This is a genomic window from Auraticoccus cholistanensis, assembly GCF_009742705.1.
Taxonomy (GTDB): domain Bacteria; phylum Actinomycetota; class Actinomycetes; order Propionibacteriales; family Propionibacteriaceae; genus Auraticoccus; species Auraticoccus cholistanensis.
On the sequence record NZ_WPCU01000005.1, the window covers coordinates 221,810 to 277,360 of the forward strand.

At 73.9% G+C, this 55,551-nt stretch carries 55 protein-coding genes and 4 tRNA genes; 44 read left to right on the forward strand and 15 right to left on the reverse strand.

The window, feature by feature from the left end:
- The 5 genes from GC722_RS06920 to GC722_RS06940 form a co-directional block, all read left to right on the forward strand.
- Positions 1 to 630, forward strand: a 630-nt coding sequence (locus GC722_RS06920) for an ABC transporter ATP-binding protein (RefSeq protein ID WP_156609750.1), incomplete at its 5' end; no start/stop codon positions are given.
- Positions 631 to 634: 4 nt separating this feature from the next.
- Positions 635 to 1,453, forward strand: a complete 819-nt coding sequence (locus tag GC722_RS06925) for a CDP-alcohol phosphatidyltransferase family protein (protein ID WP_197429879.1) — start codon at positions 635 to 637, stop codon at positions 1,451 to 1,453.
- Between the two features lie 29 nt (positions 1,454 to 1,482).
- Positions 1,483 to 2,343: a glycosyltransferase family 2 protein gene (locus GC722_RS06930; RefSeq protein ID WP_331714479.1), complete on the forward strand. Its 861-nt coding sequence runs from the start codon at positions 1,483 to 1,485 to the stop codon at positions 2,341 to 2,343.
- 109 nt (positions 2,344 to 2,452) lie between these two features.
- Positions 2,453 to 3,544 carry an endonuclease/exonuclease/phosphatase family protein gene (locus tag GC722_RS06935; protein WP_156609296.1) on the forward strand — a complete coding sequence of 364 codons (1,092 nt, stop codon included), beginning with the start codon at positions 2,453 to 2,455 and terminating at the stop codon, positions 3,542 to 3,544.
- Between the two features lie 85 nt (positions 3,545 to 3,629).
- A complete protein-coding gene (locus GC722_RS06940; RefSeq protein WP_331714480.1) occupies positions 3,630 to 4,088 on the forward strand; it encodes an adenylyltransferase/cytidyltransferase family protein in 459 nt (152 codons plus the stop codon).
- On the opposite strand, the gene GC722_RS06945 is transcribed toward GC722_RS06940, so the two are convergent.
- From GC722_RS06945 to GC722_RS06955, 3 genes are all read right to left on the reverse strand, one after another.
- Entirely contained in the window at positions 4,081 to 5,274 is a 1,194-nt protein-coding gene (locus GC722_RS06945) for a CDP-glycerol glycerophosphotransferase family protein (protein ID WP_156609297.1), read from the reverse strand. The two genes, GC722_RS06940 and GC722_RS06945, sit on opposite strands and share 8 nt — an antisense overlap.
- Positions 5,275 to 5,365: 91 nt before the next feature.
- The gene (locus tag GC722_RS06950) at positions 5,366 to 6,163 is read right to left on the reverse strand and encodes a sirohydrochlorin chelatase (RefSeq protein ID WP_156609298.1); all 798 of its coding nucleotides are present in this window, start codon (positions 6,161 to 6,163) and stop codon (positions 5,366 to 5,368) included.
- 149 nt (positions 6,164 to 6,312) lie between these two features.
- A complete protein-coding gene (locus GC722_RS06955) occupies positions 6,313 to 7,296 on the reverse strand; it encodes a zinc-dependent alcohol dehydrogenase (protein ID WP_156609299.1) in 984 nt (327 codons plus the stop codon).
- Between the two features lie 93 nt (positions 7,297 to 7,389).
- On the opposite strand from GC722_RS06955, the gene GC722_RS06960 reads away from it, so the two are divergent.
- Complete coding sequence (locus GC722_RS06960) at positions 7,390 to 8,601, forward strand: thiolase family protein (protein WP_156609300.1); 1,212 nt, start codon at positions 7,390 to 7,392, stop codon at positions 8,599 to 8,601.
- Positions 8,602 to 8,729: 128 nt separating this feature from the next.
- On the opposite strand, the gene GC722_RS06965 is transcribed toward GC722_RS06960, so the two are convergent.
- Complete coding sequence (locus GC722_RS06965; protein ID WP_156609301.1) at positions 8,730 to 10,055, reverse strand: RNA polymerase sigma factor; 1,326 nt, start codon at positions 10,053 to 10,055, stop codon at positions 8,730 to 8,732.
- A 125-nt stretch (positions 10,056 to 10,180) separates the two neighbouring features.
- Between GC722_RS06965 and GC722_RS19195 the strand changes: the two genes are divergently transcribed.
- Both GC722_RS19195 and GC722_RS06975 read left to right on the forward strand, forming a co-directional pair.
- Entirely contained in the window at positions 10,181 to 10,981 is an 801-nt protein-coding gene (locus GC722_RS19195) for a GAF domain-containing protein (RefSeq protein ID WP_156609302.1), read from the forward strand.
- Between the two features lie 72 nt (positions 10,982 to 11,053).
- Positions 11,054 to 11,206: a hypothetical protein gene (locus GC722_RS06975; protein ID WP_156609303.1), complete on the forward strand. Its 153-nt coding sequence runs from the start codon at positions 11,054 to 11,056 to the stop codon at positions 11,204 to 11,206.
- Positions 11,207 to 11,227: 21 nt separating this feature from the next.
- Here the strand turns inward: GC722_RS06975 and GC722_RS06980 are convergent, their stop codons facing one another.
- Positions 11,228 to 11,812 (reverse strand): helix-turn-helix domain-containing protein, encoded by a 585-nt coding sequence (locus GC722_RS06980; protein WP_156609304.1) that lies wholly within the window; start codon positions 11,810 to 11,812, stop codon positions 11,228 to 11,230.
- A gap of 225 nt (positions 11,813 to 12,037) precedes the next feature.
- On the opposite strand from GC722_RS06980, the gene GC722_RS06985 reads away from it, so the two are divergent.
- Positions 12,038 to 12,997 carry an NAD(P)/FAD-dependent oxidoreductase gene (locus tag GC722_RS06985; protein ID WP_156609305.1) on the forward strand — a complete coding sequence of 320 codons (960 nt, stop codon included), beginning with the start codon at positions 12,038 to 12,040 and terminating at the stop codon, positions 12,995 to 12,997.
- A gap of 101 nt (positions 12,998 to 13,098) precedes the next feature.
- A complete protein-coding gene (locus GC722_RS06990; protein ID WP_197429881.1) occupies positions 13,099 to 14,013 on the forward strand; it encodes a bifunctional methylenetetrahydrofolate dehydrogenase/methenyltetrahydrofolate cyclohydrolase in 915 nt (304 codons plus the stop codon).
- A gap of 98 nt (positions 14,014 to 14,111) precedes the next feature.
- Here the strand turns inward: GC722_RS06990 and GC722_RS06995 are convergent, their stop codons facing one another.
- From GC722_RS06995 to GC722_RS07010, 4 genes are all read right to left on the reverse strand, one after another.
- A complete protein-coding gene (locus GC722_RS06995) occupies positions 14,112 to 14,834 on the reverse strand; it encodes a cation transporter (protein ID WP_331714481.1) in 723 nt (240 codons plus the stop codon).
- Positions 14,831 to 15,238: an ArsR/SmtB family transcription factor gene (locus GC722_RS07000; protein WP_156609306.1), complete on the reverse strand. Its 408-nt coding sequence runs from the start codon at positions 15,236 to 15,238 to the stop codon at positions 14,831 to 14,833. The genes GC722_RS06995 and GC722_RS07000 overlap by 4 nt, the downstream gene beginning before the upstream one ends.
- 86 nt (positions 15,239 to 15,324) lie before the next feature.
- Positions 15,325 to 15,603 (reverse strand): hypothetical protein, encoded by a 279-nt coding sequence (locus tag GC722_RS07005; RefSeq protein WP_156609307.1) that lies wholly within the window; start codon positions 15,601 to 15,603, stop codon positions 15,325 to 15,327.
- A 38-nt stretch (positions 15,604 to 15,641) separates the two neighbouring features.
- Positions 15,642 to 17,390 carry a glycoside hydrolase family 3 protein gene (locus GC722_RS07010; protein ID WP_156609308.1) on the reverse strand — a complete coding sequence of 583 codons (1,749 nt, stop codon included), beginning with the start codon at positions 17,388 to 17,390 and terminating at the stop codon, positions 15,642 to 15,644.
- A 264-nt stretch (positions 17,391 to 17,654) separates the two neighbouring features.
- On the opposite strand from GC722_RS07010, the gene GC722_RS07015 reads away from it, so the two are divergent.
- The 5 genes from GC722_RS07015 (at position 17,655) to GC722_RS07035 (ending at position 22,589) form a co-directional block, all read left to right on the forward strand.
- Positions 17,655 to 18,068 (forward strand): YciI family protein, encoded by a 414-nt coding sequence (locus GC722_RS07015; RefSeq protein ID WP_156609309.1) that lies wholly within the window; start codon positions 17,655 to 17,657, stop codon positions 18,066 to 18,068.
- A gap of 317 nt (positions 18,069 to 18,385) precedes the next feature.
- Positions 18,386 to 19,099: a hypothetical protein gene (locus GC722_RS07020; RefSeq protein WP_331714482.1), complete on the forward strand. Its 714-nt coding sequence runs from the start codon at positions 18,386 to 18,388 to the stop codon at positions 19,097 to 19,099.
- Between the two features lie 51 nt (positions 19,100 to 19,150).
- Positions 19,151 to 21,151 carry a sensor histidine kinase gene (locus GC722_RS07025; protein WP_156609310.1) on the forward strand — a complete coding sequence of 667 codons (2,001 nt, stop codon included), beginning with the start codon at positions 19,151 to 19,153 and terminating at the stop codon, positions 21,149 to 21,151.
- On the forward strand, positions 21,148 to 21,804 hold the full coding sequence (locus tag GC722_RS19200) for a response regulator transcription factor (protein ID WP_331714483.1): 657 nt from the start codon (positions 21,148 to 21,150) through the stop codon (positions 21,802 to 21,804). Before GC722_RS07025 ends, GC722_RS19200 begins: the two co-directional genes overlap by 4 nt.
- A 182-nt stretch (positions 21,805 to 21,986) precedes the next feature.
- Entirely contained in the window at positions 21,987 to 22,589 is a 603-nt protein-coding gene (locus tag GC722_RS07035) for a hypothetical protein (protein ID WP_231747547.1), read from the forward strand.
- A gap of 11 nt (positions 22,590 to 22,600) precedes the next feature.
- On the opposite strand, the gene GC722_RS07040 is transcribed toward GC722_RS07035, so the two are convergent.
- The 3 genes from GC722_RS07040 to GC722_RS07050 all read right to left on the reverse strand — a co-directional run bounded on the left by GC722_RS07040 (position 22,601) and on the right by GC722_RS07050 (position 22,883).
- Positions 22,601 to 22,675 (reverse strand) — tRNA-Val (locus GC722_RS07040).
- A 29-nt stretch (positions 22,676 to 22,704) separates the two neighbouring features.
- Positions 22,705 to 22,775: transfer RNA gene (locus GC722_RS07045), tRNA-Cys, on the reverse strand.
- A gap of 35 nt (positions 22,776 to 22,810) precedes the next feature.
- Positions 22,811 to 22,883: transfer RNA gene (locus tag GC722_RS07050), tRNA-Gly, on the reverse strand.
- A 117-nt stretch (positions 22,884 to 23,000) separates the two neighbouring features.
- On the opposite strand from GC722_RS07050, the gene GC722_RS07055 reads away from it, so the two are divergent.
- From GC722_RS07055 to GC722_RS07160, 22 genes are all read left to right on the forward strand, one after another.
- Positions 23,001 to 23,870 carry an aminotransferase class IV gene (locus GC722_RS07055; protein WP_156609311.1) on the forward strand — a complete coding sequence of 290 codons (870 nt, stop codon included), beginning with the start codon at positions 23,001 to 23,003 and terminating at the stop codon, positions 23,868 to 23,870.
- Positions 23,871 to 23,920: 50 nt separating this feature from the next.
- Entirely contained in the window at positions 23,921 to 25,222 is a 1,302-nt protein-coding gene (locus GC722_RS07060; RefSeq protein WP_156609312.1) for a glycoside hydrolase family 125 protein, read from the forward strand.
- Between the two features lie 85 nt (positions 25,223 to 25,307).
- Positions 25,308 to 25,382 (forward strand) — tRNA-Val (locus GC722_RS07065).
- 95 nt (positions 25,383 to 25,477) lie between these two features.
- Positions 25,478 to 26,653 carry a winged helix DNA-binding domain-containing protein gene (locus tag GC722_RS07070; protein ID WP_331714484.1) on the forward strand — a complete coding sequence of 392 codons (1,176 nt, stop codon included), beginning with the start codon at positions 25,478 to 25,480 and terminating at the stop codon, positions 26,651 to 26,653.
- A 150-nt stretch (positions 26,654 to 26,803) separates the two neighbouring features.
- On the forward strand, positions 26,804 to 28,810 hold the full coding sequence (gene thrS / locus GC722_RS07075) for a threonine--tRNA ligase (protein WP_331714485.1): 2,007 nt from the start codon (positions 26,804 to 26,806) through the stop codon (positions 28,808 to 28,810).
- Between the two features lie 27 nt (positions 28,811 to 28,837).
- A complete protein-coding gene (locus tag GC722_RS07080; protein WP_156609314.1) occupies positions 28,838 to 29,413 on the forward strand; it encodes an HIT family protein in 576 nt (191 codons plus the stop codon).
- Positions 29,413 to 30,030: a phosphatidylinositol phosphate synthase gene (gene pgsA, locus GC722_RS07085; protein WP_156609315.1), complete on the forward strand. Its 618-nt coding sequence runs from the start codon at positions 29,413 to 29,415 to the stop codon at positions 30,028 to 30,030. The genes GC722_RS07080 and pgsA overlap by 1 nt, the downstream gene beginning before the upstream one ends.
- A complete protein-coding gene (locus GC722_RS07090) occupies positions 30,027 to 30,935 on the forward strand; it encodes a phosphatidylinositol mannoside acyltransferase (protein ID WP_197429883.1) in 909 nt (302 codons plus the stop codon). Before pgsA ends, GC722_RS07090 begins: the two co-directional genes overlap by 4 nt.
- Positions 30,932 to 32,167: a glycosyltransferase family 4 protein gene (locus tag GC722_RS07095; RefSeq protein WP_197429884.1), complete on the forward strand. Its 1,236-nt coding sequence runs from the start codon at positions 30,932 to 30,934 to the stop codon at positions 32,165 to 32,167. The genes GC722_RS07090 and GC722_RS07095 overlap by 4 nt, the downstream gene beginning before the upstream one ends.
- A gap of 72 nt (positions 32,168 to 32,239) precedes the next feature.
- Complete coding sequence (locus GC722_RS07100) at positions 32,240 to 33,061, forward strand: DUF881 domain-containing protein (RefSeq protein WP_331714486.1); 822 nt, start codon at positions 32,240 to 32,242, stop codon at positions 33,059 to 33,061.
- Positions 33,058 to 33,390: a small basic family protein gene (locus GC722_RS07105; RefSeq protein WP_156609318.1), complete on the forward strand. Its 333-nt coding sequence runs from the start codon at positions 33,058 to 33,060 to the stop codon at positions 33,388 to 33,390. The genes GC722_RS07100 and GC722_RS07105 overlap by 4 nt, the downstream gene beginning before the upstream one ends.
- The gene (locus GC722_RS07110; RefSeq protein WP_231747548.1) at positions 33,383 to 34,375 is read left to right on the forward strand and encodes a DUF881 domain-containing protein; all 993 of its coding nucleotides are present in this window, start codon (positions 33,383 to 33,385) and stop codon (positions 34,373 to 34,375) included. The genes GC722_RS07105 and GC722_RS07110 overlap by 8 nt, the downstream gene beginning before the upstream one ends.
- Positions 34,376 to 34,529: 154 nt before the next feature.
- Positions 34,530 to 34,916, forward strand: a complete 387-nt coding sequence (gene gcvH / locus GC722_RS07115; protein WP_156609319.1) for a glycine cleavage system protein GcvH — start codon at positions 34,530 to 34,532, stop codon at positions 34,914 to 34,916.
- Complete coding sequence (locus GC722_RS07120) at positions 34,916 to 35,452, forward strand: FHA domain-containing protein (RefSeq protein ID WP_156609320.1); 537 nt, start codon at positions 34,916 to 34,918, stop codon at positions 35,450 to 35,452. Before gcvH ends, GC722_RS07120 begins: the two co-directional genes overlap by 1 nt.
- Positions 35,453 to 35,492: 40 nt before the next feature.
- Positions 35,493 to 36,239, forward strand: coding sequence for a transcriptional regulator FtsR (gene ftsR / locus GC722_RS07125; RefSeq protein ID WP_156609321.1), 747 nt, complete (start codon positions 35,493 to 35,495; stop codon positions 36,237 to 36,239).
- 56 nt (positions 36,240 to 36,295) lie between these two features.
- On the forward strand, positions 36,296 to 36,799 hold the full coding sequence (locus GC722_RS07130) for a bifunctional nuclease family protein (protein WP_156609322.1): 504 nt from the start codon (positions 36,296 to 36,298) through the stop codon (positions 36,797 to 36,799).
- 136 nt (positions 36,800 to 36,935) lie between these two features.
- Positions 36,936 to 37,547, forward strand: a complete 612-nt coding sequence (locus GC722_RS07135; protein ID WP_156609323.1) for a MerR family transcriptional regulator — start codon at positions 36,936 to 36,938, stop codon at positions 37,545 to 37,547.
- A gap of 185 nt (positions 37,548 to 37,732) precedes the next feature.
- Complete coding sequence (gene gcvP, locus GC722_RS07140) at positions 37,733 to 40,651, forward strand: aminomethyl-transferring glycine dehydrogenase (RefSeq protein ID WP_156609324.1); 2,919 nt, start codon at positions 37,733 to 37,735, stop codon at positions 40,649 to 40,651.
- Positions 40,652 to 40,706: 55 nt separating this feature from the next.
- The gene (locus GC722_RS07145; protein ID WP_156609325.1) at positions 40,707 to 41,888 is read left to right on the forward strand and encodes a YhjD/YihY/BrkB family envelope integrity protein; all 1,182 of its coding nucleotides are present in this window, start codon (positions 40,707 to 40,709) and stop codon (positions 41,886 to 41,888) included.
- Positions 41,889 to 41,935: 47 nt separating this feature from the next.
- On the forward strand, positions 41,936 to 42,460 hold the full coding sequence (locus GC722_RS07150) for a PadR family transcriptional regulator (RefSeq protein WP_331714488.1): 525 nt from the start codon (positions 41,936 to 41,938) through the stop codon (positions 42,458 to 42,460).
- Positions 42,453 to 43,490 (forward strand): BtrH N-terminal domain-containing protein, encoded by a 1,038-nt coding sequence (locus GC722_RS07155; RefSeq protein ID WP_156609326.1) that lies wholly within the window; start codon positions 42,453 to 42,455, stop codon positions 43,488 to 43,490. Before GC722_RS07150 ends, GC722_RS07155 begins: the two co-directional genes overlap by 8 nt.
- A 42-nt stretch (positions 43,491 to 43,532) precedes the next feature.
- Complete coding sequence (locus GC722_RS07160) at positions 43,533 to 43,844, forward strand: hypothetical protein (RefSeq protein ID WP_156609327.1); 312 nt, start codon at positions 43,533 to 43,535, stop codon at positions 43,842 to 43,844.
- A 61-nt stretch (positions 43,845 to 43,905) separates the two neighbouring features.
- Here GC722_RS07160 and GC722_RS07165 read toward each other — a convergent pair whose 3' ends face one another.
- Positions 43,906 to 45,132, reverse strand: coding sequence for a pyrophosphate--fructose-6-phosphate 1-phosphotransferase (locus tag GC722_RS07165; RefSeq protein WP_156609328.1), 1,227 nt, complete (start codon positions 45,130 to 45,132; stop codon positions 43,906 to 43,908).
- A 38-nt stretch (positions 45,133 to 45,170) separates the two neighbouring features.
- Positions 45,171 to 45,680, reverse strand: a complete 510-nt coding sequence (gene soxR / locus GC722_RS07170) for a redox-sensitive transcriptional activator SoxR (RefSeq protein ID WP_156609329.1) — start codon at positions 45,678 to 45,680, stop codon at positions 45,171 to 45,173.
- A gap of 82 nt (positions 45,681 to 45,762) precedes the next feature.
- Here soxR and GC722_RS07175 point away from each other — a divergent pair, with 82 nt between their 5' ends.
- On the forward strand, positions 45,763 to 46,164 hold the full coding sequence (locus GC722_RS07175) for a pilus assembly protein TadG-related protein (RefSeq protein WP_197429885.1): 402 nt from the start codon (positions 45,763 to 45,765) through the stop codon (positions 46,162 to 46,164).
- 6 nt (positions 46,165 to 46,170) lie between these two features.
- On the opposite strand, the gene GC722_RS07180 is transcribed toward GC722_RS07175, so the two are convergent.
- Complete coding sequence (locus GC722_RS07180; protein ID WP_331714489.1) at positions 46,171 to 47,340, reverse strand: MalY/PatB family protein; 1,170 nt, start codon at positions 47,338 to 47,340, stop codon at positions 46,171 to 46,173.
- A 37-nt stretch (positions 47,341 to 47,377) separates the two neighbouring features.
- Between GC722_RS07180 and GC722_RS07185 the strand changes: the two genes are divergently transcribed.
- From GC722_RS07185 to GC722_RS07210, 6 genes are all read left to right on the forward strand, one after another.
- The gene (locus GC722_RS07185) at positions 47,378 to 47,998 is read left to right on the forward strand and encodes an L-threonylcarbamoyladenylate synthase (RefSeq protein WP_156609331.1); all 621 of its coding nucleotides are present in this window, start codon (positions 47,378 to 47,380) and stop codon (positions 47,996 to 47,998) included.
- 52 nt (positions 47,999 to 48,050) lie between these two features.
- Positions 48,051 to 50,147 (forward strand): M3 family metallopeptidase, encoded by a 2,097-nt coding sequence (locus tag GC722_RS07190; protein ID WP_156609332.1) that lies wholly within the window; start codon positions 48,051 to 48,053, stop codon positions 50,145 to 50,147.
- Between the two features lie 106 nt (positions 50,148 to 50,253).
- A complete protein-coding gene (gene glpK / locus GC722_RS07195) occupies positions 50,254 to 51,768 on the forward strand; it encodes a glycerol kinase GlpK (RefSeq protein ID WP_156609333.1) in 1,515 nt (504 codons plus the stop codon).
- A gap of 86 nt (positions 51,769 to 51,854) precedes the next feature.
- Positions 51,855 to 52,211 carry a PRC-barrel domain-containing protein gene (locus tag GC722_RS07200; protein WP_156609334.1) on the forward strand — a complete coding sequence of 119 codons (357 nt, stop codon included), beginning with the start codon at positions 51,855 to 51,857 and terminating at the stop codon, positions 52,209 to 52,211.
- A gap of 96 nt (positions 52,212 to 52,307) precedes the next feature.
- Positions 52,308 to 53,600, forward strand: a complete 1,293-nt coding sequence (locus tag GC722_RS07205; RefSeq protein WP_156609335.1) for an MFS transporter — start codon at positions 52,308 to 52,310, stop codon at positions 53,598 to 53,600.
- Positions 53,601 to 53,672: 72 nt separating this feature from the next.
- Positions 53,673 to 55,496 (forward strand): gamma-glutamyltransferase family protein, encoded by a 1,824-nt coding sequence (locus GC722_RS07210; protein ID WP_156609336.1) that lies wholly within the window; start codon positions 53,673 to 53,675, stop codon positions 55,494 to 55,496.
- The last annotated feature ends 55 nt before the right edge of the window (positions 55,497 to 55,551 follow it).

Sequence of the window (55,551 nt, forward strand, 5' to 3'; positions counted from 1 at the left end):
AACCGCGGCGTGCGCACCGTGCACGCCCTCAAGGGCATCAGCTTCACCGCCACGCAGGGCGAGTCGATCGGGGTCATCGGCTCCAACGGCTCGGGCAAGTCGACGCTGATGCGCGCCATCACCGGGCTCACCCCGCCCAGCCGCGGAGCCATCTACGCCGCCGCCCGGCCCAACCTGCTGGGGGTGGGGGCGGCCCTGCTGGGCGAGCTCTCGGGGGAGCGGAACATCCTGCTGGGCGGTCTCGCGCTGGGCTACGGCCGCGACGAGATCGACCAGATGCGCGACGACATCGTCTCCTTCGCCGAGCTGGAGGAGTTCATCCACTTCCCGATGCGCACCTACTCCTCGGGGATGCAGCAGCGGCTCAAGTTCGCCATCGCGGCGAGCAAGAAGCACGAGATCCTGATCGTCGACGAGGCGCTGGCCGTGGGCGACCAGGCCTTCCGCGCCCGCAGCGAGGAGCGGATCCGCGAGATCCGCGACGGCGCGGGGACGGTCTTCCTGGTCTCGCACTCGATGCGGTCGGTGCTGGACACCTGCAGCCGGGTCATCTGGCTGGAGAAGGGCGAGCTGATGGACGACGGCGAGCCCGAGCGGGTCGTCCGCGCCTACCAGAAGTCCAAGAAGTGATCAGGTGACCGCCCGACCCGCCCGTCCCACCCTGGCCGAGCTGCGTGCGGTGGCCCAGCCCGAGCACGTCCGCTCCCGGGCGAACGCCGAGCACTGGACCGCCCAGCTCTACCTGCGCCACTTCTCCATCCACCTGACGCGGCTGCTGGTCCGCACCCCGATCACCGCGAACGGGGTCACGTACCTGATGATCCTGTCCGGCTGGTGCATCGCGGCCGCGCTGCTGCTGCCCGGCTGGCCGGGGGCCCTGCTGGCGGTCTTCTTCGCCAACCTGCAGATGTACGTCGACTGCTGCGACGGCGAGGTCGCCCGGTGGCGGGGGACGTCCAGCCCGGCCGGGGTGTTCCTGGACAAGGTCGGCCACTACACCACCGAGGGGCTGGTGGCGCTCGCGCTCGGGCTGCGCGCCGCCGACTTGTGGGCCGAGGGCGCGCTCGCGTCCCGCGAGACCTGGCAGCTGGCGTTCTGCGGCGCGCTGCTGGCCGCCGGCGTGCTGCTCAACAAGGCGCAGAACGACATGGTCCACGTCTCCCGGGCCTTCGCCGGGATGGGACGGCTGCCCGACACCGCCGAGGCCAAGCAGCTGCGGCGCGGCGGTCCGGTGGCCGCGGCCCGCCGGGTCGCCCGCTTCCTGCCGTTCCACCGGCTGTTCCACTCCGTGGAGCTGAGCCTGCTGGCCCTGGCGGCGGTGCTGGTGAGCACGGTGCTGGGCACCCCGCTGCTGGCCGAGCGGGTGCTCGTGGTGGTGCTGGCGGCGGTGATCTGGCTGGTGAACCTGGGTCACTTCGTGGCCATCATGGCCTCGGCGCGGCTGCGGTCGTGACGCCGGCCCGCCGTAGAGCCACCTACGGGGTGGTCATCCTGACCCAGGGTCGTCGGCCCGAGGAGCTGCAGCGGGGCTTCGACTCGCTGCTGGCCCAGCGTGACGTGGTGCTCGACGTCGTCGTGGTGGGCAACGGCTGGCTCCCGGTGGGACTGCCGCCGGGGTTCAAGTCGGTCTACCTGGAGGACAACGCCGGCATCCCCGCCGGGCGCAACGCCGGCGTCCCGCACGTCAGCGGTGAGTTCCTGTTCTTCCTCGACGACGACGCCTGGCTGCTCGACGACACCTTCCTCGCCGACTGCGCCGCCGTGCTGGACCGCAACCCCGACGTCGGGATGCTGCAGCCGCGGATCGTGGACCCGGCCAGCGAGATCCACCCCCGCCGCTGGATCCCGCGGATCCGCAAGGGCGACCCCGCCACCAGCAGCGACGCCTTCTCGGTGGTGGAGATGGCCGTGGTGGTGCGCCGCTCGGTCTTCGACGCCACGGGCGGCTGGCCGCAGACCTTCTTCTACGCCCACGAGGGCATCGAGCTGGCCTGGCGGGTGTGGGAGACCGGCCACCGCACCGTCTACCAGGGACGGCTGCGGGCGGGTCACCCGGTGATCAACCCCCGCCGGCACGCCGAGTACCTGCACCTCAACGCCCGCAACCGGGTCTGGCTGGCCCGGCGCAACCTGCCCTGGCCCTTCTCCTGGGCCTACGTCACCTCGTGGACGATCATCACCGTGCTGCGCTGGTGGCGGACGCCGGAGGACCTGCGGGCCTGGTTCGCCGGCTGGCGGGCGGGCTGGCGCGAGGACCCCTGGGCGCCGGGGGAGCGGCGGCGCCGGCTCCGCTGGCGCACCATCGTGTCGATGGGCGCGCACGGGCGCTGGCCGGTGGTCTGAGGCGCTCGCCGGTTCGGGACCGGCCGGGGTCGGCTGGTACGGTGTCCGGGCGTTCAGGCCACCTGGCCATCGGGGGACGTGAGCACCGCCGTCCCTGGAAGGCCCCACCATGCCCAGCCCTGTCCGCCGCCGTCTGCTGCGCGCCGGCACCGCCGTCCTCGCCAGCCTCGCGCTGACCCTGTCGGTCCCCTTCGCCACCCCGGCCGCCGAGGCCGCCCCGGCCGCGCCCGCGGCCCCGGCCGGCACCGTGGCCTCCGACCCGCTGGTCGTGTCCAGCTACAACATCAAGTGCGCCAACTGCTTCGACGGCAAGCCGAACGAGAAGCCGTGGCTGGAGCGGCGCTTCAAGGTCGTCGACGTCATCCGCTACGAGGACCCCGACATCCTCGGCGTCCAGGAGGCGTCCCAGGGCTGGCTGAAGAGCGCCTCGGGCCAGCAGGTCGACAAGAGCCAGTTCGAGGACCTGGTGCAGCGGCTCGGCCGGCCGTACAAGCTGACCAACAGCAAGCGCAACAACTGCGTGCGCCACACCACGCCCACCAGCTGCACGTACAAGTACCAGGGCGCCTCGCAGGGCACGAAGCTGATCTACAACAGCGACCGGGTCACCTACTACGGCACCGGCGGCTCGCGGAAGCTCACCTCCAAGTCCGGCGCGAACGCCCGCTACGCGGTCTGGGCGGTCTTCACGCAGGAGTCGACCGGCAAGAAGGTGTTCGTGGTCAACACCCACCTCGAGCCGCGCGACGCCAGCTCCTCGCGGACGAACTGGGAGCTGCGCCGCAAGCAGGCACAGGACGTGGTCGCCCTGATCCGCGACAAGCGTCCCGCCGGGATGCCGATGCTGCTGCTGGGCGACTTCAACAGCCACAAGTGGACCCAGTACGGCAACGCCCCCTACGCGGTGTTCAAGGACTACGGCCTGGTCGACCCGCTCGGCAACGCCGACAAGACGACCACCCGGACGGTGGGCGCCACGGTCGAGAAGCGGGTGCAGACCAACGTCAGCAGCTACAACAACTTCGAGCGCAAGGCCCCGGCCTTCGACTACGTCAACGGCACCTACCTGGACTACGTGATGACCTCGAAGATGCGGGTCAGCCGGTGGAAGACCGTGGCCAACCTCGACAGCTCCGGCCGCTTCAAGGGCACCATCCCCTCGGACCACAACATGGTCCGCGCCACGGTCTGGCTGCCCTGACCGCGACCGCGCCGCGGGGCGGGCGGGCCGCCCGCCCCGTGGTAGCGTCGGTCCGCCATTCGACCGACCGCCCGGGAGCCTCCTCGTGACGACCGTCCTCACCTACGGCACCTTCGACCTGTTCCACATCGGCCACCTCAACCTGCTCAAGCGGCTGGCCGCCCTGGGGGACCGGCTGGTGGTCGGGGTGTCCTCGGACGAGTTCAACCGCATCAAGGGCAAGAAGGTCATCGTGCCCTACGCCCAGCGGGCCGAGATCGTGCAGGCGATCCGCTACGTCGACGAGGTGTTCCCCGAGGAGACCTGGGAGCAGAAGCGCGACGACATCGCCCGCTTCGACGTGGACATCTTCGGCATGGGCCACGACTGGAAGGGCAAGTTCGACGACCTGTCCGACGTCGTCGCGGTCCGCTACCTGCCCCGCACCAGCGGCATCTCCACCACCGAGATGAAGCGGGTGCTCAGCGCCTTCGACGAGGCCCACGTGGCCGAGCTGAAGCGGACGCTGGACTCGCTGAGCCAGATCGTCAAGGAGCTCAGCTAGCCGGGACGGTGGCGAGCACCCGCTCGACCGCCTCGAGGAACCGCCGGGTCTGCGCCCCCGCCGAGATGTCGCCGAACAGCCGGGCGACCAGCGCGGCCTCCGCCGGCGGCGGCGGCTCGGCCAGCAGCCGCCGGGCCAGCGTGGACGCCTGACCGGCGTCGGCGGCGTCCAGGGTGGGCAGCACGGAGGTGATCCCCTGCGGGTCGATCCAGGCCCCCGGGTGGACGGGCCGCGTCACGGCCACGCGGCGTCCCAGTCCGAGGCAGTCCATCGCCATCGCCGAGACGTCGCTGATCGCCACCTCGGCCTCGCCCAGCGCCTGCCGGGCCGAGACCGCGGTGTCCACCCGGTGCCCGGCCGCCGGGTCGGCGTGCTCGACCAGCGAGCGCAGGGTGGCCAGGGCACGGGCGTGGTCGGGGGAGCGGCTGCCGGTCAGCGGGTGCGGGCGGACCACCACTCGCAGGCCCGGGTCGGCCAGCAGCGAGCGCACCAGCGCCACCCCGTGGGAGGCCACCGAGCCGTAGGCCATCGCGGCGGAGTCGCCCTCCCAGGTGGGGGCGTAGAGCACCGTGCGGCGTCCGCGCACCGGCGGGGCCACCACGGGCACGTGGTCCAGCTGCGGACGTCCCACCTCCACCAGCCGGTCGGCGTCGACGCCCCAGACGGCGTCCAGCACCCGCTGCCGCGAGGCCGGGCCGGCCACGAAGCAGAAGTCGTAGGCCCGCAGCTGGTGGGACACCATCGAGGACTTGTTGCTCTCCCCGTGGCTGAGGTGGACGTGCCGCTGGCCGTTGGTGCGCAGCATGGTGAAGTTGGCCTGGGCGTTGTTGACGTAGAAGACGAGCCGGACGTCGTGGCGGGCCAGCAGCGCGTCGACCTCGGCGGTGCGCCGGGCCAGGTGCACGGGCAGCCGGGTGAGGGCCGCGAGGGCCCGGGCGCTGCCGGGCCGGTTCACCAGCAGCAGCACGGGGTGCTGCTCGGACAGCCGCTCCAGCGGACCCAGCCACTGCTCCACCTGGTACAGGTGCTCGACCGGCTGGCTGAACCACACCGCGCAGGGGTGCGGGCCCTGCGCACCGGCGTTGTGCCGGGCCAGCTCGGCCCGCACCGGCCGCTCCATCAGCTGCTCGCGGGAGCGGGAGACCGCCAGCCGGCCGAGGCGCAGGGCTGTGCTGGCGGGGTTCACGGTGGCAGACACTACGGCATCGGGGACGGGCCGGGAGGGGGCGCGACGACCGGCCGGGACGGCTGGTCCCGGCCGGTCGCCCGCGGCGGGCTCAGGCGCCGACGACGCTCAGGTGGCGCTCCGGCGACGCCTCGACCGGTGCGGTCTCCTCGTCGTCGAAGGTGATGAGCTCCATGGCGGCGACGACGTAGCGGGACAGGGCCAGGTCGAGCAGCTCGGCGGAGTCGCCGAAGGGCTCGCTGACCGCCTCGACGCCCAGGGCCCGGGCCACCCGGGCCTGGTCGGCGAAGACGTCGTCGGCGGTGAGGTGCCAGGCACCGACCGCGATGTGGCGGCGACCCTGGGCCCGCAGCGTCCGCACGGCCGAGGCCACGCCCGCGGTGCCGTCAGCCACCACGCAGGGCAGCTTGTGGTGCACCGACCACTGCCGGGCCCGGCGGGCCAGGATGGCGCTGCTGCGGACGTCGTCGCAGGAGTCGGTGGCCAGCACCAGGGCGTCGAGCTCGGTCGCGCGGCTCCTGTGCAGGGCCTCGCGGAGCTGGCGGTCGACCAGGTTCAGCAGGTTGGCCTCCGGGCCGATCGGCTTGGAGGCGATCACCTGCAGGCCCGGGTGGGCGCTGCGGATGGTGCTGAGCACGGACTCGACGCGGGCGTCGACGCCGAAGGCCCGGCAGATGTCGAGGGGGACGAGCACGACCTCCTCCACGCCGGCGCGGACCAGCTGGCTGATCACCTGCGGCCCCGAGGGCGGGCAGTGGTCCAGGAACGCCACGTGGATGTCCAGCCCCGGACGCATCGCCTTCAGTCCCTTGCGCATGCAGTGCGTGACCTGGGCGACGCCCGGATCGGTGCTACCGCTGGCAAGCAGGACGAGGGCAGGGGCTGACATGACGGTCCTTCCTGGACGGGTGTTCACAGGCTGAGACGAGCGCTGCAGGTGCCACCTTTGTGCGCGGGCAGGGGCACCTGCAAATCGTCTTCCCACGATGTGAGACGCGTGTCCAGGATATGGGCACCGACGGGCGGTGCGCGGCTCGGTCAGGCCCGGATCGTCACCTTCACCCGGTCCTCCCGCTGGGCGGCCGCGAGGCGGTACGCCTCCGGCACCTCGTCCAGCCCCATCACGTGGGTGATGGCGCGTCGCATCACGTCCTGGTGGGTCCGCACGTGCTCCACGCCCATGGCCAGGAAGCGGGTCCAGTCCTGGGTGACACCCGTGCGGAGGACGGCGTTGCGGCGGAAGAAGGTGTCCATCGGGAACGGGTAGTCGTCGTGGTCGGGCACCCCGAAGGCCACCACCTGGCCGTCCATCCCGACCAGCCGGCAGGCGTCGACGAAGGTCTCGGTGTTGTGGCCGACGGCCTCCACCACCAGGTCGAAGGTGCTGCCGGTGCCGACGAGGTGGCGGGACCGGGCGGTCACCAGCTCGTGCACGCCGAAGTCGGCGGCCACGTCGGAGCGGTCCAGCGGGTCGACGCCGGTCACCCGGGCGCCCCGGCTGGCCAGCAGGTGGGCGGCCAGCAGGCCGGTGCTGCCCAGGCCGATGACCAGCGCGCTGCGGCCGGTGACGTCGCCGACGTCGCGCAGGGCCGAGCACACCGTCCCGGTGGGCTGGGAGACCACGGCCACGTCGTCGGGCAGGTCGTCGGGCAGCGGCACCACGTGGGCGGCCGGCAGCAGCACCTGCTCGCGCAGGCCGTGGTGGGTGGTCGACATCGCCAGCACCCGCTGCCCGACCGGGAGCCGCTCGCTGCCCGAGGCGCGGACGACGCCCACCAGCTCGTGCAGCGGGAACCCGCTGCGGGGGTGGTCCGGGGCCACGTGGACGGCGCCGCTGTACTTGGGCACGTCGGAGCCGCAGATGCCGCCGACCACGAACTCCAGCAGGACCTGCTCCGGGCCGACGGCGTCGTGCTCGACCACGGGCACCCGCCCCGGGACCATGGTGTTCGGCGCGGCGAGGTCCCAGCTCCACCAGGTGGGCCCGGAGGTGCCGGCTGCGGACTGCGTCGTCTCTGGCATGGGGACATGCTGGCAGACCACCGGCGGCCCGCCCCGGCGCGTTCCACCCGCTGGCGGGTGGCCCCGCGCCCGCACGTCTGCCAGTCTCGGAGGATGAGCAGCGCCTACCTCTACGACGCCGTGCGGACGCCCTTCGGCCGGCTCGGGGGCGCGCTCGCGCCGGTGCGACCCGACGACCTGGCCGCGGGCACCCTGTCGGCCCTCGCGGCGCGCTCGCCGGCCCTCGACCCGGCCGAGGTCGGCGACGTGGTGTGGGGCTGCGCCAACGGCGCCGGCGAGGACAACCGCAACGTCGGCCGGATGGCGGTGCTGCTGGCGGGCTGGCCGGTGGGGGTGCCGGCGACCACGGTGAACCGGCTGTGCGGCTCGAGCCTCGACGCGGTGGTGCAGGCCTCGCGGACCGTCGAGACCGGCGACGCCGAGGTGGTGGTGGCCGGCGGGGTCGAGTCGATGTCGCGGGCCCCGTGGGTGCTGCCCAAGCCCGAGCGCGGCTACTCCACGCAGGACGTGGCCGCGGTCTCGACGACGCTGGGCTGGCGGCTGGTGAACCCTCGCATGCCGGCGGAGTGGACGGTCTCCCTCGGCGAGGCCAACGAGCAGGTGGCCGAGGAGCTGGGCATCGCGCGGGAGCGCCAGGACGAGTTCGCGCTCCGCTCCCACCGGCTCGCCGCCCGGGCCTGGGAGGGCGGCTGCTACGACCCCTGGACGGTCGAGCCCTGCACGACCGGAGTGGGGGGCGCCGGGCTGCGCCGCGACGAGGGGGTCCGCCCCGACACCACCGCGGAGGCGCTGGCCGCGCTGCGACCGGTGTTCCGCCCGGGCGGGACGATCACCGCGGGCAACGCCTCGCCGCTGAGCGACGGCGCGGCCGCGGTGCTGCTCGGCTCGGCGGCCGCCTCCCGGCGTCTGGGTCGCGAGCCGCTCGCCCGGGTCGCCGGCCGGGGGGTGCACGCCGTCGAGCCGCAGCGCTTCGGCCTGGCCCCGGTCGAGGCCGCCCGCCGGGCGCTGCGGTCGGCGGGCATCGGCTGGTCCCAGGTGTCGGCCGTCGAGCTCAACGAGGCCTTCGCCGCCCAGTCGCTGGCCTGCGTCGACGCCTGGCTGGCCGACGGCCTCGCCGACCCCGAGCTGGTCAACGCCTGGGGCGGCGCGATCGCGATCGGGCACCCGCTGGGCGCGTCAGGCGCCCGGCTGGTCGGCACCCTCGCCGCCCGGCTGTCGGCCTCGGGCGGGCGCTGGGGCGTCGCCGCCCTCTGCATCGGCGTGGGCCAGGCGCTCGCCGTGGTGCTGGAGAACGTCCGGGCCTGAGCCGCGGCCGTCCCGGCCAGAGCCCCGACCGAGCCAGCTCGACACCGACCAGCTCGGCTGCTGCGCGGTGCCCCGGACGGAGGCCGAGCTGCGTGCCTACGGGCACCGGTCGGGTGGTCCGGCCGGCCTCAGGACCCTGAGGCCCGACGTGTCCACTCCTCGGAGCGGGCACGCAGCAGCGACCGCTCGGCCTCGTTGCCGCAGCGCCCGAGGGCCAGCTCGAGGGCCTGCCGGGCCTCGGCCAACGCTCCGGTGCGGGCCAGCAGCTCGGCGCGGACCGCGGGGAGCCGGTGGCTGTGCCCCAGCTGCCGGTCGAGCCCCTCGAGGGCGGCCAGGCCGGCCGCCGGGCCGTCGCTCTCGGCCACCGCGACAGCCCGGGCCAGCCGGGCCGACGGGTTGTCGTCCAGGTCGAGCAGCTGGTCGTAGCAGGAGACGATGCGGTCCCAGCGGGTGTCCTCGGCGCGGCGGGCCACCGCGTGCTCGGCGGCCACCCGGGCCTGCAGCAGGTAGGAGGCGGTGGGGACACCGACCGGCCCGCTCAGCGGCGCCGAGGTGAGCAGCGCGAGCGCCTCGTCGATCTCGTCCCGGTGCCAGCGGCTGCGGTCCTGCTCGGGCAGCAGCACCGGGCGCCCGTCGGACCCGGTGCGGGCGTCGCGGCGGGAGTGCTGCAGCAGCATCAGCGCGAGCAGCGCCACCAGAACCGGCTCGCCCGGGCGCAGGCCCAGCACCACCCGGACCAGCCTGACGGCCTCGCCGGCCAGCTCGGTGCGGACCACGTCGGCTCCGCTGCCGGGGGCGTAGCCGGCGGTGAAGGCCAGGTAGGCGGTCTGGGCGACGGCCTCCAGCCGAGCCGGCAGGACGTCGGCCGAGGGCACCGCGAAGGGGATCCCGGCGGCCACGACCTTCTTCTTGGCCCGGGTGATCCGGGCGGCCATCGTCGCCTCGGGGACCAGGAACAGCCGGGCGACGTCGCCGGTGGGGACGCCCAGCACCAGCCGCAGCGTCAGCGCGCTGGCCGCCGCCGGGTCCAGCGCGGGGTGGGTGCACATCAGCACCAGCCGCAGCAGGCCGTCCTCGACCAGCCCACCGGGGTCGGCGCGCACCGTCGTGCTCCGGGTCTCGTCCTCCACGGCCAGCAGCGGTGCCTTGCGCTGCGCCACGGCCTCGGCGCGCAGCCGGTCCAGCACCCGGCGGCGGGCGGAGGTGTGCAGCCAGCTGGCCGGGTTGGCCGGGACCCCGTCGGTCGGCCACCGACGTGCCGCGGCCTCGACCGCGTCGGCCAGGGCGTCCTCGACCAGGTCGAGCCGGCGGAAGCGCCCGAGCAGCTGGGAGGTCAGGGACCCCCACTCGGCGCGGACCACGGCGGCCAGCACGTCGGTGGCCGCGAGCCCGGACGGTTCGGCCCGATGCCGTCCTGCTGGGCCGTCGTCGGCCGGGGTGGCCGGGACGCTCATGGCTCTCCTCCTGGTCGACGACCTGGGGCCATCGCACCACACCCGTCCACCCGCAGGCGACGGCCGGCGGGACGCGGCGGCGGTGGCAGCACCGTCGTGTCGGTGCCGCGGTCGATACTGCTGCTGTGGGAGAGGTGATCGCGACCCGACGGCGCGCCGGGTGGGTGGAGGTGCAGGCCGCCCTGGCCGCCGGCGTCCAGGCGCGCAGCACCGCGGTGTCGGTGGCGACGATCCTCGTCGCGTGGCTGGCCGGCGTGGGCGGCGCGCTGTCCTCCCAGCTGCCCCGGCACAGCTGGCTGCTGCTGTGGGTCTCGGTCGGGCTGGGTCTGGTGGCGGCGGTGCTCGAGGGGCTCAACGCCTGGGCGCGGCGCCAGGCCGACGAGGCGCAGCGGGAGGAGGCGGCCCGGCTGGGGATGGCGGTCAAGGACGGGCTGCGTCCGGTCGCGGAGCTGATCGCCCAGATGCCGCAGGCGAACCGGGTGGAGCGGGAGCGGCTGCTCGGCATGGTGGCGCTGCAGTCCACCGCCGGCATCCACCTGCTGTTCTTCCAGATCCCCGGCGTCCGGGCCGTGGTCTACCAGCTGGACGCTGCGGGGGACCGGCTCGAGCACATCGCCTACCACGGCCGCGGTGAGACGCCGGGGACGTTCGAGCGCCGCCCGGGTGGGCGTCCGGACCCGGCCTTTCAGGCGCTGGCCGACAACCGCACCCGGGTGGTGGCCGACGTGGCCGCCGAGCCGAGCGAGCGCGGGGCCGACCGCGGCTACCGGACCTACATCGCGGTGCCGGTGGTCACCGGGCACGTCCCGCACGGGATGCTGACGGTGGACGCGCCGGAGCCCTCGGTCTTCACCGACACCGACGTGGCGGTGGCCGAGTTCACCGCCGAGTTGCTGGCGGTGGCCTTCGCCGAGGCGGCCCGGTGACGACGGAGCTGTCAGAGGTCGCTGCCAGGATGGCGGCGTATCATCCGAGGTGTCAGCGAGGAGGTGGTCCGGGTGTCCCTCACCATCAGGAACCCGAAGGTCGTCGAGCTCCGTGAGCTGAGCCCGAGCGAGATGGAGCGGATCCGTCGAGAGGCCCAGCAGCAGGCCCGCTCCGAGGAGCGCACGCTCATCATGCGGCGCATGCGCGCCCGGCTGGCCAGCTGACGAGCCCGCCGGCTCCGCGCCTCAGGGGCGGAGCACCTCGCTGTCGCCCCGCCGGTGCGCGTGGTCGCCGTCGTGGTCGAAGATGGTCAGGATCTCGACCGGGCCCTCGTGCGCGCCGATGGAGTGCGGCTCCATCGTCGAGAACTCGGCCGCCTGTCCCGGCTTCACCAGGATGACCCGCTCGCCCAGCCGCAGCCGCGCCGTCCCCGACAGCACCGTGAACCACTCCCGACCCGGGTGCACCCGCAGCTGGTCGGTGGCGTGGGCGGGGGTGATCCGCATCTTCGCCACCGTGATGCCGTGCAGCGCCCGCTCGGAGGAGAGCAGCCAGGTGGTCAGCCCCTCGCTGACGTCGGGCTCGGGCCGGATCACCACGTCCTCGTCCTCGGTGGCCTCCACCAGCTGGTCCAGGGTGGTGCCCAGCGCCCGCGCGATGGGGACCAGCTGGTCCAGGGCGATGCGGCGGTGCCCGGTCTCGATCCGGCTGAGGGTCGACGGGCTGAGGTAGCAGCGGGCGGCCAGGGCGTCGAGCGACCATCCCCGGGCCAGCCGCAGCCCCCGGATGCGTTGGCGGATGACGGTGTCGAGAGCCACTTCTTGCGTCATGCGCAAGAGTGTATGTTCCCGGCGCACAGCATGGCTACCGTGGTGACGTGACCGGGGCGAAGTCCCGGGCCGTCGTCGGCGGGCTCGCCCGGACGTCCGGGCGGTTCGGGGTACAGGGCAGCCGAGGACGGGCCGCCCGTCGCGGTCACGCCACCGACCACCACCGGGAGCACGTCCTTCCGACCGGGACCCAGAGCGTCCCGGGCACGACCTGAGGAGTCAGCCATGGACACCACCCACGACGTCGTCATCGTCGGCGGGGGACCGGCGGGGCTCAGCGCCGCCGTCGCCCTGGCGCGGTCGCTGCGTCGCACCGTCGTCGTCGACGCGGGCGAGGCCCGCAACGCCCCCGCCGCCCACGCCCACAACCTGCTCGGCCGCGAGGCGGTGCCGCCGCTGGAGCTGCTGGCCGAGGGCCGCCGGGAGGCGGAGCGCTACGGCGCCGAGGTGGTGCACGACCGCGCGGTCGCCGCCGGCCGGGACGGCGACGTGCTGACGGTGCGGCTGGCCGGCGGCCGGGAGCTGCGGGCGCGCCGGCTCGTGCTCGCCACCGGGCTGGTGGACGGCCTGCCGGAGCTGCCGGGGGTGCGCGAGCACTGGGGCAGCGACGTGCTCCACTGCCCGTACTGCCACGGCTACGAGTTCCGCGACCGGCGGCTGCTCGTGCTCGGCCGCGACGAGCGGAGCGTGCACCAGGCGCTGCTCTTCCGCCAGGTCAGCCCCGACGTGACGCTGCTGCGGCACACCATGCCCGAGATCGACGAGGACGAGCTCGAGATGCTCGCCGCCCGCGACGTCGAGGTGGTCGACGGGGCGGTGGCCCGGCTCCGCACGGAGGACGGGAGGCTGGCCGGCGTCGAGCTCGAGGACGGCCGGGTGCTGCCCGCCGACGGCGTGGTGGTGGCGCCGACCTTCTCCGCCCGCACGGAGCTGTTCGAGCAGCTCGGCGGCGTGGCGACCCCGCATCCCATGGGCGGCACCTTCATCCACTCCGAGGGCGGCCGCACCGACGTCCCCGGGGTCTGGGCGGTCGGCAACGCCAGCAACCTCAGCGCGATGGTGGCCTCCTCCAGCGCCGAGGGGCTGCTCGCCGGGGCCATGATCAACGCCGAGCTGGTCGAGGAGGACGTCCGCGCCGCCCGCGAGCAGCGCGCCGCGGCACCGGTCGCCGCCCACGCCGGCTGATCCCGCTGCCGGCCGGAGAGTCGGCTCCGGACCGCTGCGTGCCGCGGCTCCGGAGCCGACCGTTCGGCCGCGGTCGGGCGCTGCGGCTAGGCTCACCGCCCGTGGAGCCAGCGATCCGGACGACCGTCGTCGACCCCAGCGAGGTGGCCGAGCGCTTCCGCGCCGACATCCGCGAGCAGGTCCGCGAGCGGGGACGACGGCTGCGGATCGTCGGGCTGCTGACCCAGCAGGAGGGCCCGGCGCGCACCTACGCCCAGTACGCCCGCCGCGGTGCGGAGAACGTCGGCATGGAGATGGAGCTGTGGGAGCTCGCGCCCCGCGACGTGCTGGCCGCCATCCGCCGCGCCAACGAGGACGAGACCGTCGACGGCATCTTCCTGTACTACCCGCTGGTGGACCCCGCCGAGGACCGCTGGCTGCGCGAGCTGGTGGATCCGCGCAAGGACGTCGAGGGCATGCACTCCTTCTGGAGCCGGCTGCTCTACGAGAACCGCCGCTACCTGGACGAGGAGCGCACCCGCCGCACGATCGTGCCCTGCACGCCGCTGGCCATCCTCAAGCTGCTGGACGAGACGGGGCTGCGTCGCCAGGGGGTGCAGGCCCCGCTGGAGGGCGTCACCGCCTGCGTCATCAACCGCAGCGAGGTGGTGGGGCGTCCGCTGTCGGCCATGCTCGCCAACGACGGCGCCACCGTGGTCTCCCTCGACCTGACCGGGTCGGTCGTCTTCGACCCGGCGATCGGGCGGCACACCCACTCGGTGCGCGACGCCGAGATCACCCGGGCGCAGGCCCTGGCCGGTGCCGACGTGGTGATCACGGGCGTGCCCTCCCGGGAGTTCCCGCTGGTGACCGCGGCGGAGATCGCCGAGGGGGCGATCTGCGTCAACTTCTCCCAGTTCCGCAACTTCGACGACTCGATCATGGGTCGGGCGTCGGCCTTCGTGCCGCGGGTGGGTCCGATGACCGTGACCATGGCCACCCGCAACCTGCTGCGGCTCGTGGAGCTGCAGGGCTGAGCCGGGAGGAAACCCGCACGACCGGACGGCCACCGCTCCCGCGGTGCGTCAGCGCGGGCGGCCGTGCGGGCCGGCCCACCGGTCGGGCGGCTTTTCTCTCACTCCCCGCCGGCGGTGTGGTCCTGGCAGCAGGAGCAGCCGCTCCCGCAGCCCGCCGGCGGGTCGGCCAGCACGGTCGTCGGTGCGGCGCAGCAGCTGTCGCCCCGCCAGGCCTCGAGCCCCTCCTTGACCGCGACGGCGGCGATCACCAGCGCCACCACCGGGTCGGCCCAGGTCCAGCCCAGGGTGGCGTTGAGCAGCAGCCCGACGAGCAGCACCCCGGACAGGTAGGTGCACAGCAGCGTCTGCTTGGAGTCGGCCACCGCCGTGGCCGATCCCAGCTCCCGCCCGGCGCGACGCTGGGCGTAGGAGAGCAGCGGCATCACCGCGAGCGAGACGGCCGCGAGCACGATGCCCACCACGGACTCCTCGGCGGACCGGCCACCGGCCAGGCTCCGCAGCGAGTCGACGGTCACGTAGCCGGCGAGGGCGAAGAAGGACAGCGCGATGATCCGCAGCGCGCGCCGCTCGCGGTGCTCGCGGACGTCGTGGTCACGGGCGGAGAACTGCCAGGCCACCGCGGCGGCGGAGGCCACCTCGACGACGGAGTCGAGCCCGAAGCCGATCAGCGCCGTGGAGGAGGCCCACGCGCCGGCGGTGACGGCGACGACCGCCTCGACGGCGTTGTAGCCGATGGTCACCGCCACCAGCAGCCGCACCCGACGGACCAGCTGGTCGCGGCGTCCCGGGGTCAGCAGCGACCCGGTGGCGAGGACGCTCACCGGGCCCCGGCAGCCGGGGGCGCCGTGACCGCGGGACTGCCCAGCTGGTCCGCGCCGTACGTCGGGCAGAGCGTCACGGCGTCGCGGGTGACGGCCAGCAGCCGCTCCGCCGCGGCGAGTAGGTCGGTGAGCTCAGCCGGGACCGCGAGGGAGTACAGCGACGCCCGGCCCACGGTGCGGGAGGTGACCAGCCCGCAGTCGCGCAGGCAGGCCAGGTGCGCCGAGGTGGTGCTCTGCGCCAGTCCCACGTGGGCGGTGAGATCGACCACCCGGTGCTCGCCGAGCGCGAGCCGGCGCAGGATCTTCAGGCGAGCCGGGTCCGACAGGCTCGAGAACAGGCACACCGCCGCGGTCGGGCTCACCTCGGCCGAGGACGCCGCCTCCGCCAGGATCTCAGATTCCATCGTCACAGGGCGATGACATCGTCGTCTGTCGCCGAAGTCAAGCCCGCCCGGGACCGACCTCGCCGGCGTCGACGAGCGAGCGGGCCTCAGCCGGCGCTCTCGCTGATCTCCTCCAGCCCCCGGCCGTAGCCGATGCCGAGGGCGAGGACCAGCAGGCCGGCCACGACGACGAGGGCACCCAGGGCGCGCCCGAGGCTCCAGATCACCGTCGGTGCGCTCGCCCACGCGGGCAGCCCGCCGACGTACGAGGAGCCGGCAAGCATCTCCCTCCACTGGGGAGCGAGCGCGAACAGGAGCAGGCCGAGCGCGGTGATGAGGACTCCGAGGATCTTGGTCCGCCGGGCACGGCGTCGCGCGTTCTCCATGTGCGCATCCTGCCCGAGCGGCGGGTCTGCCGAGCCCTCTACCCGGTGGCCCCGGGAGCCGGCTGGCCGGCGCCCGTCCCGTAGGGGTAGAGCTCGCCCACGGTGACGGGCAGCCGTCCGCCGGGCTCGGCGTCCCCGACGAGGACGTCGGCCAGCGCCTCGAGCACCGGCTCGGACGACACGGCGTTGACGTTGAGGGCGTAGGTGGCCAGGGCGGCGTCAGCCTCTGCTGCGCCGGCCAGGTCGTAGGGGATGCCGAGGGACACCACGACCACCGGCTTGCCGGTGGCGAGCAGCGCGTCGAGCAGGGCGCGCTGCTGGGCGGGCATGGTGGAGAAGGTGAAGGTGGTGGCCACGACGACGTCGGCGTCGGCGGTGGCCGCGACGGCGGCGGTGACCGCGGCCGAGTCGGGTCGGCGCGACGTCTCGTGGGCGGAGGCGTCGGTGCCGCGCTCGACCAGCAGCGCCGCGACCTCGTCGGCGCGCTCCGGACCCACCACGGCGACGGTCTGGTCCGCGGGCAGCGGGAGCACCCCGTCGTCGTGGACCTGGGTGATCGAGCGGTGCCCGATCCCGGTGGCGGCCTGCAGGTGGGCGGGGTTCCCGACCACGCGGTCGGCCTCGGCCGCGCTGGCGTAGGGCCGCTCGAACAGCCCGTAGTCGCACTTGACGGTCAGGATCCGGCGCACGGACTCGTCGATGCGGTCCTCGCCCAGCTCCCCGGAGAGCACGGCCTGGTGCAGGGCCTCCGCGGTCAGCTCGGCGGTGCCGCCGGCGAGGATGACGTCGGCGCCCGCCTGGATCGCCATCACCCCGGCCTCACCGGTGCCCCAGTTGTCGGCGATGGCCCTCATGCCCATGCCGTCGGTGATGATCAGGCCCTGGAAGCCCATCTGCCCGCGCAGCAGCCCGGTGAGCACCTTGGGCGAGAGGGTGGCCGGCAGCTCGGGGTCGACCGCCTCCACCACGACGTGCGCGGTCATCAGCGAGTCCACGCCGGCGTCGACGGCCTCCTGGAAGGGGCGCAGGTGGACGTCCTCGAGGGTCTGCCGGTCGTAGGTCACCGAGGGCAGCCCCAGGTGGGAGTCGGTGGAGGTGTCGCCGTGGCCGGGGAAGTGCTTGGCCGAGGCCAGCACACCCTGCTGCTGCATGGCGACGGTGTAGGCGGCGCCGTGCTCGGCCACCAGCCCGGGTTCCTCGCCGAAGGACCGCACGCCGATGACCGGGTTCGCGGGGTTGGTGTTGACGTCGACCACGGGGGAGAAGTTCCAGTTGAGCCCGACCGCGGCGGCCTCGGCACCGGTGATCCGACCCGCGAGGGCGCTGTCCTCGACACGACGGGTGGCGCCGAGCCCCATCGGGTACGGCAGGCCGGTGGCGTCGGGGACCTGCTGCTCGACGCCGTTCTCCATGTCGGCGCCGATGAACAGCGGGACACCGGCCCCCGAGCGGGCGGCCCAGGTCTGCATGCGGTTGGTGTATCGGGCCACGTTGGCCGCCTCGCCGCCCCGGTTCTGGATGATCCAGGTGCCGAAGCCCCACTCCTGCAGCTGCTCCTGGACGCGGCGGTCGGGCAGGCCCCGCCCGGTGGGCTGCGACATCACGAGCTGACCGATCTTGTGCTTGAGGCTCATCCGCTCCGTGGTGGTGCGGGCGAGCTCCTCGCAGGATTCGGCCGGAGCCCGTGAGTGGCTCGTCGGAGCCGACCGGGCCTCGACGGGGACGGCGACGCCGGCCAGGACGACGGCGGCGGACAGGACGGTGCCGAGGGCGGGACGAATGCGCATGGAGCGCCTCTCCGTGGGGGGGGGGGTGCGGAGGCTCTGCCGGTTCTCGTGCCGCGGGGGCGCGAGGTGCGCAGGAGTCTAGGGCGCGCCGTCGGGGGAGGGTCAAGGGTCGGGGTGGACGGTGGCGCCCGATCCGCTGCGCAGTCGCAGCCGATCGGGCGCCGGGAACTTGTCGGCGACACGGGGCCGGGGGGGTGTCGATCCCGGTGGGGCTCGCACGTCAGGGGGGTGACAGCCCGAACACCGACCGGAAGGATCCGAACCATGACGACCTACGCCGTGCTGCTGCCCGGGGACGAGGCGGTCTGGGAGGCCGCCACCGCCGACGAGCGGGAGCAGGTCTACGCCCGGCACACCGAGTTCGCCCGGCTGCTGGCCGAACGCGGGCACCGCATCACGGGCGGTGCCGAGCTCACGCACTCCCGCACCGGCAAGGTGGTGCGCTCGACCTCTGGTGCCGGCGCCGACGCGATCACCGTCACCGACGGGCCGTACGCCGAGACCGTCGAGCAGCTGACCGGCTTCTACCTGGTGGAGTCCGACGACCTCGACGACCTGCTGCAGCTGTGCGGTCTGCTCGCCGGCCGTGACGGGGGCGTCGAGGTGCGCGCGGTGGTCGAGGCCCCTGCCGCCGGCGGCGACCAGCAGGCACCCGCGGCCTGGCAGGTGACCTCGTGAAGTTCCTGGTGCTCATGGGCGAACCGGACCACGTCGACCGGTGGGACGCCAGCAGCGATGCCGAGCAGCAGCCCGACCTGGCCGCCAGCGTCGCGTGGGTCGGTGCCGCCTGACCTCCGCATGACCGGCCGCCCCACCGGACGCCACGGGTCTCCGGAGGGGCTGACGCCGCCGGGCCCGGACGGACTGCCCGGGAAGTCGGGACACGGAGCCCTGCTGCCCGGGACACCGGGCGCGGCAACCTCGCTGTCACGCCCACTTCCGGGCCAGACCCGCAGAGGGTCGCGTACTCCCGTCGGGGGGAGAAGGAGCCCATCGTGTCATCGCAGTCTCTGGTCGGCCAGGAGCCGGCAACCCAGTCCACGGTCGCGTCGGACGCCGCAGTCTCGGGGGGCGGCGCCCGGCGTGGCTGGGCCTGGGTCGGGGTCGCAGCCGGCGTCACGTCGATCGCCGGCATCCAGCTGTCCATGTCGCTGAGCCCGATCTACGACGAGGCCAACCCGCTCACCGCGGAGTCGGTCGTGGCGCACCTGGCGGGCCGCATCCCGCAGCTGCTGGCCTTCCACGTGGTCACGGTCGTCGCGGCGCTGCTGGTGCTGGTCTTCGCGGCCGGGCTCAAGCGGCGCCTGGACGCCCAGGCGCCGGCGGGCTCGCTGCTCCCGGCGCTGGCCGGGACGGGCCTGACCATCGTGTCGGTGATGATGCTGCTGGGCACGGGCCTCAACACCGAGTTCACCTTCGGTCTGGCCCAGCCTGAGCTGCTGGTGGCCAGCGACGTGTCCTTCTACTCCCACTGGATCGCGACGATCGAGTGGCTGTGGGTGACGGCCGGCGTCAGCGCCGTCGCCGTCGGCCTGGCGGCGCTGCGGGGGGCGGCGCCGAAGTGGCTCGGCGTGGTGAGCCTGGTGCTCGGCGTGCTGACCACCCTGGTGGGCATCTCGCCGATGCAGTACCTGGCCGGGTTCACCGGTCCGGTCTGGCTGCTGGTGGCCGCGCTCGGGTTCGCCCTGGGCGACCGGCGACGGGGCTGAGCGGGCGAAGTCGTACCGCACGGCGCCCGGCGCAAATATGGTGCTGCTGACATGACGACCTCAGAGCACACGACGACGGCCGGCGCCGTCCCCGGCGGGATGCCGCGGACGGCGCTGGCCCTCGCCGTCACCGGCTGGCTGCTCGGCGTGGCGGCGGTCCTGCTCTACTTCACCTCCGAGCCCGACTTCACCGGCGACTGGCTGTTCATCGTGGTCGACGCGATGGTGTCGGCCGTCTACGCCACCGTGGCCGCCGTGGTCCTGGCCCGCCGCCGCCACGTCGTGGCCGGGCTGCTGACCGTCACGGCGGTCGGCGGCGGTCTGGCCGCGCTGGGCGGCGCCTACCTGCAGCTCACCACCGTCCGCGGGCTGCCGGTGGTGGAGCCCGTGGCGGCCCTGTTCGGCACCGCCTGGGTGCCGGGCACGCTGGCGCTGTTCCTGGTGGTGCCGTGGTTGGTCCGTGACCACCCGCTGGGGCGGGAATGGTTGGGCGTGCTGGCCGGGGCGCTGGTGTCGGTGTCGTTCCTGGGGCTGCGGATCATCTGGCCCGACTCCGCCGTCCTGCTGACGGGGGTCGTCGGCGCCGTGGTCGTGATGGGGCTCGTCACCGCCGCAGCGGTGGAGTGGCGCCGCCGGCACGGGCCGGTGGAGGAGCGCAACGGGCTCGGCTGGCTCGCGCTGGGCACCGCCGTGATGGCGCTGTCGTTCACCCCGCTGCTCCTCCCGTACGGCAGCCTCCCCTTCTGGATCACGCCGGCGCTCCACCTGGCGTGCCAGGCCCTGTTCCCGGCGGCCGTGCTGGCGGTGGTCCTCCGCTCGCGGCTGTGGGGGCTCGAGCTGGCGGTGTCCCGCGCGGTGCTGGGCCAGACCCTGACGCTCGGGCTGCTGGCGCTGTACCTGGTGGTGACCGTGCTCGCCACGCGGCTGATCGGCGGCGACGGGCCGGCCCAGCTGCTCGCGGCAGCCGCCGTCGTGGCCGCGGTCCAGCCGTCCCGGCTGTGGCTGCAGCGGCGGATCGCCACCCTGGTCCACGGCCAGGCCCACGACCCCCGCAGGGTCGCGGCCCGGATGGGTTCCCAGCTGGCCCGCGCGAGCTCCACCGAGGAGCTGCTGCAGTCGCTGGTGGAGAGCGTGGGCAGCACGCTGCGGCTGGAGTCGGCCGCCCTGATCAGCGACGACGCGGTCCTCGCCAGCTGGGGGACGCCGACGTCCACGCCGCAGCTGGTGCAGCTGCGGCACCGTGACGAGCCCATCGGCCAGCTGGCCGTCACCCTGCCACCGGGGGAGACCCTCGGAGCCCGGGGGACCGCGGCCCTGGAAGAGCTCAGCGTGGTGGTCGCGTCCGGGCTGACGCTCGCCCGCAGCGTCTGGCAGCTCGAGGCCGCCCGCGACCGGCTGACGCGGGCGCGGCTGCAGGAGCGGCGCGTGATCCGGCGCGAGCTCCACGACGGGCTCGGCCCGTGGCTGGCCGGTCTGCGGCTCGGGCTGCGGGGGGCGGCCAACCTGGTCGAGCGTGACCCCGACGCCGCCGTGACGATGCTCGCCGCGCTGCAGGCCGAGCTCGACCAGCGGATCGAGGACGTCCGCAGCGTCGCGCGCAGCCTGCTGCCCCCGGTGCTGGACGAGCTAGGCCTGGCCGCGGCGCTGGAGGAGCTCGTCGCGCGGCACCGCGACGGCGGGATGCGGGTCGAGCTGACCGCGGCGGGCCTCGACGGGCTGCCGCCACCCGTGGCCGCGGCCGGCTACGCCATCGCGTCGGAGGCGGTGATCAACGTGGCCCGGCACGCCGGCGTGGACGCGTGCGAGCTGTCGGCGGTCGTCGTCGACGGCGAGCTGCAGGTCACCTGCACCGACCACGGCGTGGGCTTCGGCGACGACGCCGTGGCGGGGGTGGGCACCACCGCCATGCGGGAGCGGGCCGGCGAGCTCGGCGGGACGCTCGAGATCGACCCGGTGGTGCCCTCGGGGACGCGGGTGCGCGCCCGCATCCCCGTCTCCGCCACCCCCGACCGCGAGCGGGTCGAGCCCGCCGCCGAGCTGGCGACGTCGTGAGCGGCGCGGGCATCCGGGTCGTGGTGGTCGACGACCACCCGGTGTTCCGGCTCGGCATGATGAGCCTGCTCGCCACGCTGCCGGGTCTGCAGGTGGTGGGCCAGGCCGCGGACAGCGCCTCCGCGCGGGCGCTGGTGGACGACACGGTCGACGTGGTGCTGATGGACCTCGACCTCGGTGGCGAGTCCGGCATCGACCTGACCCGCGAGCTGGTGCGGGCCCATCCCGGGCTGGCGGTGCTGGTGGTGACGATGAGCGAGGCCGACGAGTCCGTGGCGGCCGCCGTCCGGGTCGGCGCGCGCGGCTACCTGCTGAAGGACGCGACGCCGGACGCCGTCGAGCGCGGGATCCGGGCGGTGGCGTCGGGGGAGATGATCATGGGGCCGCGCGTGGCGGCCCGCGCGATGGCGCACCTGGTCGGCGGCCGGACCGCGGTCCGGGTGCCCTTCCCCGAGCTGACCGCCCGGGAGCGGGAGGTGCTGGACCTGCTGGCCCGCGGCTACGACAACGCGGTCATCTCCCGCCGACTGGTGCTCAGCCCCAAGACGGTGCGCAACCACGTGGCCACCATCCTGGCCAAGCTGTCGCTGTCGGACCGGGCGGCGGCGATCGTCCGGGCCCGCGAGGAGGGGCTGGGCGTCGACCACAGCTGACCCCGCCGCACGGCAGCGCACCTGCACCGAGGCCTGCGACGCGGGCAGCCGGTCGGGTGCGGGGTCGACGACGGTCGACCGGCCTGGTCGTTCCGAGTCGTGCCCGGGGTCCGTCGACGTCGACACAGCAGACGCTCCACGGCCGACGTCCGGAACGGCCGGGCCTCGTAGCGTCGCCGACCATGAGCACCGTGTCGACATCCTCGTCCCGATCCGAGCCGACGACCGCGACCCGCCCGACGAGGCGGACGCGCTGGGCCTTCGCCTCAGCCCTCGCCTACACCTGGGCGATGATGATCCTGCTGGGGGCGATCGTCCTCGAGACCGTCATGATCTACCCCAACATCTTCGCCGACCCGCCCGCGTCGCTGGACCTGACCATGGCCTTCTTCTCGGTGACCGGGCCCTCCGACTTCTTCCCGCCGCTGGGGTTCGCGTCGTGGGTGCTGGGGGCCGCCGCCCTGGTGCTGTGCTGGCGCCACCGCCGGGTGCGCTGGCTGCTCGTGCTCAGCCTGGCGATGGTGGTGGCGGAGGGCGTCGCGTCGATCACCTACTTCTGGCCGCGCAACGACATCATGTTCGTCGAGGGCTCCGCGGTGCACAGCGCGGAGACCCTGGTGAGGACGGCCACGGAATTCGAGACCTGGCACTGGCGGTCGCGGATGGCGTTCAACCTGATCAGCGCGGTCGCCGCGTTCCTCGCGTTCACGGCAGCCCACCGCCGCCTCGTGGAGGAGGGCGGCCAGAGCGGCCCTGATGTGGAGAAGCACCGGCCAGGGAACTGACCGGTGCTCGGTGGTGGGCGATACTGGGTTTGAACCAGTGACCTCTTCCGTGTCAGGGAAGCGCGCTACCGCTGCGCCAATCGCCCGTGTGGAGTTGTGCTCCGGTGGGTGTGAGAGGTGGGTACGGGATTCGAACCCGTGTACACGGATTTGCAGTCCGTTGCCTCGCCTCTCGGCCAACCCACCGTGAGAGGTAGACCTCCGTGGTGGAGACCACTCCGAGCGGACGACGGGATTCGAACCCGCGACCCTCACCTTGGCAAGGTGATGCTCTACCAGCTGAGCCACGTCCGCAGTGCTTCCTCGACTCCTCCGGCCCGTCGGCCGTCCTCGTCTCGGTGCGGGTGAAACCATACCCACATCCGCGCGGTTTGGAAAATCGGTCCGGCTCCGGCGCGGCAGAATGGCCCCATGACCACTGCTCCGGACGTCCAGCGCACCACCCCGAACACCGCACCGCGCCGCGTCTGGGTGGGGGATCGGCTGCTGGAGGCCGAGGAGGCCACGGTCGCCGCCACCGACCACGGGCTGGTGGCTGGCGGGGGTGTCTTCGAGTCGCTCAAGGTGACCGGGCGGGGCGCCTTCGCCGTCACCCGCCACCTGCAGCGGCTCTCCCGCTCGGCCGCCGCGCTCGGCCTGCCCGAGCCCGACCACGCCCTGGTGCGCACGGCGGTCGAGGCCGTGGTGGAGGGCCGGGACTACGACCTGGGCATCGTCCGGGTGACCTGGACCGGTGGCGTCGGTCCGCTGGGCTCGGGGCGCGCCTTCGGGCCGCCGACCCTGGTGGTGGCGGACGCGCCCGCCGCCTGGCCGCCGGAGGAGACCGCGGTCGTCACCGTGCCCTGGACCCGCAACGAGCACGGCGCCATGACGGGGGTGAAGACCACCAGCTACGGCGAGAACGTCCGCGGCCTCGCCTACGCGGTCGAGCGTGACGCCTCCGAGGGCATCTTCTGCAACACCGCCGGGCACGTCTGCGAGGGCACCGGCAGCAACCTGTTCGTGGTGGTCGACGGCGAGGTCGTCACCAGCCCGCTGTCCTCGGGGGCGCTCGCCGGCGTCACCCGCGCGCTGGTGCTGGAGTGGGCCGAGGTCAGCGAGCGCGATCTCACCCTGGCCGAGGCCCAGGCCGCCGACGAGGTGTTCCTCACGTCCTCGCTGCGTGACGTGCAGCGCGTCACCCGCTGGGACGACCACCGCTACAGCGCGGACGGCCCCGTCACCGGACGTCTGCGTCGGCTGTTCGCCGAGCGCTCCGAGAGCGACTGGGACCCCCGCTGAGCCGGACCTCTACCCTGGGCGCCGACCCACCCTTCGGCGGAGAGGTTCTGATGACGGAGATCGACGTGGTCGGGGTGCGCCCGGACCTGCTGGCCCGCGTGAGCGACGAGGTCCGTGACGCCTTCGGCGACGACGGCCCACGGGTGGCAGAGGTGTTCGAGCGGATCATGCGGGACAACCTCGCCTCCGTGACCGAGCGCCTCGACGACGGGACGGCGTTCATCCTCACCGGGGACATCCCCGCCATGTGGCTGCGGGACTCCGCCGCCCAGGTCCGTCCCTATCTCGTGCTCGCCGGCGAGGACCCGGCGCTCGCCGACCTGCTGGTCGGGGTGCTGCGCCGGCAGCTGGAGTTCCTGGTGCTCGACCCCTACGCCAACGCCTTCAAGCGCGGGCCCGAGCCGAGCGCGCACGCCGACGACCGGACGGTGCTGCGACCCGAGATCTGGGAGCGCAAGTACGAGGTCGACTCGCTGTGCTTCCCGCTCGACCTGGCGCACCGGCTGTGGCAGGTCACCGGACGCGCGGACGTCCTCGACTCCCGCTTCGCCGCGGCCGCCGAGGCCGTGGTGGACCTGTGGACGCTGGAGCAGGACCACAGCCGCTCGGCCTACCGCTTCGAGCGCTTCGACTGCCCGCCCACCGACACCCTGACCCGTGACGGGCTGGGCGAGCCGGTGGGCTGGACCGGGATGACCTGGAGCGGGTTCCGTCCCAGCGACGACGCCTGCCGCTACAACTACAACGTCCCGGGCAACATGTTCGCCCACGCCGTGCTGGGCCAGCTCGCCGAGCTGGCCGACGCCGGCCTGCTCGACCCCGGGCTGGGGGAGCGCGCGGGTGCGCTGCGGGAGCAGATCGGCGGCGGGATCGAGCAGTTCGGCCGGGTCGCCCACCCCGAGGCCGGCGAGGTGTACGCCTACGAGGTCGACGGTCTCGGCAACGCCCTGCTCATGGACGACGCCAACATGCCCAGCCTGCTGTCGGCCCCGCTGAGCGGCTACCTGGCCGTCGACGACCCGCGCTACCTGGCCACCCGTCGGCTGCTGCTGAGCGAGCACAACCCGTACTACTACTCCGGCTCCGCCGCCGCCGGCATCGGCAGCCCGCACACCCCCGAGGGCTACGTGTGGCCCATCGCCCTCGCCGTGCAGGGTCTCACCGACCCCGACCCGGAGGGGAAGCGCCGCCTCGTGCGGCTGCTCTGCGACACCACCGCCGGGACGGGGATGATGCACGAGGGCTTCCACTGCGACGACCCCGCCCGCTTCACCCGCGAGTGGTTCTCCTGGGCGAACGCGATGTTCTGCGAGCTGGTGCTCGACGTGGCGGGGCGCCGGCTGCCCGGCTGAGGGGCTCGGCCGGCCGCGCGGCGTGGGCGTGGCCGGCCCCGATTGGCGACCGCCGCGGATCTGTAGTAACTTCTGGGCGTCGCAGGGGCGATTGGCGCAGTGGTAGCGCGCTTCGTTCACACCGAAGAGGTCACTGGTTCGAACCCAGTATCGCCCACCACCAGAACCCCCGGGGTCCTCCCCGGGGATTCTGCCGTTCCCCGGCCCGGCGCGTCCCGGGCCGTCCTGTCGGAGCCGTCGGCCACCATGGCTGCCGTGCGCCACGTCGACGACACCGAACGCAGGGCCCGGCTCGCCCGCCGGCACGCCGTCTCGCCCTGGCACCGGGTGGGCTCACCGCTGCAGGCCACGCGGGCGATGACGGTGCTCCACGCCACCGAGCCGGCCACCGTGCACCTGTCGGTCCACGCCCGGGTGGACGACGTCACCGTCGACGACGTCGAGGCCGCCCTCTACGGGGAGCGCTCGCTGGTCAAGCAGCTCGCCATGCGACGCACGCTGTTCGTCTTCCCGCGCGACCTGCTGCCCGCCGCCTGGGGCAGCGCCAGCGCCCGGGTCGCGACCGCCCACCGTGCGCGGCTGGTCAAGGAGGTCGAGTCGCACGGGCTCACCGCCGACGGCGCGGCCTGGCTCGCCGAGGCCGAGGCGGCCGTGCTGGGCCACCTCGCCGGCGGTGCCGAGCTCGGCGCCCAGGAGCTGCGCGAGGCGCTCCCGGCCCTGCAGGGGCGCATCGGCGGCCGCACCGACAAGAAGTACGACCTCAGCATCCCCATCGCGCCGCGGGTGCTCACCCAGCTCGGCCTGGAGGCGAAGCTGGTCCGCGGACGCAACGGCGGCCACTGGCGCACCTCGCGTCCCCGCTGGACGCTGATGTCGAGCTGGCTGGGCGAGGTGCCGGCCCCCAGCACCGCCGCCGACGGCTACGCCGAGCTGGTGCGCCGCTGGCTGCGCACCTTCGGTCCCGGCACCTCCGCCGACCTGCAGTGGTGGCTGGGGGCCACCAAGACCGCGGTCACCACCGCGCTGTCCGCCGTCGGGGCGGTCGAGGTCTCCCTGGACGACGGCGGCCGGGGCTGGCTCCTCCCCGACGACCTGGAGCCGGAGCCGCCGGTGCGGCCGTGGGCCGCGCTGCTGCCCGTGCTGGACCCGACCGTGATGGGGTGGAAGGAGCGTTCCTGGTACCTCGGACCGCACGGCCCGGGGCTGTTCGACACCAACGGCAACGCCGGCACCACCGCCTGGTGGGACGGGCGGGTCGTCGGCTGCTGGGTCCAGGACGACGACGGCCGGGTCCGGGTCTCGCTGCTCGAGGACGTCCCGGCCGAGGGGGTGGCCGCCCTCGAGGTCGAGGCGGGACGGCTCAGCCGCTGGCTCGACGGGGTCCGGGTGCTCACCGTCTACCCCTCCCCGGCGATGGTCGCCGCCCGCTGAGGCGTCCCGCCGCCGCCCCGCCGCCGAACCCTCGGCCGGGACGGCCGCCGCGTCCGGCACGGGACAACCCGGTCGGCGGCGGGTCGCGGATCGGGCAAGATGGGCCGAGCCGGGCGGACCCGCCCGGGATCCTGACGAAAGGTCGGCGAAGTGTCTGCACGTCTCACCCTGGTCCGCGACGGAGAGCGCAGCGAGCAGGTTGTCGAGACCACGACCACCGGCCTGGACCTCTTCGGCGAGGACCGCACGGTGGTGGCCATGCGCGTCGGCGGCGAGCTGGTCGACCTGGCCACCGAGCTGGCCGACGGCGATGTCGTCGAGCCCGTGCTGATCGGGTCCCCCGACGGGCTCGCGGTGCTGCGCCACTCCGCCGCCCACGTCACCGCCCAGGCCACCCAGGCCCTGTTCGCCGAGGCGCGGCTGGGCATCGGGCCGCCGATCACCGACGGCTACTACTACGACATCGACATCCCGACGCCGTTCACCCCCGACGACCTGCAGGCCATCAGCAAGAAGATGACCCAGATCGTCAAGGAGCGCCAGCGCTTCGTCCGGCGCGAGGTCACCGACGCCGAGGCCGCCGCCGAGCTCGCCGACGAGCCGCACAAGCTGGAGCTGATCCAGCTCAAGGGCAGCGCCTCCGACGACGACGGCTCCAGCGTCGAGGTGGGCAGCGGCGGGCTGACGATCTACGACAACGTCCGCCGCGACGGCACCGTGGCCTGGAAGGACCTCTGCCGTGGTCCGCACGTGCCGCACACCGGCTACCTGGGCAACGGGTGGGCGGTCACCCGCAGCTCGGCGGCCTACTGGCGCGGGGACCAGTCCAACGCCCAGCTGCAGCGCGTCTACGGCACGGCCTGGCCCAGCAAGGAGGAGCTGAAGGCCTACCAGACCCGGCTGGAGGAGGCGGCCAGGCGTGACCACCGCAAGCTCGGCCGCGAGCTCGACCTGTTCTCCTTCCCCGACGAGATCGGCTCCGGCCTGGCGGTCTTCCACCCCAAGGGCGGCATCCTGCGCCGGGAGATGGAGGACTACTCCCGGCGCCGGCACGCCGAGGCCGGCTACGAGTTCGTCAACACCCCCCACGTCACCAAGGGCGAGCTGTTCGAGATCTCGGGCCACCTCGGCTTCTACGCCGACGGCATGTTCCCCCCGATGCACCTCGACGAGGAGCGCCACCCCGACGGCAGCATCCGGCGGCAGGGGCAGGACTACTACCTCAAGCCGATGAACTGCCCGATGCACTGCCTGATCTTCCGTTCCCGCGGCCGCTCCTACCGCGAGCTGCCGCTGCGGATGTTCGAGTTCGGCAGCGTCTACCGCTACGAGATGTCCGGCGTGGTGCACGGGCTGACCCGGGTGCGCGGGATGACCCAGGACGACGCCCACATCTACTGCACCGAGGAGCAGATGCAGGGCGAGCTCATCTCGCTGCTGCGGTTCGTGCTCGACCTGCTGGCCGACTACGGCCTGGAGGACTTCTACCTCGAGCTGTCCACGCGCGACCCGGAGAAGTCGATCGGCACCGACGAGGAGTGGGAGCGGGCCACGCAGGCGCTGCGCAACGCCGCCGAGGCGTCCGGGCTGGAGCTCGTGCTCGACCCGGGCGGCGCGGCCTTCTACGCGCCGAAGATCAGCGTCCAGGCCCGCGACGCGATCGGGCGCAGCTGGCAGCTGTCCACCATCCAGGTCGACCTCATGCTCCCCGAGCGGTTCGGGCTGGAGGTGACCGGCTCCGACGGCACCCGGCAGCGTCCGGTGATGATCCACCGCGCCCTGTTCGGCTCCATCGAGCGCTTCCTCGGCGTGCTGGTCGAGCACTACGCCGGCGCCTTCCCGCCGTGGCTCGCCCCGGTCCAGGTCGTCGCCATCCCGGTCGCGGCGGAGTTCGACGGCTACCTCGGCGAGATCGCCGACCAGCTGCGGGCGAAGGGGATCCGGGTCGAGGTCGACACCTCCGACGACCGCTTCCCCAAGAAGATCCGCAACGCGCAGAAGGAGAAGGTGCCCTACATGCTCATCGCCGGCGGCGACGACCGCGACGCGGGTGCGGTCTCGTTCCGCTACCGCGACGGCAGCCAGAAGAACGGCGTGCCGGTGGCCGAGGCGGTGGCCGAGATCACCGACGCCGTCGCCCGACGGATCCAGGTCTGAGGAGCGGGAGACCCTAGGATCGCCGACATGACCGAGGGGGCGCACAGCGCGGCGGAGGACCCGGCCGTCGGGGTCCCGGACGCCTTCCAGCGGCTGTGGACCCCGCACCGGCTGGTGTACATCGGCGGGGAGAACAAGCCCGCCGACGACTCCGCCGCCGAGTGCCCGTTCTGCCTGGGCTCGCGGGCGGCGGACGAGGAGTCCCTGGTGGTGCACCGGGGCGAGCACGCCTTCGCGATCCTCAACCTCTACCCGTACTCACCGGGGCACCTGCTGGTCTGCCCCTACCGCCACGTCTCGGACTGGACCGAGGTCACCGACGCCGAGCGCGACGAGATCTCCGCCCTCACCCAGACCGCGATGCGGACCATCCGGCGGGTGAGCGCCCCGCACGGGTTCAACCTCGGCATGAACCAGGGCGCGGTGGCCGGCGCCGGCATCGCCGCCCACCTGCACGCCCACGTCGTGCCCCGGTGGAGCGGCGACTCCAACTTCCTGCCGGTCGTCGGCCAGACCAAGGCCGTGCCGCAGCTGCTCGGCGACACCTGGCGGCTGCTGCACCGGGCCTGGGGCGACACCGACCCGAGCGCGGGCCAGGGCTGATGCTGCAGCACCTGCGCTCGGCCTGGGCGCGCGCGATGCGCCCGCCCGCCGCGGCCCTGCTCCGCCTCGGCGTGACCCCCGACGCCATGACCTGGGCCGGCACGGTGGCGGTGGTGGTCGTCGCGGTCCTCGTCGTGCCCGCCGGCTGGCTCTGGCAGGGCGCGCTCGCGCTGGCGGTGCTGGTGCTCGGCGACGGCCTCGACGGCCAGATGGCCCGGATGTCGGGGCGGTCCAGCACCTGGGGCGCCTTCCTGGACTCCACCCTGGACCGGATCGCCGACGGCGCCGTGCTCGGCTCGGTGGCGGTCTACCTGGCCCTGATCGGCCAGCCGTGGCTGGCCGGGGCCAGCCTGTGGGCGCTGATCGCCGCGCAGGTCACCAGCTACGTCAAGGCCCGCGCCGAGTCGGTGGGGCTGACCACCGCCGCCGGGCTCGCCTCCCGGGCCGAGCGGCTGGTGATCCTGCTGCTGGCCCTGTTCTGCGAGGGCGTCGGCGTCCCGTACGCGCTGGCCGTCGGGGTGCTGGTGCTGGCCGTGCTGAGCAGCATCACGGTGGCCCAGCGGATGCGCGCGGTGCACCGCGCCGCGGCGGCGGTGGAGGACAGGGCGGCGCGGTGAGCCCGCTCCGCGACGCGGCCACCCGCCGGCTGCTGGCGGCCGGCTGGCGGCTCGGGCCCCACCTGGGGCGTCGCACCCGGCGCGTGCTGACCGGGCTCGGCGCCGGCGCCGCCCACCGCCTCGGCGGTGCCCCGGTGGAGCAGCTGCGCCACAACCTGGCCGTGGTCACCGGGACCGGACCGGACGAGCGGCTGGTCCGCGACGCGCTGACCTCCTACACCCGGATGTGGCTGGAGGTGCTCTCGCTGCCGGGATGGAGCCGCGAGCAGGTGCGTGCCGCGGTGGTCACCGATCCGGTGGGGGAGTCGCTGCTGCGCCGCGAGCACGCCCGGCGCGGAGCCGTGGTGGCGCTGCCCCACATGGCCAACTGGGACCTCGTGGGCGCCTGGGCCTGCTCGACCGGGCTGCCGGTCACCACGGTGGCAGAGCAGCTCGACGACCCCGAGTTCGCCGCCTTCACCCGGTTCCGCGAGGGGCTGGGCATGGAGGTGCTCTCCCACCGCGACCCGCAGGTGCTGGCCCGGCTGCTGGCCGCGGTGGAGGAGGGACGGGTGGTGTGCCTGATGGCCGACCGGCTGATGGCCGGCCGCGGGCTGGACGTGCGGTGGCCGCTGCCGGGCGGGCCGCGACCGGTGGCGATGCCGCCCGGTCCGGCGCTCGTGGCCCGCCGCAGCGGCGCCCTGCTGCTCGGGCTCGCCTGCTCCTACACCGGGGACCGGATGCGGATGCGGTTCAGCCGGCCGGTCGAGCACCGGCCCGGCCGCGACGGGCTGACCGCGATGACCCAGCAGCTGGCCGACTTCTTCGCCGGCGAGGTCGCCCGCCACCCCCAGGACTGGCACGTGCTGCAGCCGTTCTTCGGCCCGCCCGGCGCCGACCCGTCGAGCGGCGGGCGGCCGCGGTGAGCACCGCCCGGCTGCGGATCGGGCTGGTCTGCCCCTACGACTTCGAGACGCCCGGGGGCGTGCAGAACCACGTGCTGGGCCTCTCGCGGTGGCTGCGCGGGCAGGGTCACCAGGTGGACGTCCTCGCCCCCGGCCGCGTGCCGCCGGCGTCGCCCGCGCGGTCGGCGGGCCCGGCCATCACCTCCACCGGAGCGGCCCGCGCCGTCCGCTACAACGGCTCGGTGGCCCGCATCGGCTGGTCTCGGGGTGCCCACCGGGTCGTCGAGCGCTGGCTCGCCTCGGTGGCCCCCGACCTCGTCCACGTCCACGAGCCGCTGGTCCCGGGCCCGGCCTGGCCGGTGCTCGCCCGTACCGGGGCACCGGTGGTGGCCACCTTCCACACCGCGACACCCCGCTCGCGCGGGATGCAGCTCGCCGCCCGGCTGGCGCCGCACCTGGTCGCCCGGGTCGACGCCGCGGTGGCCGTCTCCGAGGCGGCCCGCCGGGTGGTGGTGGAGCACCTGGGACGCGACGCCACCGTCATCGGCAACGGCTACACCCCCGCGACGCCCGCCCACTTCCCGCAGCCCGCCCCCTTCCCGCAGCCCGCTCCATCCCCGCAGGTCGGCCCCGGCGGACCCGGCCCGCGGCTGGCCTTCCTCGGGCGCCTCGACGAACCGCGCAAGGGCCTCGACGTGCTGGTGGCCGCCTGGCCGGCGATCCGGCGCCGGTGGCCGTCGGCGCAGGTGGCGGTGGCCGGCTCCGGCTCGCGCCGGCTGCCCGCGCCGTGGCGGGTGCTGGGACCGGTCAGCGACGACGAGCGGGCACGGCTGCTCGCCTGGTGCGACGTGTTCGTCGCCCCGCACCGCGACCGCGAGAGCTTCGGGCTGGTGCTGCTGGAGGCCCTCACCGCCGGTGCCCAGGTGGTGGCGGCCGACCTGCCGGCCTTCGTCGACGTGGTCGCCGGCACGGCCGGGCACCACGCCCACCTGTTCACCCGCGGCGACCCCGACGACCTGGTGCGGGCGCTGGCGTCGGCGCTGGCCAGCCCGCACCACCGGGGTTCGGAGCACCCCAGCCTGACCGCGCTGCGGGACCGCTACGACTGGGCCACCGTGGGCGCCCAGCTGCTCGACGTCTACCGCGGCGTGCTCCCGGCCAGCCGTCCGCTGCGCCCGCCGGCCGACCGTCGACCGGCTGCCGCGGCCCGGCCCGGCACCAGCACCCCGCCCGCCGTCCGGGCGGCCGGCTGACCCGACGCCCGCGGCCCGAACGGCACGCGCGTGGCGGCGGCGGTGCGCCGCCGGGCCGCGTACGCTGTCCCGGTGGCCGACCCCGCTCTCAGGCGCCGGGACCGCAGCATGGACCTGCTCAACCAGATCCTGGCCGAGCCCCTGGACCCCGACTACGCGCGCGTCGCGGCGCGTCCGGGCCCCCGACCCCGGATGCGGCTGGCGCTGCTGGGGGTGGCGGTGGCCTGCGGGGTGATGTTCGCCGCGGGTTCGGTGCAGAGCACCCGCAGCGCGCCCGCGCTGGCCGTGGAGCGCGAGCAGCTGCTGGCCCGGGTGGCCGACCAGCAGGCCCAGCAGGAGTCGCTGCGCGAGCAGATCTCCGCCACCACCGCCGAGGTGGCGCGGCTGCGGGACGAGTCGCTCGGGCAGGACACCTCGGCCAGGGCCCTGCAGTCGGCGATCGCCGCCGCCGAGGCCGACGCGGCGGCGGTGGCCGTCACCGGGCCCGGGATGGTGGTCGTCGTCGACGACGCCCCCGGCTCCACCGGACCCGACGACGGGCGGATCATCGACGTCGACCTGCAGATGCTGGTCAACGGCCTGTGGAGCTCGGGCGCGGAGGCGGTCTCCATCAACGGCTACCGGCTCAGCGCGCTGACCGCCATCCGCGGCGCCGGCGACGCGATCACCGTCGACTACCGGTCCCTCACCACCCCCTACCGGGTGGAGGCGATCGGCGACCCCGGCCAGCTGCCGTCCCGCTTCGCCGAGTCGACCGGCGGGCAGTGGTGGACGTTCGTGCGCCAGAACTACGACGTCGACGTCGACATCAGCGTGGCCGACGAGCTCCAGCTCGCCGCCGACCCCACCCTGGCGCTGCGCCGGGCCCGACTGGCAGGGAGCGGACCCTCATGATCGCCATCATCGGCCTGCTGCTGGGCATCGTCCTCGGCGTGCTGCTCGAGCCGACGCTGCCCGCCTCCCTGCAGCCGTACCTGCCGATCGCCATCGTGGCCGCGCTGGACGCCCTCTTCGGCGGCGCCCGGGCCTGGCTGGAGGCGACCTTCACCGACAAGGTGTTCGTGGTCTCCTTCGTCTCCAACGTGCTGATCGCCGCCCTCATCGTGTGGGTGGGCGACCAGATCGGGGTCGGCTCGCAGCTGTCCACCGGCGTGGTGGTCGTCCTCGGCATCCGCATCTTCACCAACGCCGCCGCGATCCGGAGGCACCTGTTCCATGCCTGAGCCAGCACCGGGGCCGACCGCGGGGGGGCCGCCCCGCAGCCGCCGCGCCCGCTCCTCCCGCCCCGCCACGGAGCGGAACTCCGCCGACGCCGGCCGCCACCCCTCCCGCGGCGGCGGCCTCGACCCGATGGCCCGGCGCGCGCAGCGGCGCCGCGAGCGCGACCGGGAGCAGGCGCCCGCCGCGTCCGCCCGGCCCGGCGACGCCCGCCCCGAAGACCACCGCCCCGACGGCGACCGGCCCGGCCGCGACGGGTCCGCCGAGCCGGGCCGGTGGGCGTCCCTGGCCCGGGCGCTGCTGGTGCCCAGCCGTCACCAGGTGCTGCTCGGACTGGTGCTGGGTCTGGTCGCGATGGGGGTGGTGATGCAGGTGCGCAGCCAGAGCGCCGACGACACCTACTCCACCGCCCGGCGCACCGACCTCATCCAGCTGCTGGACGGGCTGTCCGCGGAGAGCCGACGGCTCGAGGACGAGCTCGCCACCCTCGAGCAGACCCGGCGCGAGCTGGAGACGGGCGCCGACTCCGAGCGGACGGCGCGCCAGGAGGCGCAGTCCCGGCTGGAGGAGCTGTCGATCCTGGCCGGCACCGCCCCCGCCGAGGGCCCGGGCATCCGGCTGCACGTCACCGACCCGCAGGGCAAGGTCAACGCCCAGGTGATGCTCAACGCCGTCGAGGAGCTCCGCGACGCCGGGGCGGAGGTGATCGAGCTGGACGACACGGTCCGCGTCGGCACCTCCACCTGGTTCGGCGACGGCCCCGACGGCCTGGTCGTCGACGGGCAGCCGCTGCAGAGCCCGATCGTGGTCGAGGTGATCGGGGACCCGCACGCCCTGGAGGAGGCAGTCCGCTTCCGCGGCGGTCTGGTGAGCGAGATCACCGGCCCCCAGGTCGAGGGGCAGGTCGGCGTCGAGCAGCTGGACCGGGTCGTCGTCGACACCGTGCGTCCGCCGACGGTGTTCCAGCACGCGGAGCCGGTTCCGCGCTGAGACGCGCAGCCGCCCGGCTGCTCGGCGGCGCGGGTGGTGGCCCCGACCGGACCTCACGGTTACGCTGACCCCGTGCCCGGTACGGGCACCCAGGACGTCGCGGCCGATGGCGCCACCTGCGCCCGACCGTCGCCCGTGAGGACAAGGAGCACCGATGGCTGGCTTCCCCGAAGAGCTCAGGTACACCAGCGACCACGAGTGGGTCCGCGCCGGCAACGCGAACGTGGTCCGGGTGGGCATCACCGACTACGCCGCCGAGCAGCTGGGTGACATCGTCTTCGTCTCCCTGCCCGAGGTGGGGGAGTCGGTCGAGGCGGGCGACGCCTGCGGTGAGCTGGAGTCGACCAAGAGCGTCTCCGACGTCTTCGCCCCGCTGCCCGGCGTGGTGAGCGCGGTCAACGAACAGCTCGAGGGGGCTCCGGAGACCGTCGGCTCCGACCCGTACGGCGACGGCTGGCTCTTCGAGCTCGAGCTCAGCGCCGACGCCGAGCCCGACGACCTGCTCGACGCCGACGCCTACGCCAGCGAGATCGGCGCCTGATGGCGATGGTCTACTGCCACCAGTGCGGTCACGCCAACCCCGAGGACGCCAACTTCTGCGCCCGCTGCGGCGAGCGGCTGGCCCGGCTGGAGCCCGCCTCGCCGCAGGAGTCCCGCGGCAGCGGCTCGGGGGACACCACGACCACCGGCATCCCGGTGATCAAGGACGACGTCGACGCCTCCGAGCTCAACGACTCCGAGCGCGCCGCCGTGGCGGCCCTGCCCGCCGGCTCGGCGCTGCTCGTGGTCCGCTCCGGCCCCGGCAGCGGCTCGCGCTACCTGATCGACGCCGACGAGATGACCATCGGCCGCCACCCGAGCTCGGACATCTTCCTCGACGACATCACCGTCTCCCGCCACCACGTCACGCTGACCCGGCAGGGCGAGCAGGTGATGGTGCACGACTCGGGCAGCCTCAACGGCACCTACGTCAACCGGGCCCGCATCGAGGGATCGGTGGCCCTCAACCCCGGGGACGTGCTGCAGATCGGCAAGTTCCGCATGGTGTACCACCCGAGCCCACGGGGGCTGTCCTGACCGCTATGCCCACGGCGAGTCCCCGCGGGGGGATCTGCTGATGCCTGCGCAGCGGAGCATCGGCCAGGTGCTGTCGGTGCTGAAGAGCCAGTTCCCCGACGTCTCCATCTCCAAGATCCGGTTCCTGGAGTCGGAGGGCCTGGTGTCGCCCGAGCGCGCGCCCTCGGGGTACCGCAAGTACTCCGACGCCGACGTCGAGCGGCTGCGCTACATCCTGCGGGTGCAGAAGGAGCACTACCTGCCGCTCAAGGTCATCCGCGAGCACCTGGACATGATGGACCGGGGCATGGAGCCCCCGGTGATCGAGGCGCCGGCGCCGCTGCCGCCCACCGCCGTGCCGTCGGCGTCCGCCCCGACAGGGCCCGCCTCCGCCGCCTCGGCCACCTCCCCGAACGGCGGCCCGGCCGCGTCGCGGACCGCGCCGGCCGCCCAGCCGCCGCTGCGGCTGTCCCGGGCCGAGCTGCTGCGCAGCAGCGGGCTGAGCGAGGCCGCCCTGGTCGAGCTCGAGCGCCAGATGATCCTCGTCCCGCGCCGGGGCAAGGGCTTCTACGACCGCGACGCGCTGACCATCGCCATGGTGGCCCGGCGGCTGTCCGACTTCGGCATGGACGTCCGCCACATGCGCGCCTTCAAGATCGCCGCCGAGCGGGAGGCCGGGCTGATCGAGCAGGCCATCGCCCCCTTCCAGCGCCGTGGGACGGCCGCCGGGCGCAACGTCGCCGCCGACGTGGTCAAGCTGGTCGGGATCGCCCACTCGGCGCTGCTGCGCAGCGCCCTCGACCGCTGACCGCCGACGGCAGGGCTCGGGGGGCCGGTCGCGGCCACCCGGCGTAGGGTTGAGCCATGCGCGAGCTCGACGTGGTCGGTGTCAGGGTGGAGATGCCCCAGAACGTGCCGATGGTGCTGCTCCGGGAGGTCGGTGGCCACCGCTACCTGCCGATCTGGATCGGGGCGGGCGAGGCCTCGGCCATCGCCAACGCCCAGGAAGGGGTGGTGCCGCCGCGCCCGCTCACCCACGACCTGATGGCCGACGTGCTCAGCGCGCTGGGGCACCGGCTGCTGGCCGTCCACATCACCGAGCTGCGGGCGGGCACCTTCTACGCCGTGCTCCGCTTCGACGGCACCGAGGTCAGCGCGCGTCCCTCCGACGCCATCGCCCTGGCGCTGCGGACGGGTGCGGAGATCCACTGCGCCGAGGAGGTGCTGGACGAGGCCGGCGTGGAGGTGCCCGAGGAGGAGGACGACGAGGTCGAGAAGTTCCGGGAGTTCCTCGACCAGGTCACCCCCGAGGACTTCGAGACCGAGAGCGGGCCCGGCGACCCGGGCCCGTCCGGACGGCCGGGCTGAGGGTCCGCCGAGTCGCGCAGCGGCCGTCGGGCAGGACCTCGACCCGTCCCTGAGGGTTGCTGCTGGCACGGCCCGGACCGGGCGTGTCGCCCCGGAGCCGGTATGGCGGCTGGCTAGCGTGCCACGTATTCTCAGCATGCAGGCCGAACTCCCGAAGCGAGGAACCGTGACGAAGACTCCCGAGCGCCGCTCCACTCCGACGCCGGAGTCGCAGAGCGCGCAGGAGCACCTGTTCGACGGCGACTTCTCCCCGCTGCCCCAGGACGAGGGCTTCCGCGGCCAGGCGGCCTGCAAGGCGGCCGGCATCACCTACCGCCAGCTCGACTACTGGGCCCGGACCGGGCTGGTCACCCCCGAGGTGCGCGCGGCCAGCGGCTCGGGCAGCCAGCGGCTCTACAGCTTCCGCGACATCCTGATCCTCAAGGTGATCAAGAACCTGATCGACGCCGGCATTTCGCTGCAGCAGATCCGCAAGGCCATCGAGCACCTGCGGGCCCGCGGCGTGGAGGACCTGACCCAGGTCACCCTGATGAGCGACGGCGCCACCATCTACGAGTGCATCTCGCCCGACGAGGTCGTCGACGTCCTCAAGGGCGGTCAGGGCATGTTCGGCATCGCCCTCGGCGGCGTCTGGCGCGACCTCGAGGGCACCCTGCTCGAGCTGCCCTCCGAGGCCGCCGAGGAGCAGACCCGCCACCACGCCGAGGACGAGCTCTCCGCCCGGCGCCGCGCCCGCGCCGCCGGCTGACACCGCGCACCGCAGCCACCACCCCCGCACCACCCCACTCCGGCACCGGCCCCGTCTCCGCCGCACGGCGGGGCAGCGCTCGGCTTCGTCACCGGTGCCGCGGCGACATAGGGTGGGTGGGCCCCGGAGGTCGTCAACCGCGCGGTGCGGAACCATGGAGGTCGGGGCGGGAGAGTCGGATCCTGATGTCGGTCGTGCACGCCACCGATCACCCCACCGCCGCAGCCCCCGAGGCCGTCCCCGCGGCCGACCTGCGTGCGGCGGCGTTCGTCCACCGGCACGTGGGGGTGGCCGAGGACGACCGGGCGGCGATGCTGCGCACCCTCGGCCTCGACGACGTCGAGCAGCTGCTGCAGCGCGCGGTCCCGCAGCGGATCCGCCTCCGCGAGCCGCTGGCCCTGCCGGCCCCGATGAGCGAGCACCAGGCGCAGACCGCGCTGGCCGAGCTGGCCGGGCGCAACCGGCCCTGCACCGCCATGATCGGGCTCGGCTACCACGGCACCCTCACCCCGGCCGTCATCCGTCGCAACGTGCTCGAGGACCCGGCCTGGTACACCGCCTACACGCCCTACCAGCCCGAGATCAGCCAGGGCCGGCTGGAGGCCCTGCTCAACTTCCAGACCGTGGTCTCCGACCTCACCGGCCTGCCGATCGCCGGCGCCAGCCTCCTCGACGAGTCCACCGCCGTGGCCGAGGCGATGGCGCTGTGCCGGCGCACCGTCAAGAAGGGCGCGGTGTTCCTGCTGGACGCCGACACCCTGCCGCAGACCGTGGCGGTCGTCCGGACCCGGGCCCGGGCGCTGGGGATCGACGTGGTGGTCGCCGAGGGCGACCTGGTCACCGCCCTGCAGACCCACGAGGCCTTCGGGGTGCTGGTGCAGACCCCGGGTGCCAGCGGCGCGCTGCGCCCGGTGGAGGAGCTGGCCGCGGTGGCCGACAAGGCCCACGAGAACGGCGCCATGGTGGTGGCCGCCTGCGACCTGCTCGCGCTCACCATCACCGCCGACGTGGCGAGCTGGGGCGCCGACATCGCCGTGGGCTCCAGCCAGCGCCTCGGCGTCCCGCTGTTCTACGGCGGACCCCACGCCGGGTTCATGGCCGTCCGCGAGGGGCTGCAGCGGTCCCTGCCCGGCCGCCTCGTCGGGGTGTCGGTGGACGCCGACGGCACCCCCGCCTACCGGCTGGCGCTGCAGACCCGCGAGCAGCACATCCGCCGCGAGAAGGCGACCTCCAACATCTGCACGGCGCAGGTGCTGCTGGCCGTCGCCGCCGGCATGTACGCCGTCTACCACGGGCCCGAGGGGCTGCGCCGGATCGCGCTGGGGCTGCACCGCAGCGCCCGCCGGGTGGCCGCGGCGCTGCAGGCCGCCGGCATCGTGGTCCGCCACACCAGCTTCTTCGACACCCTCGAGGTGTCCGTGCCGCACCGGGGACGGGCGGTGGTCGCCGCCGCCCGGCAGGCCGGGCTGCACATCCGCGCGATCGACGCCGACACGGTCGGGGTGAGCATCGGCGAGGACGCCACCGAGCACGACCTGCAGAACCTGTGCGAGGCCTTCGGCGCCACCCTCACCGACGACGTGCTGGGCGACCTGGCCGGGCAGCGGCGGACCCGGGACTTCCTCACCCACCCGGTGTTCAACACCCACCACTCCGAGACGCAGATGCTGCGCTACCTGCGGGCGCTCTCCGACCGTGACTTCGCCCTCGACCGCGGCATGATCCCGCTCGGCTCGTGCACCATGAAGCTCAACGCGACCACCGAGATGGAGCCGATCTCGCTGCCGGGCTTCGCCGACCTGCACCCCTTCGCGCCGAAGGAGGACGCCGGCGGCTACCACGACCTGGTGGCCACCCTCGAGGAGTGGCTGGCCGAGATCACCGGCTACGCCCGCGTCTCGATCCAGCCCAACGCGGGAAGCCAGGGCGAGTTCGCCGGTCTGCTGGCCATCCGCGCCTACCACCGCTCCCGCGGCGACGACGAGCGGGTGGTGTGCCTCATCCCGTCCTCGGCCCACGGCACGAACGCCGCCTCGGCGGCGATGGCGGGCATGAAGGTCGTGGTGGTGGGGGCCACCCCGGACGGCGCGGTCGACATGGACGACCTGCACGCCAAGATCGAGGCCCACCGCGACCGGCTGGCCGCGATCATGGTCACCTACCCCTCAACCCACGGGGTGTTCGAGGAGACGATCACCGACCTCTGCGACGCGGTGCACGAGGCCGGCGGGCAGGTCTACGTGGACGGGGCGAACCTCAACGCGCTGGTCGGCCTCGCCAAGCCGGGGGAGTTCGGCGCCGACGTCAGCCACCTCAACCTGCACAAGACGTTCTGCATCCCGCACGGCGGCGGTGGCCCCGGCGTCGGGCCGGTCGCGGTCGGGGCGCACCTGGCGCCCTTCCTGCCGAGCCACCCGATGCTGGATGTCGGCCCGGCGACCGGCGTGGGCCCGATCTCCGGCGCCCCCTACGGGTCGGCCGGGATCCTGCCGATCTCCTGGGCCTACATCGCCATGATGGGCGCCGACGGCCTGCGCCGGGCCACCGAGCAGGCGGTGCTCTCTGCCAACTACGTGGCCCGCCGCCTGGGCGAGCACTACCCGGTGCTCTACACCGGCCGCGACGGGTTCGTCGCCCACGAGTGCATCCTCGACCTCCGGGCGCTGACCAAGGCCTCCGGCATCACGGTGGACGACGTGGCCAAGCGGCTCATCGACTACGGCTTCCACGCCCCGACGATGAGCTTCCCGGTCGCCGGCACGCTGATGGTCGAGCCCACCGAGTCCGAGGACCTGGCCGAGCTCGACCGGTTCTGCGAGGCCATGATCAGCATCCGGGCCGAGATCGCCCGGGTGGAGTCGGGGGAGTGGGGTGCCGACAACCCGCTGGCGCAGGCGCCGCACACCCTCGCCCGGGTCACCGCGGACGAGTGGGACCACCCGTACAGCCGCACGGTGGCCGCCTACCCGGCCGGTCGCGGCAGCGGACCGGTGGCGGCCGGTCGCGGCGACAAGTACTGGCCGGCCGTGGCCCGGATCGACGGCGCCTACGGCGACCGCAACCTGGTCTGCAGCTGCCCGCCGCCGGAGGCCTTCGAGGACTGAGCGCGCCGTGGCCCGCGGGGGCCGGCAGGGGCGGCGGGCTCGGTAGGGTCCAGCCATGGCTGAGTGGCTGCAGAGGATCCAGCACGTCCCGTGGGTGGCGCACCTGGTGCGGGCCAACACCCGCTTCACCAGTCGGCTGGGCACGGCGTTCGCCGGCTCCATCACCTACTTCTCGGTGCTGGCGCTGGTGCCGATCGCCATGGTCGCCTTCGCGGTCGTCAGCTTCGTCTACCACGACGAGCTGCAGGGGCTGGTGGACGAGCTGCTGCCCGCGCTCGGCCCCGACCTGAGCGAGCAGCTGCGCACCGTGCTGGTCGAGGCGCAGTCGCGGGCCGGGGTGGCGGGCGTGATCGGTCTGGTGACGGCCGCCTACGCCGGTGCCGGCTGGATGGGGCAGATGAAGAGCGCCGTGCGGGCGCAGTGGCGCCCGAGCCTGGACGAGCAGGAGGAGCGGAAGAACTTCCTGCTGGAGTCCCTGCTCAACCTGCTGGTGCTGCTCGCGCTGGTGGTCCTGGTCGGTGCCACCTTCCTCCTCACCTCGGTGGCGACCTCCTTCGCCGACGACGTCATGCGCTGGCTCGGCCTGCAGGACGTGCCGGGGATCGGCTGGCTGCTGCGGCTCGTGCCTCTGCTCGGCACCCTCCTCTTCGGCTTCGTGCTGTTCCTGTTCCTGTACCGGGTGCTGCCGCAGCAGCGGATCAGCACCCGGATGGTCCTCAAGGGCTCCGCGGGTGGTGCCGTCGGGCTGCTGGTGCTGCAGTACCTGTCCTCGGTGCTGTTCGGGCTCTTCCGCGACAACGTCGCGGCGGCCACCTTCGGCCCGGTGATCGTGCTGATGCTGTTCCTCAACCTGTTCGCGCGGCTCATCCTGTTCGTGGCGGCCTGGATCGCCACCTCCGAGCAGCGGGCCATCGCGGGGGAGCGGATCGAGGCGGACCTGCCGCTGGAGCAGGACCCCGACCTCGACCTGGGTCCGGTCAAGGTCCCCGCCCCGGAGCCCGAGCGGGGGCGCAGCCCCTACAGCGCGCAGCAGGCGTGGGCCCGGCGCCACGGCGTCCGGATCGGTCCGCAGGTGCTCACCGTGCAGTACCCCGACGAGAAGGTCCAGGTGCCGCAGCCGGTCGCCGTGCGGGCCACCCGGATCGCCTCGGCCGTCGGCTGGTTGCTCGGCGCGGCGACCGGCGCGGGCCTGGGTGCCTCGCTCGCCTCGTCGCTGCGGCGCCGCCGACGCGACTGAAGGGTCGCGGTCGAGGACGAGCACTGTTCTAGTGCTAGAATAGTGTCGTGGGTCTGACACCGGCGGAGCTGACCGTCCTGGGGCTGCTCGTGGAGCGGCCCCGGCACGGGTACGACCTCGAGCAGGTGATCGAGCAGCGGGGCGTCCGGCGGTGGACCGACATCGGGTTCTCCTCCATCTACTACCTGCTGGGCAAGCTCGAGAAGCGCGGGCTGGTGGTGGCGGTGCAGGACCGCCCGGCCGCGACGTCGCGACGGGTCTTCCGCGTCACCGCCGAGGGGGAGCGCGTCACCGCCGCGGAGACCGCCCGGTTCATCGCCGAGGCGGAGCCGGTCCCGCAGCCGGCCCTCGTCGGGCTGGCCAACCAGACCCTGCTGCCGGAGCAGGACTACGCCGCGGCGCTGCGGACCAGGCTGGCCGGGATCGAGGCGCGGCTGGCCTCGGTGCGGGCCGCCGAGCAGGCCCAGGCGCCGCTGCCGCGTCCGGCCCGGGAGGTGTTCTCCTACTCCGTCAGCCTGCTCGAGGCGGAGAGGTCCTGGCTGGCCGCACGGGTGGAGGCGCAGGATGGGTGAGCAGACCGGGCACGGCACGGTCGTCGACGGGATCGTCACCGCCGGCGGCGTGCACTGCGAGACGTCGACCCTCGGCGTGCTGCTGGGCCACGCCGGCCTGTCCCTCTCCGAACCCATGCTGTTCGGGCTCGGCGCGGGGCTGTCGTTCATCTACTGGGACTCCAAGCAGCAGCAGGTGCCCTTCCTGGGCGGCAGGGTCAAGCCGTTCGTGCTCACCCAGAACCTGTGCGCCCGGCTGGGCCTCGACCTGCAGGTGCACGAGACGACGTCGCCCACCCGGGCCTGGGAGCAGGTGCGCTCGGCGGTGGACCGCCAGATCCCGGTGGGTCTGCAGCTGGACAGCCACGACCTGGAGTACTTCACCTCCCGGGTGCACTTCGCCGGCCACGTCGTCGCCCTGTACGGCTACGACGACACCACGGCCTACCTGGTCGACACCGCCCAGCAGGGCGGTCGGGTCACCACCAGCCTGCCGAGCCTGGCGCGCGCCCGGGCCGCGCGGGGGCCGATGTCGGCCCGCCACCGCTCCTTCACCTTGGCCGGACCGGTGGACCAGCCGACGGCAGCAGACCTGGCACCGGCGGTCGTCGAGGCGGTCGTCGCGTGCGCCCAGGAGTTCCTCACCCCGCCGATCGCCAACCTGGGGAACCGCGGCATCCGCACGGCCGCCAGACGGGTGCGGACCTGGCTCGACCGGGTCGAGGACCCGGCACGTGACCTCACGCTCGTCGCGACGCTGATGGATCGCGCGGGCACCGGCGGCGCGCTCTTCCGCAACCTGTACCGGGACTTCCTGACCGAGTCCGCCCAGCTCCTCGACGGGCACCCGGGCGCTGCCGTCGTGGCGAGGGGCGGCGACCTCTTCGCGGAGTCCGCCCGGCTCTGGACCAGGGTCGCCGAGCTGGTCGGGGCCGCCGGCGCCGCCGCGGAGCCGGCGCACCTGGCCGGGGCGAGCCGGGTCCTCGACGAGATCGCCGAGATCGAGACCACCGCGATGACCACGCTCCGCTCGCTGGACCTCGACCGCTAGATCACGCCGCCGGCTGCGATCACCGAGGTGTCAGACTCGGGCATGACCTTCGCACGGCTGGCGTTCTTCCCGGGAGGGACCGTCGAGCACTACCGGGCGCTCGAGACGGCGATCGGCCCGGTCCCGAGGCCGGACGGCCGGCTCGTGTTCGCAGCCGGCCCGGCTCCGGGAGGCTGGCAGGTGGTCCAGATCTGGAGGTCGAAGGACGAGCTGGACGCCTTCAACGCGGCCGTCTTCCTCCCCGCGGTGGCCCGGCTGGGCGGGACCGGGTTCCCGCGGCCGCCGGTGGTCACCGACTGGGAGCCCGCCGAGCTGGAGCTGTCACCCGGTCCCCGCGAGGCCTCGACCTCGTAGCCGGCAGGGGAGCCGGCCGCGGGTGGCGCCGCCGCACGGACGGGCGGCGGCGCCAGCAGGGTCAGTGGGCGGCGGGAGGGGCGGCCACGGGGGCCGGCTGACCGATCTCGCCCAGCATCCGGGTGAACCACCCGGCGGTGATGTCGAACGGCTTGCCGCCCTTGATCCGCTCGAACTCGATGGCGCGCAGCTCGTCGTCGCGCTCCTCGTCCTGGCCGATGACGCCCGCCTCACCGCGCAGGGCGCAGTCCACGGCGAGGTCGGTCATCGACCGGATCAGCTCGAGGTCGGCCTGGTTGGCCGCCGCCGAGCGGGAGTAGTAGCCCGACTTCTGCACCATGACCTTCTCGGCGCCGAGCCGCGAGGCGAACTGCTCGGAGAACCAGGCGCCCGGGTTGATCTTGTCCAGCTTCACGTGCCCGAACGGGTCGCGGGGGACCTCCTGGCCCGAGGCCTCCAGCTGGGCCACGATCGGCTCCAGCCCGGCGCCCTCGGAGAGGAAGATCGTCACGTTTCCGACGGTGTCCATCACCGACCGCAGCCGCTCGGTCTCGGCGTCCAGGTCGATCTCGGCCTCGGGCACGTACACGGCGTGGACGTCCCAGGCCTCGCGCGAGAGACCGATCTCGGGCAGCCACTCACGCCCGTCCAGCCACTCCCGGTAGGCCTGCGCGGTGGCGGCGGTCAGCCAGCCGCAGTTGCGGCCCATCACCTCGTGCACGATCAGCATCCGCGAGCCGGAGTTGTGCTCGGCCACCACGTTCTGCGCGAAGCGCGAGCCCATCTCGGCCGCGGTCCAGGCGCCGAGGGACTGCTTGATCGGGATGACGTCGTTGTCGATGGTCTTGGGCAGCCCGACCACGGTCAGGCCGTAGTCGTGCTCGGCCAGGTACGCCGCCAGGTCGGCGGCGGTGGTGTTGGTGTCGTCGCCGCCGATGGTGTGCAGCACGTCGACGCCGTCGGCGGTGAGCCGGTCGGCGGCGACCTTGAGCGGGTCCTCGCCCTCGGCGACCAGACCCCGCTTGACCAGGTCCTTGGCGTTGGTGAGCTTCACCCGGGAGTTCCCGATCGGCGAGCCGCCGTAGGAGTGCAGCAGCCCGGCCCGGGCGCGGACGGTGTCGGTCACCGTGATCGAGTCACCGGAGAGCAGGCCCTGGTAGCCGTGCTTGTAGGCGATGATCTCGACCTCGGGCGCCACCTCGGTGTACTTCTCGATCAGCCCGCCGACGGCGGAGGAGAGGCATGGGGCGAAGCCACCGGCGGTGAGCAGCGCGACCTTCTTGACCATGTGCAGACCTTTCGCAAGTGCGGTTGACCAGTAGCACCCTAGTGCGGGACCGCCTCCGCCCGGTCCGCGTCCGCACCGGTCCGGCGCGCCGGCGGGCGGGCTCTGCGAGGCTCGAGGTTGACCGCGCCCGGACCGCGCTCGGCGAGCACGTCGTCGGGGTTGCTCAGCTGGCAGCGCTGCAGGCTCAGGCAGCCGCAGCCGATGCAGCTGTCGAGCTGGTCCCGCAGCCGCTCCAGCCGTTCGATCTGCTCGTCCAGCCGCTCGCGCCAGGTCCGCGAGAGCCGGTGCCAGTCCGACGTGGTGGGCGTCCGCGAGCTCGGCAGCGTCGCCAGCGCCGCGGCGACCTCCTCCAGCGTGAGCCCCACCTTGCGGGCCGAGCGGATGAAGGCGATCCGGCGCAGCGTCGAGCGTTCGTAGCGGCGCTGGTTGCCGGCGTTGCGGCTGCTGACGAGCAGCCCGCGCTCCTCGTAGAAGCGCAGCGCCGACGGGGCCACCCCCGAGCGCCGGGACAGCTCGCCGATGGTGAGCAGGTCGGTGCTGCGCGGCATGGCCCACACCGTAGCCGTCGCCGTCCACAGCCGGGTCCTCGCACCGTTCCCCGCGAGCCCGTCGCCGGGCAGACTGTGCCGGGTGAGGGACGAGCGGGGGCAGTCGCTGTCGGTGATGGTGCTGGTGGTGCTGCCGTCGCTGTTCCTGCTGGCCGGGCTCGTCGTCGACGGCGGCCAGCAGGTGGCCGCCACCCGGCGTGCCGAGGCGGTGGCCGCGGCCACCGCCCGGGTCGGGGCCGACGCCGGTGCCGCCGCCCTGGTCGCCGGGGACGCGACGTCGGCCGCGGCCGAGGCCCGGCGGGCGGCCACGAGCTACCTGGAGCGCAGCCCGCAGGTCCGGGGCACGGTGAGCCTGGACACCGGGACCGTCAGGGTCCGCACCACCAGCAGCGAGACCACGGTCTTCCTGTCGCTGATCGGCATCACCTCGCTCACCGGCGAGGGGTCGGCGGAGGCCCGGGTGGTGCCGGTGGGCGCCGGCTGACCCCGCTCAGGCCGCGACGGCGGCCGCCATCCGGTGGACCGCCTCGGTGATGATGGCCGGCGAGGTGGCCAGGTTCATCCGGACGAAGCCGGTGGTGGCCGGGCCGAAGTCGGCGCCGTCGTTGAGGGCCACCCGGCCCCGCTGCAGGAAGGTGGCGGCCGGCCGCTCCAGCGGCAGGGCCCGGCAGTCCAGCCAGGCCAGGTAGGTGCCCCGGTTCTGCCGGTGCCGCACCTCGGGCAGGTGCTCGGCCAGCAGCCGGTCCAGCAGGTCCCGGTTCTGCTGCAGCTCCACGCGGAGCTGGCGGAGCCACTCCCGGTCACCGCGCAGCGCCGCGGTGTGGGCCCGCAGCGCCACGTGGCTGGCCGCACCGCGGGTGCTCTCGTAGCTCAGGGCCGCCGCGCGGTGCCGGGCACCGGCCCCGGGGATGAGCAGGGCGCCCTTGAGCCCGGCGAGGTTCCACGCCTTGGAGGCGGAGGTGAGCACCACCACGTCCTCGGCCCCCTCGACGTCGAGGACGGGGACGAAGGCCACGTCCGGACCGACGAGCGGGCTGTGGATCTCGTCCACCAGCAGCAGCACCCCGTGCTCGCGGGCCAGGGCCACCAGGGCGGTCAGCTCCTCGCGGGTGTGCACGGCACCGGTCGGGTTGTGCGGGCTGCTCAGCAGGTGCACGGTGACCGACGGGTCGGCGTAGGCGGCGGCGAGCGCCGTCAGGTCGAGGCGTCCCTCCTCGGTGAGCGGCACGTCGCGCAGATCGGCGACGCTGTTGCCCACCGTGGCCCAGAAGGGCGGGTAGACGGGGGAGTTGATGACCACTTGCTCACCCGGCCGGGCGGCCTGCTGGATCACCATGGCCACCCCCTGCATGACGTCGGGGGAGAGCACCACGTGCGCCGGGTCGACCCGCCAGCCCCACTCCTCGAGCGCGAAGTCGGCCCAGGCCTCGGCGTACCCGTCGCCGGAGGGGTAGCCGGTGTCCCCGTCGCGGATGATGCGCTCCAGCTCGGCGGCCACCGTGGGCGGCACCGGGGTGTCCATCTCGGCGACCCACAGCGGCAGCACGTCGGCCGGGTGACGACGCCACTTCATCGACGTCCGCCGGCGCAGGGTGTCCAGGTCCAGGTTGAGGATGGGGTCCAGGTTGAGGATGGGGTCCAGGTCGAGGATGGGGTCCACGCTGCGACCGTAGCGGCTCGTCCCTAGACTCTCGGTCATGGCCCGTTACCACGACGTGCACCCGGACAACCCGCAGCCGCGTGCTCTCGGCCAGGTGGCGGAGACGCTGCGCGGCGGCGGGCTGGTGGCCTACCCGACCGACTCCGGCTACGCGCTGGGCTGCCGGCTGGGCAACCGCGACGGCCTGGACCGGATCCGGGCCATCCGCCACCTCGACGAGAGCCACCACTTCACCCTGGTCTGCTCCCAGTTCGCCCAGCTCGGGCAGTTCGTGCAGATGGACAACGACGTCTTCCGGATGGTCAAGGCCCACACCCCCGGCCAGTACACCTTCATCCTGCCGGCCACCCGGGAGGTCCCGAAGGCCATGCTGCACCCGAAGAAGAAGACCGTCGGGGTGCGCATCCCCGCCCACACCACCACGCTGGCGCTGCTGGCCACGCTGGGGGAGCCGCTGATGTCGAGCACCCTGCTGATGCCCGGCTCGGAGCAGCCGATGACCGAGGGCTGGCTCGTCAACGACGAGCTGGGTGCCCAGCTCGACGCCGTGCTGGACTCCGGGGACTGCGGCACCGAGCCCACCACGGTGGTCGACCTGTCCGGGGACGAGGTGCAGGTGGTGCGCCGCGGCGCGGGGGACCCGAGCCCCTTCGAGTGAGCACCCTCGCCCCGTCCACCCCGGAGGCGGCGCTCTCGCTAGGGTGACGGCCATGGTCACCGCCCACCCGCTGCTGCAGCCGTCCGCCCTGCCCTTCGAGCTCCCGCCGTTCGCCGACATCGCCGTCGAGCACCACCGGCCGGCCCTCGAGCAGGGGATGGCGGAGCAGGCGGCCGAGGTCGAGGCCATCGCCAGCTCCACCGAGCCGCCGACGTTCGCCAACACCGTCGAGGCGCTGGAACGCAGCGGTGAGCTGCTGGACCGCGTCAGCGCGGTCTTCTTCCACCTCGTCTCCTGCGACGGCGACGACGAGCTGCGGGCGCTGGCCGAGGAGCTCTCGCCGCGGCTCTCCGAGCACCGGGACTCGATCATGCTGGACCGGCGGCTGTTCGCCCGCGTCGACGAGCTGCACACGCGGCTGGACGAGCTGGACCTGGACCCGGAGTCCGCGGAGCTGGTGCGGCGCTACCACCGCGACATGGTGCAGGCCGGGGCCGCGTTGGACGAGGCCGCCCAGCAGCGGCTGCGTGAGATCAACGCCACCACGGCGCGGCTGACCAGCCAGTTCCAGAAGCGGGTGCTGCACGACACCAAGGACCGCGCGGTGGTGGTCGACGACGTCGCCCAGCTCGACGGCCTGGACGAGGCGGCGGTCGCGACCGCCGCCGCGGCCGCCGCCGCCCGTGGTCTGGAGGGACGCTGGCTGCTGACCTGCACGAACTTCACCAACCACCCGATGCTGGCCCGGCTGCACGACCGCGGGCTGCGCCAGCGGCTGCTGCAGGCCCAGGAGGCCCGTGGCACCGAGGGCGAGAACGACACCTCCGACCTCGTGCTGGAGCTGGTGGCGCTGCGGGCCGAACGTGCCGCCCTGCTGGGGTACCCCGACCACGCCTCCGCGGTGACCGCCACCGCGACCGCCGGCTCGCCGGCGGCCGTCCGCGCCCGGTTCGACCCGATGGCCGCCGTCGTGGCCGAGCGGGTCCGGCGCGAGCAGGAGGTGCTGCAGGAGGAGGTCGACCGGCACTGCGCCGAGACCGGGGTGGCGTCCTTCCCGCTGCAGGCCTGGGACTGGGCGTACTACACCGAGCGCGTCCGCGCCCGCCGCTACGACCTGGACCTGGCCGCGCTGCGGCCCTGGTTCGAGGCCGACCGCGTCCTCCGCGACGGCGTCTTCCGGGCCGCCGAGCTGGTCTACGGGCTCACCTTCACCGAGCGGGAGGACCTGCAGGGCCACCGCGACGAGGTGCGGGTGTTCGAGGTGCACGACGCCGACGGCAGCACGCTGGGGCTGTACCTGCTGGACCTCTACACCCGCGACACCAAGAACGGTGGCGCGTGGATGAACGCGCTGGTGCCGCAGAACCGGCTGCGCGGCCAGCGGGCGGTGGTGTCCAACAACCTCAACGTGGTGCCTCCGCCGCCGGGGGAGCCGACCCTGCTGAGCCTCACCGAGGTGACGACGCTCTTCCACGAGTTCGGGCACGCCCTGCACGGCCTGCTGTCCGACGTCACCTACCCGACCTTCTCGGGCACGGCGGTGCCGCGCGACTTCGTCGAGTTCCCCAGCCAGGTCAACGAGATGTGGATCCAGCACCCGCAGGTGCTGCCCGGCTACGCCCGCCACGTCGAGACCGGCGAGCCGCTGCCGCCGCAGGTCGTGCAGCGGCTGGCCGAGGCGGCCACCTTCAACCAGGGCTTCGCCACCGCCGAGAACCTGGCCAGCGCGCTGCTGGACCAGGAGTGGCACTCGCTGCCCGCCGGCACCCGGGTCGACTCGGTGCCGGAGTTCGAGCGCGAGGCGCTGCGCCGGATCGGCCTGGACAACCCGGTCGTGCCGCCGCGCTACCACACCAGCTACTTCGCCCACGCCTTCGCCGGCGGCTACGACGCCCGCTACTACTCCTACCTGTGGTCGGAGGTGCTGGACGCCGACACCGTCGCCTGGTTCGAGGAGCAGCAGGCCGCCGCACCGGAGGGCGACCTGGCGGTGCTGCGCGCCAGCGGGGACCACTTCCGCGCCGAGCTGCTCTCCCGCGGCTCCTCGCGGGACCCGATGGAGTCCTACCGGGCCTTCCGCGGCCGCGACCCCGAGGAGCGGCCGCTGCTGGCCCGCCGCGGGCTGCTCGAGGAGGACCGGACCGCCTGAGCGCACCGGGACGCCGTCGTTCCCACACACCGACGTCCCCCCTGACACCGACGTTCCCCCTGACACCGACGTTCCCCCTGACACCGACGTTCAAGGAGCTCACCCGATGACCGGATACGTCGTCGCCATCGACCAGGGCACCACCAGCACCCGCGCGGTGGTGGTGGACCACGACGGGCAGATCGTCTCCAGCGGCCAGCTGGAGCACGAGCAGATCCTGCCCCGGGCCGGCTGGGTCGAGCACGACCCGATGGAGATCTGGGGCAACACCCGCGAGGTGATCGGCACCGCGCTCTCGCGGGCCAGCCTCACCCGGCACGACATCGCCGCGGTCGGCATCACCAACCAGCGCGAGACGACCGTGGTGTGGGACCGCGCCACCGGCCGTCCGGTGCACAACGCGATCGTGTGGCAGGACACCCGCACCCAGCGGATCTGCGACGAGCTGGCCCGCGACGGCGGCCACGACCGGTTCAAGGACGTCGTCGGTCTGCCGCTGGCCCCCTACTTCGCCGGCACCAAGCTGAAGTGGCTGCTGGACAACGTCGACGGCGTCCGCGACCGCGCCGAGGCGGGGGAGCTGCTCTTCGGCACGGTCGACACCTGGCTGCTGTGGAACCTGACCGGCGGTCCCGACGGCGGGGTCCACGTGACCGACGTCACCAACGCCTCCCGGACCCTGTTCATGGACCTGCGCACCTGCCGCTGGGACGAGGAGATCCTCGACGTCTTCGGGGTGCCGCGCTCGATGCTGCCCGAGATCCGCAGCTCCTCCGAGCCCTACGGCGTGGTGCACGGCTCCCAGCTGCTGCGCGAGACGCCGGTCTCGGGGATCCTCGGCGACCAGCACGCCGCCACCTTCGGCCAGGTCGGGTTCGAGCCGGGCGCGGCGAAGAACACCTACGGGACCGGGAACTTCCTCATGGTCAACACCGGCGAGGAGGTGGTCCGCTCCGAGCACGGGCTGCTGAGCACGGTCTGCTACCAGCTGGAGGGGCAGCCGCCGGTGTACGCCCTCGAGGGCTCCATCGCGGTCACCGGGTCGCTGGTGCAGTGGCTGCGGGACCAGCTCGGCATCATCACCACCGCCCCCGAGGTCGAGAAGCTGGCCGAGCAGGTCGAGGACAACGGTGGCGTCTACTTCGTCCCCGCCTTCTCCGGGCTGTTCGCCCCCTACTGGCGCGGCGACGCCCGCGGCGCCATCGTCGGGCTGACCCGTTACGCCAACCGGTCCCACCTGGCCCGGGCCGCCCTCGAGGCGACCGCCTTCCAGAGCCGTGAGGTGCTGGACGCGGTCAACGCCGACGCCGAGGTCGAGCTGACCGAGCTGCGGGTCGACGGCGGGATGGTGGCCAACGACGCGCTGATGCAGTTCCAGGCCGACATCCTCGGCATCCCCGTGGTGCGCCCCGCCATCATCGAGACCACCGCGCTCGGCGCGGCCTACGCCGCCGGGCTGGCAGTCGGGTTCTGGGAGGACCTGGCCGAGCTGAGCCAGAAGTGGCGCGAGGACCGCCGCTGGGAGCCGGCGATGGAGGCCGGGGAGCGCGACCGCCAGCTGCGGCTGTGGCGCAAGGCGGTGACCCGCACCTTCGACTGGGTCGACGACGACGTCCGCTGACCCGCCCCACCTCCACGGCGGCGCCCACGGCCGTCCCTATACTTCCGGTGGGCGCAGCCGCCCACCCCCGTTCGACAGGAGCAGCCATGGTCACCATCGAGGACATCCGGGACTGGGTCGACGAGCCCGTGGTCGACGCCTCGGAGTCCAGGATCGGGACCCTGGAGAGCATCTACTACGACACCGCCACCGAGGAGCCCACCTTCGCCGCGGTGAAGACCGGTCTGCTCGGCGGCGCGCGGCTGGTGTTCGTCCCGCTCGAGGGCGCCACGGTGACCCCACGCCACCTCAAGGTCACCGTGCTGAAGAAGCTGGCCCGCGAGGCCCCCTCCATCCCGCCGGACGGCCAGCTCGCCGCCGCCATGGAGCCGGAGATCTACGCCCACTACGGGATGCCGTACTCCACCGGCGCCAACGGCGAGCGCCGTCTCGGCCGCCGCTGAGGGCCGCACCACCCGTCCGAGCGCTACCCGTCCAGAACGCCCTGTCCCGTCCGCAGGGCCCCGTCCACGGCACCTGAGAGGCGGCCCCCGGCCCCGATGTCGGTCCTGATCGACCTGTCCCCGCTTCGCGCCAGCGCGGCCTTCCGGCGGCTGTGGTGGGGTCTGGGGATCTCCAACCTGGGCAGCCAGCTGACCGTCGTGGTGGTCGGCCTGCAGGTCTACGACATCACCGGCTCCACGCTGTCGGTCGGCGTCCTCGGTCTGTGCGCGCTCGTGCCGCTGGTGCTGCTCGGGCTCTACGGCGGCGCCCTCGTCGACCGCTACGACCGCCGCCGGGTGGCGCTGCTGGCCTCCGCCGCGCTGTGGCTGACCTCGATCGCCTTCGCGGTGCAGGGCTGGCTCGGGCACCAGGACGTCGAGCTGCTGTACGTGCTGGTGGCGGTGCAGTCGGCCTGCTCGGCGGTCAACAACCCGGCGCGCTCGGCGATCATCCCGCGGCTGGTGCCGGTGGCCATGCTGCCCGCGGCGCACGTGCTGCAGACCGTCACCTGGAACGTCGCCCTCACCGTCGGCCCCCTCGCCGGAGCGGGGCTGGTCGCCCTGGCCGGCTTCGGCGCGGCCTACACGGTGGACGCCGTGCTGTTCACCGCGGCGCTGTACGCGCTCTGGCGGTTGCCCGACCTGCCCCCGCAGCAGGCCGGGACGGATGCCGCGACGGCGCCCCGGCGCAGCGGCCTGGCCTCGGTGCTGGAGGGTCTGTCCTACCTCGCCACCCGTCCCAACGTGCGGATGACCTTCGTCGTCGACCTGATCGCCATGGTGCTGGCCATGCCCCGGGTGCTCTTCCCGGCCGTCGGCGTGCTCTACCTCGGTGGGGGAGCGGGCACCACCGGCCTGCTCACCGCCGCCTTCGCCGTCGGCGCCGTGCTCGCCGGGCTGCTGTCGGGCAACCTGGTCGGGGTGAACCAGCAGGGACGGGTGATCACCGCCGCGGTCGCGGCCTTCGGTGCCTGCGTCGCCGGGTTCGGGCTGGTGCTGCTGCTGGTCGGGCCCGACCGGCCCCAGCAGCCGGTGCTGTGGGCGCTGCTGGCCTGCCTGCTGCTGCTGGCTGCCGCGGGCGCCGCCGACGCCATCAGCTCGGTGTTCCGGCAGAGCATCCTGCAGGCCGCCACCCCGGACTCGATGCGCGGCCGGCTGCAGGGTGTCTTCATCGTCGTCGTGGCCGGCGGTCCACGGCTGGGCGACCTGACGCTGGGAGCCGCCGCGCGCTGGGTCGACGAGGCGGGTGCGGCCCTCGTGGGCGGTCTGCTGTGCGCGGTGGCGGTGGTGCTGGTGACCCGGCTGCAGGCCCGCTTCCTCGACTACGACGCCCGCGACCCGCGGCCCTGACCGCGGACGGGCGCTCGAGGCGGTTGCCTCCGGTGCCTACGCTGAGCGCACCCGACCCGGAGGCCCCCGCCCATGTCCAGAGCCAAGGTCGTCACCGCCGTCGTCAGCCTCGCGCTGCTGCTCGCCCTCGTGGCCACCCTGCTGTGGGTGCGCAGCGTCACCCGGTCCGGGGTCCCGCCGGTCGCCCCCGCCCCGTCGACCACCCCCGCCCCCTCGGCCACGACCGCACCGACTCCGACGCCGACGCCGACGCCCACACCGTCGCCGACACCGACCCGTGAGCCTGGCGTCGAGGCGGCGGTCACCATCGACCCGGCGGCGACCGAGGCGGCGATGGACGTCCTGGCCGACGGCGGCACGGCCGCGGACGCGGCCGTCGCAGCAGCAGCGGTCCTCAGCGTGGTGGAGCCGTACTACTCCAACGTGATCGCCGGCGAGACGGCGATGCTGTGGTACGACGCGTCCGAGGACGAGGTGAGGAGCCTGCAGGGCGTCGGCTACGTGGGCGAGGACTTCGACCGGTCGCAGTACCGGGCCCGTGGCGTCAGCGGCTTCGGGCTGCACCAGTCGCTGGTGCCGGGCTCCTGGGACATGTGGATGACGCTGCTGCAGGAGCAGGGCGAGCTCGGCGTGGACGAGGTGCTGGCGCCGGCCGTCGAGCTGGCCCGCGACGGGTTCCCCGCCTCGGCGGCGCTGGCCTCGCAGGCCCGCGCCTACCTGTCGGCCGGCGGGATGAACAGCGCCGCGCAGGAGGTCTACGCCCCGGGCGGGGTGGTCGTGAGCCAGGGCGACACCGTCGTCCAGGAGGACTTCGCCGACACCCTGGAGTCGCTGGCCGAGGCCTACACCGACGCCGACGACCGGGCAGAGGGCATCGAGGCCGCCCGCGACCTGGTCTACCGCGGCGCGCTGGCCGAGGAGATCGTGGCGGAGGTCCGTGACGGCGGCGGCTGGCTCACCGCCGACGACCTGGCCGGCTACGAGGCGGTCACCGGCGACTCCATCACCCTGGAGTGGGACGACGAGACGACCGTGCACCAGGTGCCCCCCAGCAGCCAGGGCCTCACCATGCTGATGGCCCTCAACACGCTGCGCACCGCCGACCTGGCCGACCGGGACGAGGCCGACGCCGTCCACCTGCAGATCGAGGCGCTCAAGCTGGCGCTGGCCGACCGGGAGGCCTACGTCGGGGACCCCGAGTTCACCGACGTGCCGGTGGAGGAGCTCCTCGACCCCGACTACGGCGAGCAGCAGCTGGAGCGCATCGACCTCGACAGCACGCTGTCCGCACCGGTGGAGGAGGGCCTGGAGAACACCACCACCTTCCAGGTCGTCGACGCCGACGGCAACGCCGCCGCGGTGACCACCAGCACCGGCTACCAGTTCACCCAGGCCGGGGGCACCGGGATCATGATGAACAACCGAATGCGGTACATGACCGACACCGACTCCGGCAGCCCCAACTACATCGAGCCCGGCAAGCGGGTCCGCTACACCGGCAACCCGTGGATGGTCACCACCCCCGACGGGCTCTCGCTGCTGGGCGGCAACATCGGCGGCGACACCCAGTCGCAGGTGCAGACCCAGCACTTCCTGGGCGTCGTCGAGCTCGGCCTGTCGCCGGAGGAGGCGGTGGAGGCACCCCGGTTCGTGACCCAGTCGCAGCCCAACAGCGTCGTCCCGCACGGGGTGGCCGGCACGGTGCGGATCGACCAGAGCACCGACGCCGACGTGCTGCGCAGCCTGCGCGACCGCGGCCAGCAGCTGCAGGTCACCTCGGGCGCGGGCCCCTTCGGCACCGGCTCGGTGGTGCGCATCAGCGACGACGGTCAGCAGGTCGAGCTCGGGCTGGACCCGCGGGCGCCCTCGGCCAGCGGGGACACCCGCGAGCCCTGAGCGGGCGCCGCGCGGTAGCGTCGCGGGCAGGCGACCGACCGGCGAGGGGACGACC

Excerpts from the sequence above, each read along its gene's own strand:
- GC722_RS06935 (WP_156609296.1), top strand. The coding sequence starts at position 2,453 with ATGCCCAGCCCTGTCCGCCGCCGTCTGCTGCGCGCCGGCACCGCCGTC.
- GC722_RS06950 (WP_156609298.1), bottom strand. The coding sequence starts at position 6,163 with ATGTCAGCCCCTGCCCTCGTCCTGCTTGCCAGCGGTAGCACCGATCCG.
- GC722_RS06955 (WP_156609299.1), bottom strand. The coding sequence starts at position 7,296 with ATGCCAGAGACGACGCAGTCCGCAGCCGGCACCTCCGGGCCCACCTGG.
- GC722_RS06960 (WP_156609300.1), top strand. The coding sequence starts at position 7,390 with ATGAGCAGCGCCTACCTCTACGACGCCGTGCGGACGCCCTTCGGCCGG.
- GC722_RS06965 (WP_156609301.1), bottom strand. The coding sequence starts at position 10,055 with ATGAGCGTCCCGGCCACCCCGGCCGACGACGGCCCAGCAGGACGGCAT.
- GC722_RS06980 (WP_156609304.1), bottom strand. The coding sequence starts at position 11,812 with ATGACGCAAGAAGTGGCTCTCGACACCGTCATCCGCCAACGCATCCGG.
- GC722_RS06985 (WP_156609305.1), top strand. The coding sequence starts at position 12,038 with ATGGACACCACCCACGACGTCGTCATCGTCGGCGGGGGACCGGCGGGG.
- GC722_RS07000 (WP_156609306.1), bottom strand. The coding sequence starts at position 15,238 with ATGGAATCTGAGATCCTGGCGGAGGCGGCGTCCTCGGCCGAGGTGAGC.
- GC722_RS07005 (WP_156609307.1), bottom strand. The coding sequence starts at position 15,603 with ATGGAGAACGCGCGACGCCGTGCCCGGCGGACCAAGATCCTCGGAGTC.
- GC722_RS07010 (WP_156609308.1), bottom strand. The coding sequence starts at position 17,390 with ATGCGCATTCGTCCCGCCCTCGGCACCGTCCTGTCCGCCGCCGTCGTC.
- GC722_RS07015 (WP_156609309.1), top strand. The coding sequence starts at position 17,655 with ATGACGACCTACGCCGTGCTGCTGCCCGGGGACGAGGCGGTCTGGGAG.
- GC722_RS07025 (WP_156609310.1), top strand. The coding sequence starts at position 19,151 with ATGACGACCTCAGAGCACACGACGACGGCCGGCGCCGTCCCCGGCGGG.
- GC722_RS07035 (WP_231747547.1), top strand. The coding sequence starts at position 21,987 with ATGAGCACCGTGTCGACATCCTCGTCCCGATCCGAGCCGACGACCGCG.
- GC722_RS07055 (WP_156609311.1), top strand. The coding sequence starts at position 23,001 with ATGACCACTGCTCCGGACGTCCAGCGCACCACCCCGAACACCGCACCG.
- GC722_RS07060 (WP_156609312.1), top strand. The coding sequence starts at position 23,921 with ATGACGGAGATCGACGTGGTCGGGGTGCGCCCGGACCTGCTGGCCCGC.
- GC722_RS07080 (WP_156609314.1), top strand. The coding sequence starts at position 28,838 with ATGACCGAGGGGGCGCACAGCGCGGCGGAGGACCCGGCCGTCGGGGTC.
- pgsA (WP_156609315.1), top strand. The coding sequence starts at position 29,413 with ATGCTGCAGCACCTGCGCTCGGCCTGGGCGCGCGCGATGCGCCCGCCC.
- GC722_RS07105 (WP_156609318.1), top strand. The coding sequence starts at position 33,058 with ATGATCGCCATCATCGGCCTGCTGCTGGGCATCGTCCTCGGCGTGCTG.
- GC722_RS07110 (WP_231747548.1), top strand. The coding sequence starts at position 33,383 with ATGCCTGAGCCAGCACCGGGGCCGACCGCGGGGGGGCCGCCCCGCAGC.
- gcvH (WP_156609319.1), top strand. The coding sequence starts at position 34,530 with ATGGCTGGCTTCCCCGAAGAGCTCAGGTACACCAGCGACCACGAGTGG.
- GC722_RS07120 (WP_156609320.1), top strand. The coding sequence starts at position 34,916 with ATGGCGATGGTCTACTGCCACCAGTGCGGTCACGCCAACCCCGAGGAC.
- ftsR (WP_156609321.1), top strand. The coding sequence starts at position 35,493 with ATGCCTGCGCAGCGGAGCATCGGCCAGGTGCTGTCGGTGCTGAAGAGC.
- GC722_RS07130 (WP_156609322.1), top strand. The coding sequence starts at position 36,296 with ATGCGCGAGCTCGACGTGGTCGGTGTCAGGGTGGAGATGCCCCAGAAC.
- GC722_RS07135 (WP_156609323.1), top strand. The coding sequence starts at position 36,936 with ATGCAGGCCGAACTCCCGAAGCGAGGAACCGTGACGAAGACTCCCGAG.
- gcvP (WP_156609324.1), top strand. The coding sequence starts at position 37,733 with ATGTCGGTCGTGCACGCCACCGATCACCCCACCGCCGCAGCCCCCGAG.
- GC722_RS07145 (WP_156609325.1), top strand. The coding sequence starts at position 40,707 with ATGGCTGAGTGGCTGCAGAGGATCCAGCACGTCCCGTGGGTGGCGCAC.
- GC722_RS07155 (WP_156609326.1), top strand. The coding sequence starts at position 42,453 with ATGGGTGAGCAGACCGGGCACGGCACGGTCGTCGACGGGATCGTCACC.
- GC722_RS07160 (WP_156609327.1), top strand. The coding sequence starts at position 43,533 with ATGACCTTCGCACGGCTGGCGTTCTTCCCGGGAGGGACCGTCGAGCAC.
- GC722_RS07165 (WP_156609328.1), bottom strand. The coding sequence starts at position 45,132 with ATGGTCAAGAAGGTCGCGCTGCTCACCGCCGGTGGCTTCGCCCCATGC.
- soxR (WP_156609329.1), bottom strand. The coding sequence starts at position 45,680 with ATGCCGCGCAGCACCGACCTGCTCACCATCGGCGAGCTGTCCCGGCGC.
- GC722_RS07185 (WP_156609331.1), top strand. The coding sequence starts at position 47,378 with ATGGCCCGTTACCACGACGTGCACCCGGACAACCCGCAGCCGCGTGCT.
- GC722_RS07190 (WP_156609332.1), top strand. The coding sequence starts at position 48,051 with ATGGTCACCGCCCACCCGCTGCTGCAGCCGTCCGCCCTGCCCTTCGAG.
- glpK (WP_156609333.1), top strand. The coding sequence starts at position 50,254 with ATGACCGGATACGTCGTCGCCATCGACCAGGGCACCACCAGCACCCGC.
- GC722_RS07200 (WP_156609334.1), top strand. The coding sequence starts at position 51,855 with ATGGTCACCATCGAGGACATCCGGGACTGGGTCGACGAGCCCGTGGTC.
- GC722_RS07205 (WP_156609335.1), top strand. The coding sequence starts at position 52,308 with ATGTCGGTCCTGATCGACCTGTCCCCGCTTCGCGCCAGCGCGGCCTTC.
- GC722_RS07210 (WP_156609336.1), top strand. The coding sequence starts at position 53,673 with ATGTCCAGAGCCAAGGTCGTCACCGCCGTCGTCAGCCTCGCGCTGCTG.